The following is a 57,671-nucleotide window of genomic DNA, read 5'->3' as shown; positions in this document are numbered from 1 at the left end:
CGCAGAAACAGTAGTCGACTGGATCGGCGGCGAGGATCTGCTGCTTACTTCAACTCACCAATACGACAACTGGGGCACAAAAAACAAAACCACGCACCCAAACAAGGTGAGTGAGTGTGAAGAACTGGACCCCATAGGCGCTGGCGGGTTGGCGGGGCCGGTAAGCCGGCAGTGGCGAGAAGGAGTTGATGGGCAGAAAGCGGCTGTGACCGAGACGTCAATGAATCTGTTTGGAGATCCCATCCGAACTGAGCGCTTCGACACAGATGGTGGCAGCTTGGGTATGCACCGCCGGCTTTATGACGGCTTAGGTCGCATGCAAGAGGAATACGACCCGGGGGATCTCAAGACATCTCACCGATATGACGATTTTGATCGCCCGAGCCAGACCACTCTACCGGACGCATCGACCATCCTCCGCTGGTACGCACAACACAGCTCCAGGGACCTACCCGTTTCAATCAATGTCAACGGCGTGGTGCTTGGAACGCAGGATTTTGACGGGCTTGATCGCCTCGTACAGTCCGTTGCCGGCGGGCGGCAAACAAAGTTCCGCTACGATCCGGGAATGGTACAGCCGGCAGCGACAACTACTCCCAACGGACAGACGATAGAATATTCATATGTTCCTCATCTTGGCGATGAGCCGGTGCAGCGACGTTCGCCCAACAGCACCGCAGACTATGAGTACGATCCACGAGACGCGCGGCTGGTGAGTTGCCTCGAAGCGGGTGAGGCACTGAACCGTACCTATTCCAGCACCGGGCGGTTGAGGAGCGAAACAACCCGCAAGCCAAGCGGAGAAGAGTTTACCGCAACTTACGACTACAGCCTTCTTGGCCGGGAGTGTTCTTTCAAGAATGTTTTTAGGCCGTGTGGACGAATTTGATCAAGCATAGGCCTGCTGCGAAGCTTACGATTGAGCGGAAATTTCGTGCTGTCTTTTCGCATCGCAGGGCGACGCGTTTGAAGCGCTTGAGCCGCCCGAAGCCTTGTTCGATACGGGCGCGCGCCTTGTAGAGCGTCTGGGCGAAGAAGGCTGGCCTGTTTTTCTCGTTGGCCTTGTGAGGGATCACCGGGGCGATGCCGCGTGTCCGCGCGGCTGCACGATTGGCCTTGCTGGAATAGCCTTTGTCGCCCAGCGCGGCACGTGGGGTGATGTCCGGCCCTATGTCGAGCAGGGTCTCAAAGCGGGTTGTGTCGGCAACTTGGCCACCGGTCAGATCGAACGCAATGATGTCGCCCGAATTGTCCGCCTTGGCGTGGATTTTCGTTGTGAACCCGCCGCGCGAGCGGCCGAGCGCCTGGCCTTGCTGCCCCCCTTTGCGCCCGCTGCCGAGACATGGGCGCGCACAATGGTGGAATCGAACATCTGGATCAGATGGGCCGATGCGCTCATCTCGGCCAACGTGTCGAAGAAGGCTTCGAACACGCCGGCTTTGCTCAGCCGGTCAAAGCGCTTCCACACTGAGTTCCAGTGGCCAAAGCGTTCCGGCAGCGCACGCCAGCGCACATTCTCCACCGTGAAGAAGTGCATGGCTTCCAGAAAAAGCCGGTCGTCCGCAGCCTTGCGGCCTCGCCGTGGCAGGCAAGCGCGGAAAACCTCCAGCGTGTTCGCCCAATCCGTTTCCGTCATCCTCGTGGACATCGCCGACCTCCAAATCAGTCGACAATCCATGAATCAGACTGGATTGGTCAGCGGAACCCCAAAAGCTATACCTGAGTCAATTCGTCCACACGGCCTAACGAGGCTGAAACCCGGAGTTACGATCCGGCTGGACAATTGACAACTGTACAAATCGACAGGGCAGTTACCACGTTTTCCTACGACGCATTTGGACGGGTAGCGGCTATATCCACTAATGATGGTGGGCGCAGCGCGCTGGTAACCTTTGAATATGATTCTTTGGACCGCGAAACATCTCGCAGTTACGTCCTCGACGGTATCCAACAGAACCTGTCATTGACCTATGATGCCAAGGACCGGGTGACGAGCATCACCCTGTCTGAAAAAGGGGCCGTGCTGCGAGCTGAACGCTTTAGCTATGATTTGCGCGGCAGGCTTGAAATCTACGAATGTGAAGGAAGTCAGCTTCCGCTTGATCCCTACGGCAAGGAGATTTCGCGACAGCTATTTTCGTTCGATGTTCTCAACAATATCCGCGAAGTGCGGACCACATCCGGGGATGTAACCAACCGGGCCACCTACCATTTTGAGAATGAAGATCCGGTACAACTTACACGGGTCACCAACTCGCTTTCCGATTACCCAGCCGAGATCCTTCTTTCCTACGACAATGACGGAAATCTTATTACCGATGACTGTCAGCGCACTCTCTCTTATGATGCTTTGGGGCGGCTGGAGCGCGTATCGGGTGGCGATGGCAATGCGATCAATACCTACCGGTATGACGCGCTCGACATCCTGACGGGGGGCTTAACCAATTCCGGGCCAGATGATCGCTTTTATCGGGAGGGCGAGCTTTCCAACCGTATTCATGCGGGTCAAAATTCGACGTTCCTGCGCGCTGCCGGCCACATTGTTGCAGAAATGCGGGGCGAGGCGGATGAACTTCTGCTGCTCGCCGGGGATACCAAGAACAGCGTTGTCAGCGAAGTTGGACAAGGGCACCACCGGCGTATCGCGTACACGCCCTACGGGTACCGCAGTGGTTACTCCTCGAATGGAAGCGATGGAAGGCCGCAGGAGAACCCCGTTGGATATAACGGCGAAGTACATGAAGACAAAACCGACTGGCAACTTCTTGGCAATGGATATCGGGCCTATAATCCCATTCTGTCCCGGTTCCACACGCCTGACGATCGGAGTCCCTTCGACGAAGGTGGCGTCAATTCCTACGCTTACTGCGAGGGTGACCCTGTAAATTTTACGGATCCGAGCGGGCATAATCCGATTGCCTGGCTCGGCTTTGTGATGGTGGCGGGCGGTATCGGGGCCCTGGTGGGTGCTAGCCGGCTGGAAGAAGGCAGTGGGGCTCGAACCGCACTTCAGATAGGTGGCGGCATCGCGATTTCACTGGGAGCCGTGATGGTAGTTGGCGGTGCGATTATCGGACGCGGTACATCGCCAGGAGTAGTTGGCAGGCCCGTTGTTCATAAGAAAAGCTCCTGGCTCACCGCTGCGCAGGAACGCGAAATGTATTCCGAAAATATTTCCTTGCCGAACCGATCCCTTCCGGGAGGCGCTCGCGCCGCCCAGAGCGAACGGGTAGCTGTGCCCACCACTTCCGTTGGCGATGCTTCTGCTCGAACGCAGCCGCCGTTGCGAAATGCGGGCGGTAGAGCGAGTTCCAGCCATCGAAAAAGCGCCCCACAGAGGGACGCTCCCCTAACGCTATCCTCCGACCAGGGCGCCCGAGAGGCAACAAGATCCGGGTCGAATGATCGGACAGTAAAATGGGTGGCCTCCCAACGCAAACTTGCGAACCAGACCGGGGCTGGGCCTTCAGTGATGCGCACGGGCAAGATCATCCGCCAGAACTGACGTAGAACAGAATTAGAGAACAGGAATATTACAATGACCGACAAAAAACAAATTGCCGCCGAAACGCGGGTTGCATACCGCAAGGAAAAGGCTTTGCGAAATCATGGAAAAGCACTGGAAGATCCCGTTTTCGATCCAGGAGCGATTATAGACCCGCAGGATGGAACTCTGAACAAGGATGTTATCGCGGCTGGCGAAGGTCTCTTTGTGAGCATCGAGAAGTGGCCAGGCTTCGACAACGTTCCTCCATCTTTTCACGAGACCGCTATCCTGGAATGGGCAACAGGAACCGGTCGGGAAGAAAATAAATTTGTTGGAGTCGACCAACGGAAAGTGACAAGTCCCGCACCTCCGGAGGCGTTTCCACTTCGGTTGAAGGTACCTGCCGACCGTCTGCAGCCGGATGGACCCTATCGCTTGCGCTACACAATCGCCGCTTGGACCGATGAGGACATCCATTCCAGAGAGGTACCCATGGTTTGCGACTACACGCCTCCGTGGGGAAATGCAGAGCCGCCCGCTCCCGTGCTCCCGGCGGAGCCCATCACCGATGATTATCTGGTGGCCAACCCTGATGGCGTAGTCGTTACCATCCCGGAACATCCGGGGGTGCAAAAACCCGGCGACAGGTTTGCCGTCTGGTGGGGAGCCGAGCCTCTGCCCGAGGATCCGACCGGACTGCCACCGGCTGCGGTGGGCGAACTTGGCACCCCGCAAGACTTGATTGTTCCGGCCAATATTGTGCGCGCTACTGGCGATGGCGGCTGCTATTGCCTTTATGTATTGATCGACAAGGCAACCAATCGCAGCCGTTTTTCAGCATACACCAAGGTAATCGTGGCCTTGGACGACCTGCCTGAAAATCTCAAGGATCCCGTCGTGCCCCTAGCACAGGACGGTCTCCTCGATCTTGAGGACGCCTATGCCGGCACAACAGTGGAAATCGAAGAGTTCGACAACTGGAAGCCATCGGACCGACTTGAAGTCACTTGGGGAACCTCCGTGCTCCGTGCTGAGGAACTTGGCTCTGCCCCCAGTTTCCCGATTTCGGTGGCGGTTCCGGTGGGTGTACTCAAATCCGAATATGGCGCTGCCACAGGGGAAGTAAGCGTTGTCGTCAGCTACAAGGTTCTACGCGGTGGAATGGAGTTCGGCCCCCTTGATGTTGAAGTCGCTGTAGACTTTTCCTTAATTGGCCCCGAGCTTCCTGACTGGCCAGATCCGACAAATCCGAACCTTGTGGCCCCGAAAGTTTTTGGTGAAGTTTCCGCTACGGAAAACGTGCTGACAGTCGCTGACAACGGGCTTGCCGCGAAGCTGACACTGCCCCTGTATGCCCCGCTGAACGAGGGCGAAATTATCGATTTCTATTGGAGCACGTTACGTCTCTCTGGCGCGCAATACGTGGTGAAGGCAACCGATCTGCCGGGCGACGAAATTGAGGTATCGGTACCCTGGAGCGCTATTGAACTAGAAGGCAATAATCCTGCTCTGCCGGTTCACTACCAGATCAGTCACCGCGACTCGCCGAACCATCAGCGTTCGCCGATTTCTGAAGTTGATGTAAGCGCAAATATCGTAGTGCCCGAAGCACCTGCTTTCCCAGATACCGTTCCCATTGGGGAATGGGATGTGCTGAACTGCACGTCGCTTGATTATGATCCTAGCGAGCCGTCGATTGAGCACGCTGTCCGTGTCCAGGTGCCGGATCTCTCTGACTATCTGTCAGAAGGAGATGAACTGACTTTGACTTGGACGCCGCTCGATCATTGGGAGAACGGTAACCTCGTTCCGGAGGCAATCAAGGAAGAAAAGGTCATCATTGGTGGAGATACACCCATAACAGGGTTTATCTGGAGAGTGGAATACGATGCCTACATTCTGCCGCTCTATCATACAGGGCAAACTGGCAATGGTTGGGCTACAATAAAGTATTCCTTTGTCAGAGACGGCACAACGATTACGTCGGCTGTATCCGAGGCTTTTGTCGCCATGTATAATGCGGCGACATCCTGTCCGATCGAAACCCGACGTAGCTGAATAGCAGGCCTTCATGACGGTCGCATCTGCGCGACCGTCATGTTCGAATTGAGATTGTCTTCTTCAGGCCCATTTTGATTTCAAACTTAGCTTGAGAAGTAGCTGATGAGGTTACAAACAATGGCGAGCAGTGGCGACGGTTCATTTGATGAGCCCGGTGAGGGCAAGGGGGAGCTGCAGGCACCTGATGTACCAGTAGCGTTGAAAGATATTACTGGCGGTCAACCAGGTTTGATACCTGCCTCGGGGCTGGAGGAAGATTTGCGGGCCGAGCTGCCGCTCTGGAACAATTCAGATCCCTCGCCGGGATTTCCGGAAACGCTGTTGTGCTATTGGGACGACGCCAAGATTGATGAAAAGCAGTGGGTTGCACCCATCCCGCCACCAGAACTTTTTTTCAGGATACCAAAGAGGTTTCTAGATGAGGGGGAGCATCGCGTACGATATGACGTCTTTCAGTCGATCAACGATACGATCACTCCTTCAGAAGATTTTGTAGTTACCATTGATCGGACGACCCCCGTACTGGCAAATCCGAACCATCTTATTTTCCCCGAAAATATAAAGGACAAAGGGGTTACCATCGAATATCTTTCCAGCAATGGAGACGTGCTAGAAACCCGGGTTCCCGACTATGATGCCGTAATGCCTGGAGATGTCATCGGGTACTACTGGGACATGTATCCCGGCGAGCGATACCTGGCTGGTTCGAAAACTGTTGTCGTGGACGATATCGCCTCTCCGATAATTGTTGCCTTGACCGGCGACATGATCCGCGAGCGTGGCAATGGGACGGCGCATGCCTATTATGATGTGACTGATCGCGCCGGAAACCGCAGCGAGCTCTCGGACGAGGTTCAGCTTGGTGTCAAGGCTGAGGTGGTGCCCCGCGATCTGCCATGGCCAGGCATTGAAAATGCCTCGGGCACGGGAGCTACCGTCACACTCGACCCAACCCGCGCGTTGGCCGGATCGACTGTCGTGGTTCCGGCGGGCGCCGATTTGCGTCCGGGGGACGAATTGTCGGTGCAGTGGGGCAAACCGGGCACCGTTGGTGCGTATAGAGTGGATAAGCCGACAGACGCAGACCCATTTCGGTTTTTGGTCCCGAAGGACCAGATTGCCGCTCATATGGGCAAAATTCTACCGGTATATTATACTGTGACCGAGCCGGATGGAGACAGTCACCTGTCGCTCGAACGAAATCTTCGGATGTCCGTTATTCCCACCAGTCGCTATCCGATCATCCAATGCGAAGACCGCAGCGGCGGTATGCTCATGCTCAGTCAGGTGCCTGATGCAGGAGCCCGGTTGAAACTCGCGCCTTGGGTTTTAATGACCACTGACCAGTTAATTACCGTGCGCGTGAACGGTTTGGACCTCGATAGCGCACCGACGGAATTCACGGCATTGGACATGTACCGGGTCACGGAGGCGGAGCTCACGGTGGGAATCGGCGCGCAGGAGGACGTACGGGTTCCAAAAGCATTTCTTGCCAATCTTAGGCGCCATTTTCAATTGACCCTATCTGTATGGGTCAGCTTTGATTTAGGCGAGACGTGGCCTTCGGCGCCCAATTTTCCGCTCTGTCGACTTGATCTCGTAGATTAGATTTCTGAACGGAGGCCGCTGCGTTAAGCTGCAGCGGCCTCTCGATGACGCAGGCACTATTAGAAGTTATAGCGCAGCCCGAAATTGACGCCCCAATCCTGGTCGACATGCTTTCCGCTGGCATATTCAAAGTCGCCGGTGATTTGCAGATTTGGCGCTATCTGGGCGGCAAGGCCCGCCCCGATTTCCCCGCGGAATCCTTTCAGGTCGTTGGAGAAAACAGTTTCGTTGACGCGCAGCGTGCCGCCGGATGCGAACTCCTGCGCTACTGCCAGACGCAGATAAGGCTGCAACACGCCGCCACTCTCCAGTGCATGGTTCAGTCCGACCGTGACGCCGATACGACCCAGAAGTGAGTTCATCGAGCCATTGGCGACATCCATGCCATTGTCCAGGTGATAGTCGGAGCCCCCAATCGTGACACTGGCCAGTTGCGCGAACGGTTCTATATAGGTGTGTTCGCCCATTTTGATGTGCTTGCCGATCTCGATCTGACCGCCGAAGCCCATCGCATTATAGCTGCCTTCGGCACCGCTACCGTCGCTCATCACAACATGGGTTTTGTCGCGGAAGCTGTTCAGCTTTGCCAGTCCATCGACATAGAAGCCGCTGTCGTGCATCCACGTGGCGTAGAGGCCGCCGTAATAGGAGTTGACGTCGCCGGTAGATCCGCCATCAAGTTTGATGGTCGAGCGTGAGAAACCTGCCAGCCCGCCAACAAGCAAGGTTTCGCCGCCCAATGTCACTTCGCGATCGGCGCCAACCGAGACACCCCACTGCGTCTGATCATAGACCTGGCCCGCACCCGATTTGATCGAGAACCCGCGTCCATAAGCTCGCGTCCAAGTACCATCCTGGCCACCGTTCAATCGCAGGTCACCCATGCGCTGGCGCAGTGTCGCAAGTTCGCCGTAGAATACTGTGGGGCCGATGCCATGCAGGCCAACTGCAGTATCTGTTCCAGGCGTCGTCTGGCTGGTTCCGACCAGAAACCAGTCGTCTCCGCGTTGCTCGAGGCCGTATTTGTAGGTTCCGACATCGGCCAAGCCGCCACGCAACGCAAATACGGCGTCGCCACCATTTGTGTCGACCAACATATATTCATGCGAGGCCGAGGGCTCTATGCCGGTGTTTCTGACATGCACCATGTGGTCGCCGGTGGCGCCGCCGGCATCGGCAACAATCAGGCGATCACCATCAGTGGCACCAAGATTGGTGCCCATGACGAAGGTACCATTGCCAGCGAGTGTGTTCAGGGTCAGCGTGTTATAGGCGGCGCCCGTTCCATCGCTCAGTTCTACGATGCCGCCGCCCATGGCGATGTGACCCATGGTATCATCGCCGATCAGCTTCCAGGTGCCGCTCGAATTGAGCGTTAATGCGTCGATGCCAATGAAAGTGCCTTTGATCGAGCCATGGTTCTGGATTGTCACGTCAATGTCAGCACTTTCGGCCGCCGCCACATTTCCTTCCAGTTGTGCGTTGTCTACCTTGATACTTGCGATGCTAAGCTCGTTAGCCTGAATGATGTTGCCATTGCCACCAATCAGACGGGCGCCGTTAGAGATAAGCACGTCAACCGGTATGTCTGGATAGCCCTCGCGCCGCTCAATCATCACGGCCGCCCCGGTACGTCCTTCGACCGTTGAGTTGCTCACATGCAATGACATGGTCTCTGGGGTGACAGTATGCGCTTGCCACATTCTAATGCCCTCAAACTCGCCAAAGACATGGCTGCCATCCAGAACATTTGCGGTGCCGTTCAGCACGAGCATGCCTGCGTGCTGGGCTCCGTATCCGTACACGCTGGTTCCGATCAGATTGAGTACACCGTTGTCCCGTACCATCACTGCGGAGGATGCTCTGGAAGTAATGCTGCTGTTTCTTATATTAGCAGACGCATCACCAATATTAAACGTGTTTTGACCATCCTGAATAATAGTCGAATTGTTAATTTCTGCGTGCGAACCGGCCCCTAGGCCGTGTGGACGAATTTGATCAAGCATAGGCCTGCTGCGAAGCTTACGATTGAGCGGAAATTTCGTGCTGTCTTTTCGCATCGCAGGGCGACGCGTTTGAAGCGCTTGAGCCGCCCGAAGCCTTGTTCGATACGGGCGCGCGCCTTGTAGAGCGTCTGGGCGAAGAAGGCTGGCCTGTTTTTCTCGTTGGCCTTGTGAGGGATCACCGGGGCGATGCCGCGTGTCCGCGCGGCTGCACGATTGGCCTTGCTGGAATAGCCTTTGTCGCCCAGCGCGGCACGTGGGGTGATGTCCGGCCCTATGTCGAGCAGGGTCTCAAAGCGGGTTGTGTCGGCAACTTGGCCACCGGTCAGATCGAACGCAATGATGTCGCCCGAATTGTCCGCCTTGGCGTGGATTTTCGTTGTGAACCCGCCGCGCGAGCGGCCGAGCGCCTGGCCTTGCTGCCCCCCTTTGCGCCCGCTGCCGAGACATGGGCGCGCACAATGGTGGAATCGAACATCTGGATCAGATGGGCCGATGCGCTCATCTCGGCCAACGTGTCGAAGAAGGCTTCGAACACGCCGGCTTTGCTCAGCCGGTCAAAGCGCTTCCACACTGAGTTCCAGTGGCCAAAGCGTTCCGGCAGCGCACGCCAGCGCACATTCTCCACCGTGAAGAAGTGCATGGCTTCCAGAAAAAGCCGGTCGTCCGCAGCCTTGCGGCCTCGCCGTGGCAGGCAAGCGCGGAAAACCTCCAGCGTGTTCGCCCAATCCGTTTCCGTCATCCTCGTGGACATCGCCGACCTCCAAATCAGTCGACAATCCATGAATCAGACTGGATTGGTCAGCGGAACCCCAAAAGCTATACCTGAGTCAATTCGTCCACACGGCCTAAGGTCAATCGATCGGCGACCATCCCATCCGCATAGAGATAGGTGCTGTATAATTTCATATATCCCGTATTCGAATTTATGATGCTGACGATTGAATCTTCAGAAGTAATGTCGCCTGTTTTTCCGTTGTTAATATTTATAGTAGATCTATACGATGATACATTTCCTTTTACGATTCCGCCCATGTTTACATTTAAGGTAGAGTCATAGACGGAGGCACTTCCGACCTGCCCGCGGCCGGTGACAAACAATCTCCCTTCGTTGATTACCCGGTAAGCTGTGTCGTAGTTAAACGATACTGTATGGTCCACACCGTCGACAATATCCTGTGCTGCTGCCAAGTTGCTGCTCGCGATTAGCGCGGTGGCGCACAGCAGCATCATGCGGCGTGTTGCTCGGATTTGTGTGCACGTCCGGGTTGTGCCGGCGGGTACTTGTAACTTTGCTGCCATAAAATCGTTCCTTCTGCGAATGTTTAAAGGCTTATGCCGATTTCTGTTCGGCTGTTGTTGGAGACCCAACCAATGCCGACACACCAAGCGAGCTATCCTGCCAGACGATGCGTAGCGCATGAAAAGTAAGGCAGAAGAAATACTTCTCATCCTGCAATACCTATGAGCCAAAAAAACCTAATGGTCCATTAACTGTTTTGTTTTGTTGTTTATTTAAGTGAATTCTTATTTATCTATTCTAGATATTGCAAATCTCTAATTTAATGGATGCTAACCAAAAGGAACGGCTTGCTTCAATGAAGGATGCTTGATCGAGGGCGCCGCAGTTGTTACCGGATGCCAGACGTATTGCGAAAGACATGCTCTTTCTAAAAAGCTCTCATATTGAAGAACAGACGGGAGCACATCTGCGAAGGTGCTACCTAAAATATTGAATTTGTTTAGATAATTTTGGCGCTCAATACGGGATATTTTGTCGAAGCGGGAGATGATAGGGTCGCGGTCTCACGCTCGTGAGTTGTCCATCGGGCTGAGGTGAGATTGAATGCTTTGGAGCACTACGGCAACCCGCTGGGCTCAAGGCTGGCAGGGTTTTTGTTTGTTCGATTGTAAGTTAGACTTGGCTTGTCGCGTTGCGAGTTCTTATGACGAACAGCCTTGAGGTTACCCAAACGCCTGGTGCCGACGATCTTGCGCATTTGGGCGCGCAGCTATCGGCGTTTAATGATGGGGATGTCGGACCGGCCGGGCGGGTGGCCCTTTGTGTGCTCGTTCGAGATGAAGCAGGCGTAATTGTGGCTGGGATTTCCGGCTACACCGCGTGGGGATGGCTCTATATACAATGGCTCTGGGTAGACGAGGCGCTGCGAGGCCAGAAAATTGCGGGCCGGATGCTTGATGCCGCAGAGACAGAAGCGGTGCAGCGCGGTTGCCATGGGTCCTATATCGATACGTTCAATCATCTGGCGCTTAAGGTTTATCAGCGTCAGGGGTACCATCCGTTCGGCGCGCTGGAGAATTTCCCCTTGGGCCGTACGCGAACGTTTCTTTCCAAGAAGCTGACTGACAGCGCGGCAGGCTGAAGGTGCGAGCCCTCAGGTAGCGCCATAGCTCAACCCGCGATCCTGCCACCCGTCATCGAAGCCGGAACTCCAGTTGTGCTGGGGAAGCTGATGGGCAGGCCGCGCAAGGTTCGGGCTGCGAGGAAGGCAAAGCATTCGGCCTCAACCGCATCGCCGCGCCAGCCGATGGTGTCGGCGGAGACTGCTTCCACGTTGGCCCTGCGTTCGATCATGGCCATCAGAGTTGGGTTGTGACGGCCGCCGCCGCTGACGAAGAGTTTTCCTGGCCGGCGCGGGAGAAGGTCGAGCGCCTTGCCCACCGCCGAGGCGGCGAAAGCCGTGAGCAGTGCCGCGCCGTTCTCGGGTCCCTGGCCGGCAGCCATGGACGCCAGGAAGTCGAAACGATCGAGCGATTTTGGGTAGGGTGCGGTGAAGTAGGGGTGGAGCAACAGAGCTGCAAGCCGTGTCTCATCGACCGTGCCGCACGCAGCAAGTGCTCCATCGCGGTCCATCTCGCCGAGGCCAAGCGCCTTGATAAAATCGTTGATCGGGGCGTTGGCAGGGCCGGTGTCGAAGGCCACGATGTCTCCCTTGCCATCCCACCAGGTGATATTTCCAACGCCACCTAAATTCAGAACCGCGGTGTCGCCGCTGGTGCCCGAGGCACCGAGCAATGCTGCGTGATAGGCGGCGGCAAGCGGAGCGCCCTGACCGCCAGCAGAAATGTCTGCGGAGCGGAAATCATAGACCACTTTTGCTCCCAGAAGTTCATGCATGAGCCGGCCGTCGCCGAGCTGGCGTGTCTGGCCGATTTTTTCGCGTGTCGGGGCGCGGTGGAGCACGGTCTGGCCGTGAAAGCCAACAACGCCGATATCTGTCATGGGCATACCGGCATCGGCAACGAGTGTGGCAACGGCGGCCGACTGCGCGCGGGTCAAAGCGTCTTCGGCTTCGCCGAAAATTGAGGGTTCATCGCCTTCGAAATTCCAGATGCGGGCCTGGCGCTGTGCTTCTTCCAGCATCCGAACGATCGCCGCCTCATAGGGTGCGAGGGCGTAAGGCCCGAATTCGACAACGCTCTCACCATCGGTTCGGATCAGCGCGACATCAATGTTGCCGTCAAGCACGGTTCCGGTCATCAGGCCGACGGCCCAGATTGGCTGCATGTTTTGCACTCCGTAGGTGGAATGCTCCGGAATAGATCGGGTGCCCGGCCGGGTCTACCCAAATTTCGGCCTGTCGGGAGGCAATTCTCTTTTCTTCGCAGCCGAAGTGTGGCGGACTGCTGGCCGGACGCGAACAGCCGCGGGAGGGTTTGCCATGACATTTCCACTTTTCGATCTTGCCGGGCAGCGCGCGCTGATCACTGGTTCCAGCCAGGGGATCGGCTTTGCGCTGGCGCAGGGACTTGGTGCTCATGGCGCCACCTTGGTAATCAACGGGCGCAATTCCGAGCGTGTTGAGGAGGCGGTGTCGCGGCTGCTTGCTGTGGGGGTGGAAGCGTCGGCTGCGGTGTTCGATGTCACCGACCAGAAGGCTGTTGCCACCGGCGTGGAGAAGGTGGAGCAGACGCTCGGGCCGATCGACATTCTAATCAGCAATGCTGGCATGCAGCACCGTGCGCCGCTCGAGGATTTTCCGCCCGAAAAATTCGATGAGATGCTGCGTACCAACGTGGCGAGCGTGTTCTATGTCGGCCAGGCGGTGGCACGATTCATGATTGCGCGGGGTCGCGGTAAAATCATCAATGTGGCCTCGGTGCAGGCCGAGCTGGCGAGGCCCGGCATCGCGCCCTACACCGCCACCAAGGGAGCGGTGCGCAACCTCACGCGAGGCATGTCGGCCGACTGGGCGCGCCATGGGCTGCAGGTCAATGCGCTGGCGCCGGGATATTTCAGGACGCCACTCAACAAGACTCTGATCGAGGATCCAAAATTCACCGCATGGCTGGAAGGGCGCACGCCGGCCGGTCGGTGGGGCAATGTCGAGGAACTGGTAGGCGCGGCGGTGTTTCTGGCTTCCATGGCATCGTCCTTCGTTAGCGGGCAGATGATCGTTGTCGATGGCGGGCTGACCACGAGCCTGTGAGGCGGATAGCCTTTAAACCAAAGGCCTGTTTGATCCTGCCTTATTTGCACTTAAGGTTTGCGGGCACACCGGGGGGCTTCATGCGAACGCAAATCGTGATTATCGGGTCTGGCCCGTCAGGGCTCCTGCTGGGGCAGCTGCTTCACCATTCAGGAATTGATGCTGTAGTGCTCGACCGCGCCACCCATGAGCATATTCTTGGCCGGGTGCGCGCCGGCGTACTGGAAGAGGGCACTGTCGCCCTGATGGAGCAATGCGAGGCCGCACAGCGCCTGCATGCCGAAGGCCTGGTGCATGATGGCTTTTCGCTGGCCTTTGACGGGGTCCTCCACCGTATCGATCTTGCCGGGCTGACCGACGGCAAGTGTGTCACCGTTTACGGCCAGACCGAGTTGACGCGTGACCTGATGGAACAACGCGCGCGCAATGGCGGCGTCAGCTACTATCAGGCTGAAAATGCCCAGCCGCATGGATTTGATGGCGCCAGCCCCCATGTGACGTTCCAGCATGATGGCGTGGAGCATCGCATCGATTGCGACTTCATTGTCGGCTGTGACGGGTTTCACGGCGTTTCACGAAAATCGGTGCCGCAGGATGCGATCAGAACGTTTGAGCGGGTCTACCCGTTTGGCTGGCTCGGCGCGTTGGCCGAAGTGCCGCCGGTCGATCCCGAACTGATCTACGCGCACCATGAACGCGGGTTTGCGCTGTGCTCCATGCGCTCGCGCAGCCGCAGCCGTTACTATATTCAGTGCGGTATTGACGAACGGGCGGAGGACTGGAGCGACGTGCGTTTCTGGGACGAGCTGCGCCGGCGTTTGCCCGAACAAGATGCGGCGCGGGTGACAGTAGGCGAGACGTTTGAAAAATCGATCGTTCCGCTGCGCTCCTTCGTGGCCGAGCCGATGCGTTTCGGCAGGCTCTTTCTGGTTGGCGATGCCGCCCATATTGTGCCACCCACCGGGGCCAAGGGTCTCAATCTTGCGGTTAGCGATGTGCACTATCTGTTTGAAGGATTGCGGGAGTTTTACGCTGAGAAGTCACATGCAGGGATTGATGCCTATTCGCAGCGTGCGCTATCCCGGGTGTGGAAGGCAGTACGGTTTTCGTGGTCTATGACCATGCTTCTGCACCGATTTCCGGACGAGGGCTGTTTCGGTGCCAAGATGCAGGAAGCCGAGCTCAACTATCTGGTTCAATCGCGGGCGGCGACAACGGCGATGGCGGAAAACTATGTCGGGCTGCCTTTCTAGACTATGGGCAGGAATTGAAATGAGAAGCAGGGCGTATCCATGACTGAAGCCTACATCTGCGACTATATCCGTACGCCGATCGGGCGCTTCGGCGGCGCGCTTGCCTCTGTCCGGGCCGATGATCTCGGAGCGGTTCCGCTGCGCGCGTTGATGGAACGTAACCAAGGGGTCGATTGGGCGGCGGTGGATGATCTCATCTATGGCTGCGCAAACCAGGCCGGAGAAGACAACCGGAATGTCGCGCGCATGGCTCTGCTTCTTGCGGGTTTGCCTGTTGATGTGCCGGGCACGACGGTCAACCGGCTGTGTGGATCGGGGATGGATGCGGTGACCAATGCCGCGCGCGCGATCAAAGCCGGCGAGGCCGAGCTGATGGTGGCCGGTGGCGTGGAATCCATGTCGCGGGCGCCGTTTGTCATGCCCAAGGCCGAAACCGCCTTTTCTCGAAACGCTGAAATCTATGACACGACCATTGGCTGGCGCTTCGTCAATCCGGTGATGAAGAAGCAGTATGGTATCGATTCCATGCCCGAAACCGGAGAGAATGTCGCCGAGCAATACGGCATCAGCCGTGCTGACCAGGACGCCTTCGCGGTGCGCAGCCAGGAGAAGGCCGTCGCGGCGCAGGTGAGTGGAAGGTTGGGGCAGGAAATCACGCCGGTATCCATTCCGCAGCGCAAGGGTGATCCGGTGGTGGTGGACCGTGACGAGCATCCGCGTGACGGCACCACAGTGGAATCGCTCTCCAGGCTGCCGACGCCATTTCGGCAAGGAGGCAGTGTGACGGCCGGCAATGCGTCTGGGGTCAACGACGGTGCGGCAGCTCTCATCATCGCGTCGGAGGCGGCTGCGAAGAAATACGGACTGACACCGATAGCGCGTGTGCTGGGCGGCGCGGCGGCCGGTGTGGAGCCGCGCGTTATGGGCATGGGGCCGGCGCCGGCGACCCGGAAACTGTGCGCAAGGCTCGGCCTGACGCCAGATTCTTTTGATGTGATTGAGCTGAATGAGGCTTTCGCCTCGCAGGGGATCGCGGTGTTGCGTGAACTCGGCCTTGCAGAGGATGCGTCACATATAAACGCAAATGGCGGCGCGATTGCGCTTGGTCATCCGCTTGGAATGTCGGGTGCGCGCATCACCGGGACAGCTGCGCTGGAACTCCAGTTGCGTGGTGCGCGTCGTGCACTCGCCACAATGTGCATCGGCGTCGGACAGGGAATTGCCATCGCGCTCGAACGCGTGTGATTTTTATCTCTGACCGAGCTGACTGATGCTTGAGAGCAGGTTACCGGCGTGGCGCAGGGCGGCGCCGGTTGCTGCAAGCATCTGCGGCAGGGTCAGCCATTCGAGAGTCCAGGCCGCGCCGGAGCGTTCTTGCTCGTGGACCAGAGCATGATGCATCGCCGATACTTGCACCGCGTTGAAGCGTGCTAGCGAGATCATTGTTTCTGCCGCAACTGGATTTCGCTTGTGCGGCATGGCTGATGACCCGCCACCACCGGACAGCGCTATTTCGGAACCAGCCTGCGCCATCAGGGCGATATCGAGGCCGAGTTTGCCGAGTGTTCCGGTCACTAGAGACAGCCAGTGGGAAAGGTCGGCGATATGGTCGCGCTGGCTGTGCCATTGCGGCGCATCGCCAAGCGACAATTCGGATGCCAGGCTCGCACGGATGGCTTTTGCCTTTCCGCCCAGCTGGTCCAGTGTTCCGACTGCGCCACCGAGTTGCACGACGAGCAGTGACGAAGCCAAGCTCGCCAGCCGTGCGCGATGGCGGTGAAGCGGCGCACGCCAGCTGTCGATGCGGTCCGCGACGGTGATGTCGAGGGCGGGCTGCATCCGGGTGTGACCCATCAAGCTGTTTTCACCAAAGCGCGTCGAAAGGTCTGAGAGCTGTGTCTCGAGTGCTTCCAGTCGGGTACCGAAATGGGCCAGTAGCGGCTTCAAACGGAACATCAAAGCGGTGTCGATGACGTCCTGGCTGGTGGCGCCGAAATGGACGTAGCCGGCGAGGCTCTCATCTAATCCCGCCCGCAACTGACTGATGAGACCGGGCACGATCACTCCGTCGCGCTGGGTCGATGCGCGAAGGGCAGAAATGTCAGGCTGGAAGGCGGAGCACGCTTTCGCAATGGCAGCCGCCGCATCGCTCGAGATCAGGCCATGCGCTGCCTGCACCTTGGCCAGTGCGCGCTCGAAAGAAAGCATCGCGGAAAGTTCGGCCTCAAAGCCGAAAAGTCTTTCCACCTCCGGATCAACCAGAAGTGAAGATAGTACCGGGTGGTCGAACGCCGTCACCATCAGATATCGAAGAAAACGGTTTCCCGTTTGCCCTGCAGGTGGATGTCGAGACTGTAGGTGTCGCCTTTGCGGATTGCCATCAGGGTCTGGACACGCTTGCGGTGCTCGATGCGGGCGAGTACCGGGTCTTCGGTATTGGCCTGCTCCTCGTCTGCAAAATAGACTCGGGTGTGGAGGCCGATATTGATGCCGCGCGCGACGATCCATACGCTGATATGCGGCGCCATCGGGCGGCCATCCGGATGGGGGGCACGCCCGGGCTTGATGGTGGCGAAGTGGAACTCACCGCTTTGCGGGTCGGCAGCCTTGCGGCCCCAGCCAGTAAAATGCGGGTCGGCTTGGCCTCGGGTCTCGCTTGGAGAATTGTAGACACCGGCGTTGTCAGCCTGCCAGATTTCCACCAGCGCATCGCGCATCGGCTCGTCCATGCCATCGAGCACGCGCAGGCATAGGTTGATGTGTTCGCCTGCAGCATCGCCTGTAATCATCGTTGCGCCGAGGTCGTGGGGGTAGACGCCGCTGATCTCGGCGAAATTCGGGGTCAAGCCGATATGAACATAGGGGCCGGCCGTTTGCGACGGGCTCTCTTTCAAAACGTGCGACTGCGCCATCAATTCCCCTCCTTCCGGTTCTCGAACAGGGTGGAGCGGCGGCCGCGCAGCACGATGTCGAAACTGTAGGCGCGCGCATCCATCGGGATGGTGTTGTTCATGTCGAGCGCTGCGACCAGTTGTTCGATGGCAGCACGGTCGGGAATGGTGCTGACGATCGGGCATTTCCAGATCATCGGGTCGTGTTGGAAATACATCTGGGTGATCAGGCGCTGGGCAAAGCCGTGGCCGAATATAGAGAAATGGATATGTGCTGGACGCCAGTCATTGGGGCCGTTTGGCCAAGGGTAGGGGCCGGGCTGGACAGTTCGGAATCGGTAGTAGCCGTGGACATCCGTGATGGTGCGACCGCAGCCACCGAAATTGGGATCGAGCGCGGCGATGTAGCCTTCCTTCTTGTGGCGGTAACGCCCGCCGGCATTGGCTTGCCAGATTTCGACCAGCGCGCCTGCTACACCCTTGCCGCGCTCGTCGAGGACACGGCCGTGAACGATGATGCGCGAGCCGATGGCGCTTTCGCCCGGGCTGGCGAAGTTGTGGATCAGATCGTCGTCCTGTGCGCCCAAAATGCTGTGGCCGAAGACAGGACCGGTGATTTCGGAGATGGTGCCATCAAGCGACAGGAGCGCTTTTTGCGGCGAACGCAAGACGGAGGTCTTGTAGGCGGGTGTCAGAGCAGGCGCGTGCCAGGTGCGGTCGCGGGCGAAAAAGGCACCAGTCTCCGGAGGCTGCTTCCCATTCATGCGTCGTCCATCTCGTCGACTGTCTTCTTTGCGATCCGGATAGCGCTGTTGGCCGCAGGCACGCCGGCGTATATCGCAACATGCAGAAGCGCCTCGCGGATATCGTCGCGGGTGGCGCCGGTGTTAGCGGTGGCGCGGATGTGCAGGGCCAGTTCTTCATCTTGGCCAAGGGCAGCCAGAAGGGCGATGGTCACCATCGAGCGCTCGCGCTTTGTCCATTGGTCGCGGGACCATACATGGCCCCACGCAGCTTCGGTAATAAGATCTTGGAACGGTCCGTCGAAATCTGTGCGGGCTGCCTCGGCGCGGTCGACATGGGCGTCGCCCAAAACGGCGCGCCGGGTTTTCGTGCCCTGCGCATGGCGGTCGCTTTTCGTCGGCACGTTGCGCATTCAGCTTCCCCCTCCCAGAGAGCGGCGCCGCGCCAAAGGCAGCGCCTCTCCTGATCTTCCTAGTTAAGCGTAGCCAGCTTGTCGACCGCAGCGGAAAAGCCGGTAAGTGAAACGGGAATGGTGATCGGCTGGCGGGCCGTCGATTCCATGCCGATGTTGAGTGTTGTGCCGGCTTTCAGCGCCTTCAGACCGGCAGCATCCAGCACCACGGCCGCATAGGCGCCGTTTTGATCGCTGGTCTGTACAGGCGCGGGTTTCTTATCACTGGCATCGATCTGGTAGGATGCTCCGGCGGGGATGTAGAGACCGTGCGGCAGTGCCAGAAGCATGGTATACCCATCTTCCTTGGGCTGTTTGCGCAGGGTTACAGTCAGAACGCGCTGGCCGGTTTTCTGCTCGGTTAGGTTCTGCGACATCTGGCATTCAAGGTTGGTGGTGTTGGCCCCGCTGGCGCAATTGATGATCCAAGCGTTGGCTGGACGATCGCCCTTGGCGGATTCAGCTGCCGGCGCTTCTTGGGCCAGCGCTGTGCCTGCCACCAGCAAGGTCGACGCTGCCAATGCGGCGAGGTGGTGAAGCGATCTGGTACTGAAAATTTGGAGGGTCAATGCAATTCTCCTTGGTCGGAATTGGTCCGCTTAAAGTCAATGTTCTAGTGGTGCGGGAAGTATTTGGACAGTTGGATGGCTGTTACGTCCCAGCTGCTTCAAATCTCGCGCAGGATTTGCTCGTACATCAACTCGGCAGCCGGTGAAAGTGTTCGGTCGCGCACCTTGATCAGGCTGTATGGCTGGACGTTGATATCAAAGGCAATGGGCAGAATGTCGATGGCGCCGGACAACCCGGCGCGGCTGTTCACGAAACGCGCCACATCCACGGCAATCGGAGCAATCGCATCAGATTGCGCAACCATCACCAGCGTTAGCAGCAATGAACTGGTGTTGAGGACACGGTCCGGGAGTGGCGCGCCCTGGCTGACAAAAATGCCTTCCACTGTTTGGCGCAGCAGCGAGCCTCGTGGCTGGAAAACCCAATCGAATTTGGCAAGCTCTTCCAGGCTGACCTTCCTGCCGGTCGAAAGCGGATGGCCGCGCCGGGCTATCAAGCAGGCTTTCTCAACGCCGATGATGCGGCTTTCAAACAAGCGCGGATTGAGATCGTCGGGAATGCGGCCAATCATGAAGTCATGGCGGGAGGCGAGCAATTCGCGCGCCAGCACAGCACTCGTTTCAACCTGCACACTGATTTCAATCCGGGGATGCTGCTGGCGGATTTTGCGGATGGCCGGCACCGCCAGATCGATGGCAGGAGCGGTGACAGAGCCGAGAAAAACCGAGCCGCCACGACCGCGTTTTAAATCTGAAATCTCGCGGTCGACCTCGCGCATTTCCAAAAGGATGCTGCGGGCACGTCGCGCCAGCGCAACGCCATAGGGCGTGAGTTGGACACCGCGTGGCAGGCGCACGCAAATATCCACGCCAAGGATGGCTTCGATCTCAGATATCAGCCTCGAGGCTGCCGGCTGCGATATGTTCATCACCTGGGCTGCCGCACTGATCTGACCGTGCTCTTCGAGAGCGACAGTGAGGCGCATGTGGCGAAGCTTCAGGCCGCTTCGAAGCAATCCCTCGTCGTCGCCCGACGACGGATAGGCTGATAAGGTGGAAGGCGACATTCTGATCCCCCGGTAAGATGCCTCGATATGCATATCATTTTTGATATGGCAAAGGGCTGAAAATGTATTTGACAGTTATACCCAATTCCGAAATTTTTAAGGGGTCGCCAGAGCACGGCTAAGAATGTCGGCTTGAGCGCATCGGGAGGTTGCACCAATTAATCATTCACCCTGCGCTTGCGCGGGGATGAACCGCCAACGGCGCCAAGCTGCGTGCGTTTTTCACAAGGGAGAGAGTAACGTGAAATCTATCAAGACGTTTGTCGGAGTGCTTGCGCTCGGCCTCGCGGCCATGACGTTCCATGCGTCAGCGCAGGATAAGGGCACGGTTGGCATCGCCATGCCGACCAAGTCGTCTCTGCGCTGGATCAGCGATGGCAATGAGCTGGTCAGCGCGCTGAAGGAAAAGGGCTACGGTGCTGATCTTCAATATGCGGAAGACGACATTCCAAACCAGCTTGCGCAAATCGAGAACATGGTGACCAAGGATGTCAAGGTTCTGGTTATCGCTGCCATTGACGGCACCACGCTTTCGGCCGTGCTTCAGCAAGCTGCCGACAAGGGTATCAAGGTTGTCGCCTATGACCGTCTGATCCGCGACAGCGGCAATGTCGACTATTATACCACCTTCGACAACTTCAAGGTTGGCGTGCTGCAGGCAGAATCGCTACTCAAGGGTCTTGGCTACCCAGAGAAACCAGGTCCATTCAACATCGAGCTGTTCGGCGGGTCGCCAGACGACAACAATGCCTTCTTCTTTTACGATGGCGCGATGTCTGTTCTGCAGCCTCTGATCGACAAGGGTGATCTGGTGGTGAAATCCGGCCAGACAGGCATGGAAAAGGTTGGTACGCTGCGTTGGGACGGTGCAGTGGCACAGGCACGCATGGACAACATCCTATCGGCCAATTATTCGGACGGCACCCGCGTCGATGCTGTTCTGGCGCCTTATGACGGCTTGTCGCGCGGTATCATCTCTTCGCTACGTGGCGTCGGTTATGGTTCGGCTGACCAGCCATGGCCAGTTATTTCGGGCCAAGATGCCGAAGTTCCCTCGGTGAAGGCGATCATGGCAGGCGAGCAGTATTCGACCGTGTTCAAGGACACGCGCGAACTGGCAAAAGTCACCGCCAATCTGGTTGATGCCATTTTGTCGGGCAAGGAGCCTGAAATCAACGACACCAAGACCTACAACAACGGCGTCAAGGTGGTTCCGTCCTACCTGCTGGTGCCTGTCTCGGTCGACAAGACGAACTATGAAGAGATCGTCGTCGGCTCCGGCTACATCAAGGCCGAAGACCTTAAGTAAGGCCTGAAGCAACCCGGGCTCCGCTTCCAGCGGAGCCCGGGTTTTCGCATCGCGGCCCATGGCTGCGGCTGTCGAATTCCAGTGAGCATGAGTGATGAACAAACCCATTCTGGAGATGCGTGGCATCACCAAGACGTTTCCGGGCGTCAAGGCGCTGCAGGACGTCAATCTCAATGTCAGGGCCGGAGAGATCCATGCCATCGTCGGCGAGAACGGTGCGGGCAAATCAACCCTGATGAAGGTGCTGTCCGGCGTCTATGCCCATGGCAGCTACAGCGGGGCAATACACTATATGGGCCAGGAATGCCGGTTTCGCGGCATCCATGACTCAGAACGACGCGGCATCGTCATCATCCACCAGGAACTGGCGCTTGTTCCGCTCCTGTCGATCGCCGAAAATATTTATCTGGGTAATGAGCGGGCACGCTTCGGTATCATCGACTGGAACGCCGTGCGCCGTGGTGCAGCGGGCCTACTGGCCAAAGTTGGCCTCAATGAAGATCCCGATACGCTGATTACCAATATTGGCGTGGGCAAGCAGCAACTGGTGGAAATCGCCAAGGCGCTGTCGAAGGAGGTCAAACTCCTGATCCTCGACGAGCCGACGGCCAGCCTGTCGGAGAAAGACAGCGATGCGCTGCTCAATTTGCTGGTAGAGTTCAAGAAGCAGGGCATTGCCTCCATCCTGATCTCCCACAAGCTGAACGAAGTCGGAAAAGTTGCCGACCGCATTACCATCCTGCGCGACGGGCGCACCATCGAAACGCTCGGCCGTGAGGCGATCAGCGAGGATCGCATCATCACCTCGATGGTGGGTCGAACGCTTTCCGACCGCTATCCGGCGCGTACGCCGAATATTGGCGAGACAATCTTCGAGGTGAAAAACTGGGTGGTGCATCATCCGCAGCATGCTGATCGGCAGGTGATCAAAGGCGTTGATATTGCGGTGCGCAAGGGCGAGGTCGTCGGCATAGCAGGATTGATGGGGGCAGGCCGCACCGAATTTGCGATGAGCATCTTTGGCAAAAGCTATGGCCAGAAGATTAGCGGCGAGGTGTTTCTGCACGGCCAGAAGATCGATGCGTCGACGGTCGGGCGCGCCGTCGCGCACGGGCTCGCCTATGCCACCGAAGACCGCAAAACCTATGGCCTCAACCTGATCGACCATATCAAGCACAACATCACAGTCGCCAACCTCAAGGGCGTTTCGCGCGGCGGTGTGATTGACGATATGGGCGAACTCAATGTCGCCAACGATTACAGAAAGCGCACCAACATCCGCTCATCCAGCGTCTACCAGACAACAGGTAACCTTTCAGGCGGCAACCAGCAGAAGGTGGTGCTGTCGAAATGGCTGTTTTCCAACCCGGAAGTGCTGATCCTGGACGAGCCGACGCGCGGCATTGATGTCGGAGCCAAATATGAAGTCTATACGCTGATCAACGAGCTGGCAGACGAGGGCAAGGCGATCTTGGTCATCTCATCGGAAATGCCGGAGCTGCTTGGCATTTGCGACCGCATCTATGTGATGAACGAGGGCCGCATGGTGGGCGAGATGGCCGCCAGCGAAGCGTCCCAGGAAAAGATTATGCGTGCCATTGTACGCGGGGAAGGAAAAGCCTCATGAGCAGCGAAACTCTGAGCAATGCCGAGCGCAACGCCAAATCCTCGGCCAAGACGGCCCTGAAGGATAATCTGCGCGACTATGGCCTGGTGCTGGCTTTGATTGCCATCATGCTGTTCTTCCAGTGGCAGACGTCGGGCGTCTTGTTCAAGCCGGTCAACCTCACCAACCTGGTGCTGCAAAACAGCTACATCATCATCATGGCGCTTGGCATGTTGTTGGTTATCGTGGCCGGCCATATTGACCTGTCGGTCGGCTCGGTATCGGGCTTCGTCGGTGCGGTGGCGGCCGTGCTGATGGTGCAATACAAGCTCGATCCGCTTCTGGCGACGCTCATCTGCCTGGTGGTAGGTGCGATCATCGGCGCCAGCCAGGGCTACTGGATCGCCTATATGAAGATCCCGTCCTTCATCGTCACGCTTGCCGGGATGCTGGTGTTCAAGGGGTTGTCGCTGGCGCTGCTCGGCGGCATGTCGGTGGGGCCGTTCCCGCCCGAGTTTCAGCTTCTGTCGGCGGGCTTCATTCCCGATTTCGTGGGGCCGATCACCGTGGCAGGTACCAAGCTCCATGCGACCACCCTGCTGATCGGTGTCGCGATTGTTGCAGCGATGCTGTACTTCGCGCTCAAGAGCAGGAGCGACCGCGAGAGCCATGGCTATGAGGCAGAGCCGTTTGCCTTGTTCGCCGTCAAAAACGTCATCATAGCCGCCATCATCCTGTTCCTCGTCTACATGCTGGCATCCTATCGCGGGCTGCCCAATGTGCTGATCGTGATGGGCGTCCTGATCGCGCTTTTTGTCTTCATTACGCGGCGCATGACTTTTGGCCGGCGGGTCTACGCGATGGGCGGCAACGTCAAGGCAGCGGCGCTGTCTGGCATCAAGACAGAACGGCTGACCTTCTACATCTTCGTCATCATGGGAATGCTGGCAGCGCTTGCCGGGCTCATATTCGCGGCCCGCCTGAACACGGCGACCCCCAAAGCCGGCCTCGGTTTCGAGCTTGACGTCATTGCCGCTGTTTTCATCGGCGGTGCGTCGGCCATGGGCGGTGTCGGCCAGGTAGCGGGCGCCGTGATCGGCGCATTCATCATGGGCGTCATGAACAATGGCATGTCGATCATGGGCGTCAACATCGACTGGCAGCAGGTCATCAAGGGCTTGGTGCTGCTCGGCGCCGTGGTCTTCGACGTCTACAACAAGAACAAGTCCTGAGGCGGCGGAGGCACCACCATGCTGATTTCACAAGTTACCGGTATCGACGGCACTAATTGTGTTGTGGTGCGTGAGGGAGATTCCGCGCGTGCGGTGCAGGGCGCCAAGTCGGTTTATGCGCTGGCGCTTGAAGCTGTGCGCGCTGGCAAGCCGCTTGCAGCCGTCATAGCGACGCGCGGGCTTGGCGAAACCATCGACCTTGAGACGGCCTACTCAGAGGGCCGCGTGCTGTCGCCCATCCGCCATCCCGACCCGGCGCACCTCCATCTCACCGGTACCGGGTTAACGCATCTCGGCTCCGCCGCAACGCGCGATGCCATGCACAAGAAGGCGGATGCGGAAGCAAAACTCACCGATTCCATGAAGATGTTTCAGATGGGCATCGAGGGAGGCAGGCCGAAAAACGGCAGCCCAGGGGTTCAGCCCGAATGGTTCTACAAGGGCAATGGCACCATGGTGGTTGAACCCGGGCAGCCACTGATGTCGCCCTCCTTCGCGCTCGATGCCGGAGAGGAACCTGAAATCGCCGGGATCTACATCATCGGTGATGATGGCACGCCTTTTCGGGTCGGTTTTGCGCTGTCGAACGAGTTTTCTGACCATGTGACCGAGCGGATCAACTATCTTTACCTCGCGCATTCGAAACTTAGGAATGCGGCGATCGGCCCGGAGATCCTGGTCGGTGATCTGCCGGGCGATGTACAGGGCATGTCGCGCATCAGGCGCGGGGCTACGACGCTGTGGGAAAAGCCGTTTTTGTCGGGTGAGACCAACATGTCCCACACCATTGCCAATCTCGAGTATCACCACTTCAAGTATGATGTCTTCCGCCAGCCCGGCGATGTGCATGTGCACATGTTTGGCACAGCGACGCTGTCGTTTGCCGACGGCGTCACGGTGGAACAGGGCGATGTGTTCGAGATAGAAGCGCCGGGATTTGGCCTGCCGCTTCGCAATGCGATGAAGCTCAGTGGCGAAACGACGGTGGAGGTGCGGGCGCTTTAGAGCAGACGCTCTGGCGCCGACGTTTTTGCCTTCCGGCTCTTGCGCGGTGCAGCCGCCGGTTCGTTCTGATTCTGTTCAGGAATCGCTTCCGGCACTGAAACGGCGGGCGCGACTGCTGGTCGAGCCTCCTCCTTCGAGGAGGGTGCCTGATTCTGCTTGAAACGGATCATGTGCCTCGAACCTGATTGGGTGGCTTATGCCACCGTGTGCTGGGTGAGCGAGCCGCGGGCGCGAAACGCTCAAGCTTGAGGCATGCTGCCGATCAGGCGCGTGCTGCTGCTGATGACGGAGCGCCTGGACGACCCGGCATAATCTTCTTCTTCGGGGCTGGCAGCAAACCTTCGCGCTGTGCCTGCTTGCGTGCTGCCTTGCGGGTGCGGCGCACAGCTTCAGCTTTTTCGCGCACGCGCTTTTCAGACGGCTTCTCGTAAGAGCGGCGCGCCTTCATTTCGCGGAAGACGCCTTCGCGCTGCATCTTCTTCTTCAAAACCCTCATAGCTTGTTCGACATTGTTGTCGCGGACGAGTACCTGCAATTTTTTTCCTGACTTTTTTGCCTGCCCAAATGCGCAGAAGCGCGGGGCAAACGTTGGGGCGCGCCGGATTGACGGGCCGGTGTGGCGCGCACTTTAACAGGTCCCGCTAGAAATGCACCCCTTGGCGAACAAATTTCCCAACAAACGCACCGGCTCTGCTATCAGGTTCTTACTTTCCCGAACTTGTCCGAGGATATCCAGTGACCGACAAAACCAGTGACGCGCGTGCGAGGGCTGAGCTGAAGTTCCGCAAAACGGAACGCGAGGCGAGTGCGCGCGATATAATAATGGCCGAGCAATCGGCTGAAGCCGAGAAGCGTAAGGCCAAGACATCGATGCTGAAAGAATTGCGCCTGTCGCGCGAAGAAGCAGAACTGGCGGAACAGGGTGCGGCGCCAGCCAAAAAGAAGCGCGTCAAAGCTTGAGCACAGTCGCTCCTGACGAAATTTCCCCGGCGCGATGCTAGTCGGCTGTATCGGCCGCGTCGATCTCTTCCAGGCTATCTTCGGTCGTCACCCGCTCGTGGCGTTCCTCATCGTTGCGGATGCGGTATTGCGGGGAATTATCCTTCGGCGGCAGCGTGCCCGTGACCTGGTACAGTTCAGCGGTTTTGGAGGATAGGCCAAAGCCACCCTTCAGGCGGACCGTCTGGCCAATTGAAAATTTATGCAGTGCCATGAGATTTGTCCTGTGGTCGTTGAGCGCACAATCGTGCGGTCTCACCACGCGCCGGCAGCTGAAACTGGGTTACGGAGGCGTCGGGCAACATTCGACGCCACCAAAGCCGGGATTGAGCCCCGCGCAAGTGTGATCGGCCCTTAGTGACGAATTGAGGTTTAATTGCGGTTATCCGTAGCAGCCTAGCGTGTCAACTGATCGAAAATAATTCTGGCCGCGTGTCGAAACGAACTGCGGTGGTTCGACGTGGTGGTAGAAGCCAGTTCGAAAGGCTTCGTGCCAGACAAAACAAGGAAGATGACAATGCGTTTCATGGTAATTGTAAAGGCAACTGCGCAGAGCGAAGCCGGCGTAATGCCGGACGACGGTCTGATGGAAGCGATGATGAACTACAATGAGGAACTGGTGAAGGCAGGCATCATGCTCGCTGGTGACGGTCTCCAGCCCAGCGCCAAAGGTGCGCGGGTGCGCTTCTCGGGCGACAAGCGTACGGTCACGGACGGGCCATTTGCCGAAACCAAGGAATTGGTGGCCGGATTCTGGATCTGGCAGGTGCGCTCGCTTGAAGAAGCGATTGAATGGGTCAAGCGTTGCCCCAATCCCATGAATGAAGATTCGGATATCGAAATTCGTACCCTCTACGAAATGGATGATTTCGGGGATCTGGCAACGCCGGAAATCCGCGAACAGGAACAGCGTCTGCGTGCTCAAACTGAAAATCTGAAGGGTTAAGGGCAGACCACCCGTTCTGCAGAGCTTGCTGCCCTTCCCATTCGATGATTATTTCGCCCCGTGGCGAAGATCGACACCAGAGACGTCCCCCGCACTATCGATGCGGTATGGCGCATCGAGCAGACCCGCATTCTTGCGGGTCTCGCCCGTATGGTTCGTGACGTAGGGCTGGCGGAGGAATTTGCGCAGGATGCGCTGATCGCTGCGCTGAAGCAGTGGCCCCTATCCGGGGTGCCTGCCAATCCAGGGGCGTGGCTGACGGCTACCGCCAAGCGACGTGCTATCGATCACTTTCGGCGCCAGACGATGGCTGATCGCAAGCATGTCCAGATTGGCCATGAACTCGACAGCGAAAATAATTCGGGTGCCGCTGAGATCGAAGATCGACTCGACGACGATATCGGCGACGACATGCTGGGGCTGATGTTTGTCGCCTCTCATCCGATGCTGGCGACGGAAGCGCGGATTGCGCTGACGCTGAAATTGCTGGGGGGTCTCACGACCGAGGAGATCGGTCGCGCTTTCCTTGTCTCGGAGACAACCGTGGCGCAGCGCATCGTGCGCGCCAAGCGTGCGCTCGCCGCTTCAGGCGAAGCTTTTGAAATCCCGCGCGGGGAAGCACGCAATACCCGGCTCTCCTCGGTGATGGAAGTTCTTTATCTCATTTTCAATGAAGGCTATTCGGCCAGCAGCGGGGAAGACTGGATCCGGCCCCAGCTTTGCGAAGAGGCCATGCGGCTTGGTCGCGTGCTCGCCGGCTTGGCACCTGACGAGCCGGAAGTTCACGGGTTGGTCGCGTTGATGGAGTTGCAGGCCTCGCGCTTCAAGGCGCGGGTGGATGGGAGTGGCGACCCTGTTCGTCTGCCTGACCAGAACCGTGCACGCTGGGACCATCTGTTGATCGGGCGCGGGCTGGCCGCGCTGGAAAGGTCTGAATCGCTGGCGCCGCAGCGTGGACCCTATGCTTTCCAGGCTGCCATTGCTGCCTGTCATGCCAGAGCGCGTGTCGCAGAGGATACAGACTGGGCACGGATAGCGGCGCTCTATCACGGGTTGGCCGAGTTGACGCCGTCACCGGTGGTGGCGCTTAACCGCGCTGTGGCGGTTTCGATGGCTTATGGACCGGAGGCCGGCCTAGCGCTGCTTGATCCGCTCCTAGAAGATCCGGCGGTTGGGTTCTATCACCTGCTGCCGGCGGCGCGTGGCGATCTCCTTTTCAGGCTATATCGCTTTGAAGAAGCCGCTGTCGAGTTCGAGCGCGCGGCACGGCTGTCACCCACAGCACGCGACCGCATTTTTCTCGAGCGGCGGGCTGAAACGAGCCGTTCCAGGACAGTGGTCGGATGAGATCTACAACTTTTCGTGACGTACATGCGTTGAGGTCGTCGGCTTCCTAACTTGAGGGGAGAAAGTCGCAGAATCGTTCACCGCACCGAATTTTTTCCCCCGGGACAAATATAATCTGCCGGAGATGGATGCATTCAATGTCTCATGACACCGTCATGTCAGCATGCTGCATCGCACCATCTTGACTGAGAATGATCATTCGCATAAATGGAGAGTGATTGTTCGCACGTAAGGGAAGTTCATTGGACGAGGAACGTTCGCCAGGCGCATTCGAAATACCGACGGAAAGCGATTTTCAGGCGCCGTCGCGTGCGGAGCGTCGCGACCAGCAAGTGCAGCGGGTGCTTGATGCGGCGAAGGCTTGTTTCCTGCGCTCTGGCTTTCAGGGCACCTCCATGCAACAGATTTGCGCCGAGGCAGGCATGAGCCCGGGCGCGCTCTATCGTTACTTCCCGTCCAAGGAATCGATCATCCAGGCAATCTGCGAGGCCAACCGGCGGCAGGATGCGGAAAAATTTGCGGCGATGGAAAAGAGTTCCTGCGTGGTCGAGGGGTTCGTCGCATGCGGACTGGATCATCTCACCTTCACCCACGAAAATGGCAACGCGCCGATCTTCGCAGAAATCGCCACAGAATCGCTGCGCAATGAAACCATTCGCGCCATCGGAGATGGTTGCATGGCCGAGGTTCAGGACCGGTTCCGAACCTATCTTCACCAGGCCGTCGAGCGCGGCGAGATTGACCCCATTGTGGAGCTTGATGCGCTCTTGCCAATGATTCTGGCGATCGGACAGGGGCTTGCGATTAGCGATCTGCTGGGGCGTGGGGTTTCCCGCGACCAGCTTGAAATTATGCTGCGCGCGTCGATGGAAGCATTGCTGCGCCCGAGACGACCCGCCTGACATAGCCGTTTTGACGCGCCTTTCGGCCCAAACACTGAGTGTAACAATGACCGTTCGTAAAACAATCATCGGCGCTTTTGCTATCCTTCTAGCGGCTAGCATTGCCTATACTGTGCTGCCGGAGAATGTTTTTGCAGCGGCTGAAACGCCGGCCGAGGAGATAGTCATCCAGACGCCGCCGGCCATCCGCGTGGTGGCTGCGGCGCAGCGCGAGCTGGTCGAACATTTGTCCGTCACCGGCACCATCGTGGCACGGGAAGAGGCCGCCGCCGGCACAGACCTCAACGGGCTAACGGTTCTGAAGCTCAATGCCGACCAAGGTGACCGGGTCAAGAAGGGCGATGTTCTCGCGGTGCTTGATCGCTCCTCGCTGGAGACACAACTGGCACAGATGGACGCCAGCCGGGCGCAGGCCGAAGCCAATATCGCACAGATGGAAGCGCAGATTGCAGATTCCGAAGTAGGCGTTCGCCAGGCTAAGGAAGGGTTGGCGCGGTCCAAGACATTGCAGGCAAAGGGCGTTGCCGCCAAAGCGCAGCTGGACAATGCAGTGAACGCATTTGACAGCGCGCGAGCCAGGCTGGGTGCGGCGCAAAAAGCAGTTGTTGCCTCGCAGGCGCAGCTTGCCGTCATCGATGCGCAGAAGAAGAACATTTCGCTGCAACTAGGCAAAACCGACGTGAAGGCCCCGGCGGACGGGCTTGTGCTTGCCCGCAGCGCCACGCTCGGAGGCATTGTCTCGGCCGCTGCCGGGCCGCTGTTTCGCATTGCTATCGATGGTGAATTCGAGCTCGCCGCAACTGTCGCTGAAACGGCGTTGCCACGGCTGAAGGCCGACATGCCGGTCGCGGTCATGCCCGCCGGCAGCGACACACCGATTGCCGGAAACATCCGCCGCATTTCACCCGAGGTCGACCAGCGATCGCGGCTTGGCACTCTCTATATCTCAATTGCCGACAGCAGCGACGTTCGGGTCGGCAATTTCGCCCGCGGTGAGATCGAGGCGGTGCGGCGCAATGGCGTGGCGGTGCCCGAGGGGGCGGTTACATTCCGCAACCAGAAGCCATTTCTGCAAGTGGTGAGGGACGGCAAGGTGAATACTGTACCGGTGACACTCGGTGCGCGGGCTGAGGGCTATGTCGAAGTGAAGTCCGGCGTGACGGCCGGCGACGAAGTGATCGAGCGGGCCGGGACGTTTGTTGCCGATGGCGACATGGTCACGCCGGTGCGCGGTGATGTGATGGGGGCACTCAAGCCATGAACTGGAACTTTTCGGCTTGGTCCATCCGCAATCCGATTGCACCGATCCTGCTTTTTGTCGTGTTGATCGTGCTGGGGCTCATGAGCTTCAAGGGCCTGCCGATCACGCGCTTTCCCAACATCGACGTGCCGCTGGTTTCAGTTGTCGTAATTGATCCTGGTGTCGCTCCAAGCGAGCTGGAAACCCAGGTCACCAAGCGGGTCGAGGATGCGGTTTCCAACATCAGCGGCGTTAAGAATGTCATCTCGACCATCACTGAAAGCCGCTCGCAGACGGTCGTGGAATTCCGCCTCGAAGTCGAGACAGCGACAGCGGTGACCGACGTGAAGGACGCGGTCGAGCGTATCCAGTCCGACCTGCCCGCCACCTCCAACAAGCCGGTCATCGCGCGCGTCGAGGTTGAAGGCCAGGCGATCCTGACCTATGCGGTGACAGCGCCTGCAATGACGCCTGAGGAACTCTCTTGGTTTGTCGATGACACGGTCATCCGTAAGTTGCAGGGTCTCAAGGGTGTTGCCCGCGTTGACCGTTATGGCGGGGTTACCCGTGAAATCCATGTCGATGTCGATCCGAACCGGCTTGAAGCCCTCGGTGTGACAGCCGGCGATATCAACCGCTCGCTGCGTGCTGCCAATGTTGACCTCACCGGCGGCAGCGCCGATTTTTCTGATCGCGCCCAGTCGATCCGTACGCTGGGTGGCGCCAAGGAACTTGCAGACCTCGAGAAGCTCGAAATCCCGCTCGCAGGCGGTCGCAAGGTTTTGTTGTCTGATATCGCCAAGGTCAGCGATTCCTGGGAGGAGCCGAAATCCTTCGCCCGGGTCAATGGCCAGACGGTCGTGTCGTTTGCGATCTTCCGGGGCAAGGGTGAAAGCGACGTCGAGGTCAATGAGCGCGTTGAAGCAGCCGTCACCACACTAAAGTCCGAGAACCCGGAAGTGGTGGTAAGGAAGGTTGACGATTCTGTCAGCTATACGGTCGGTAATTATGACTCGGCCATGGAAACGCTGGTTGAAGGCGCCGTGCTTTCGATCATCGTGGTGTTTTTGTTCCTGCGCGATATCCGGGCTACATTGGTCTCGGCTGTAGCGTTGCCGCTGTCGATCCTGCCTGCTTTCTGGGCCATCGACATGCTCGGCTTTTCGCTCAATCTCGTCAGCCTGCTCGGCATCACGCTGGTGGTGGGTATTCTGGTCGACGACGCGATCGTCGAAATCGAGAATATCGTGCGGCATATCAAAATGGGAAAATCGCCTTATCGCGCGTCTTTGGAAGCTGCGGACGAAATCGGCCTTGCGGTGATCGCCATTTCTGCGACGATCATGGCGGTGTTTGCGCCAGTGTCTTTCATGGGCGGCATTGCCGGCCAGTATTTCAAGCAGTTTGGACTGACAGTGGCCGTCGCGGTGTTTTTCTCGCTGCTCGTCGCGCGACTTATCACGCCGATGCTGGCTGCCTATTTCATGCGTGACCATGTCCATGAAGAGCCCAAGCCCGGCATTATCATGCGTGGTTATGAACGGCTGTTGCGCACGACATTGCGCTTTCGCTGGCTGACGCTACTCGCTGGTATCGGCTTTTTCGCGGGGTCGATCTACGCCATGGGCACTTTGCCGTCGGGCTTCATCCCCAAGGAGGATGCCAGCCGCATCGTCTTCTCTCTGGAGCTGCCGCCCGGCAGCCGGCTTGAAGACACGCGCATGGTAACCGACCGGGTCACAACTCTGATGCGTGAGGTGCCCGAGGTCGAGAATGTCTATGTCATCGGTGGGTCGAACCCAACCGGAACGCTGGAGACCAGGCGGGCGACCGTCGTTGCTGATCTGGTCCATAAGTCGGAGCGTTCGATCAAGCAGGCGGAGATCGAGGAGATACTGCTCAAGAAGATGGAGACGGTACCGGATTTGCGCGCCTATTTCGTCAATGACCGCGGCGAGCGGCAGCTGGCGCTGGGCGTCATGGGTACCGATGGTGCCGTGCTTGATGCACAGGCGCGCAAGATCCAGAGCGCCATGGCCGAGACCGGGAAATTCCGGGCGATCAGTTCGAACGCCGCGCTAGACCGGCCCGAAATTATTGTCTCGCCCGATCTCGACCGGCTGGCCGAGCTTGGTATCTCGACAGCGACGCTGTCGGAGACCTTACGCATTGCCACCATTGGTGACATTGACGCCAACCTGGCAAAATTCACCGTGGGCGACCGCCAGATCCCGATTCGGGTGCAACTGGCACCGGAGGCACGTGACGACCTTTCGGTGGTGAGTGAGCTGCCTGTGCCGTCACCCTCGGGGGTTACTGTACCGCTGTCTTCTGTCGCTGACATACAGTTCGGGCAGGGGCCTTCCTCTATCGAGCGGTTCAACCGTGAACGGCGTGTCGTCATCGGCGCCGACATGGCCAAGGGGGCTGAGCTTGGCGAAGGTTTGGCCGCGGTCTGGGAGCTGCCCGCTGTCAAGGAGATGGCACCCGGCACGCGCATCCAGGAAACCGGCGATGCGGAGATCATGGGCGAAGTGTTTGCCGGCTTTGCCACCGCGATGGGCACAGGGCTGATGCTGGTTCTGGTGGTACTGATCCTGCTGTTTGGCTCGGTGTTTCACTCCATCACCATTCTGGGCTCATTGCCGCTGGCCATTGGTGGCGTGGTGGCGGGGCTGATGCTTACCAATTCGGCGGTGTCTATGCCGGTCGTTATCGGCATCCTGATGCTGATGGGTATTGTTACCAAGAACGCCATCATGCTGGTGGATTTTGCCATCGAGGAAGTGAAGCAGGGCGTATCGCGTAAGGAGGCGATCATCGACGCCGGCCGCAAGCGCGCACGTCCCATCGTCATGACCACCATTGCCATGTCGGCAGGCATGCTGCCGGCGTCTTTGGCGCTGGGCGATGGCGGTGAGTTCCGGGCACCCATGGCTGTTGCGGTGATTGGTGGCCTGCTGGTGTCGACTTTCCTGTCGCTGGTCTTTGTTCCGTCCTTCTTTACGCTGATGGATGACGCGGCGATCGGCACCTCGCGGCTGTTCCGCTGGCTGGCCCGGCCTAACCGCCGCGACGACCCGGAAGACGACCAGAAGCATGGCGCTCCGGCCCATGCCGTCGAACAGCAGAACGCATTGCCGATGGCGGCGGAATAACAGAAGGCCGGTTCGCCGGCTTTTTTTCATAACCGCTATCTGGTTGGATGACGGCTACCGGGCGCACGATCTTGTGGCCGGTTTCCTTTTGTGCCGGCCGGCTGCGCCCACACATAATGAGGCGACAGAGCAGGTCGGCGAAGGTCAGCACAATCGCAGCGCCGTGGCCCCTTCCAGTGCCGGGGACAACGGTGATCCTGTTAGCGTTGGTCCATCAACACCTCAAACGAAGGGCCGACCGATGGCATATTTGCGCGGCAGCAGCCGGTTGAAATAGGCGCTGCCATCCGGCGACAGGCGGTTCTCGTCGCCCATCAGAAAAGTCTTGGGCATGTGCCGGGTCTTGCCCGCAACGGCAGACAGTTCAACACGACGCATGACCGTCTTGCCGCCCTCTTCCTGCAGTGCAACGGAGCCGCCCCCACGCTCTGCTGTATCAACAGCGAAAATGCCCGCTTCATAGGCTTCGCTGGCGTCAGTCTGGTTGATGGCTCCGATATACCCGCGGGGCAGATAGCCCAGAACGTCGACGCGGGCACGCTTGCCGGGCAGTTTTTCCGACAGAGCGCGTTCAAAGGCCATCGGCAGGTCGCTGCCTGACAGTTTGATGTTGCCATGCTGATCGCGCTCGATGCGCTCGGGGGGGACCAGACTTTCGACCAGAGCGCGACCGTCGGCAGTCGAAACGCCTTCCGACACCGCAACCACGCAGCGGCCATGACGGGAAAGCGTTGCCTTCACATCATCAATGAAGCGGTCTTCCGAAAAGGCGCGCTCGGGCACGTAGATCAGGTGGGGGCCATCATCTTCTTCGTCGCGCCATGCGGCAGCGGCTGCCGTCAGAAAGCCCGCATGGCGGCCCATGACGATGCCGATATAGATGCCCGGCAAAGCGCGGAAATCGAGATCGACGCTCTGAAATGCGCCCGCGACGAATTCGGCTGCGGAGATGAAGCCCGGTGTATGGTCGTTTTCGACCAGATCATTGTCGATGGTTTTGGGCGCGTGGACAAAAGCCATTGAGCCACCAGAGGCTTCCGCCAGGATCTGCTGCGTGCCGGCGGTATCATTGCCGCCGATATAGATAAATGCATTAGCATCAACCTTGCGCAGGCCGTTCAACACCAGTTCGCAATAGGCGGCGTCGGGCTTGTCGCGGGTGCTGCCGAGGGCTGCGCCCGGCGTTGCGCCGATGGCGCGCATGCGCTCGGGCGGGATGTCGGAGAAATCCACATAATCACCGTCTCGGATGCCGCGCACGCCGTGTCGCGCGCCCAGAATGCGGGCATTTGGATAGCGGCGCTCAATCTCGGCGACAGCGCCGGCCAATGTCTGGTTGATGACAGCCGTCGGGCCACCGCCCTGCGCGATCACAAAGGTTTTTTCCGGCATTTTTCATCAGGCTCCTGCGGCTGCGGACAGACATTGGCCTGTCCGACCTTCAGGTGCAACCGGTGTCAGACAACGACGATAGGCGTCTTACCGGTGACGCGGCCAAAAAGGTCGATCACGTCCTGGTTGATCATGCGGACACAACCGGAAGACATGGCCTGGCCGATAGTCCACCATTCCGGCGAACCATGCACGCGGTAGCCGGTGTCGCGCCCATCCTGGAAGATATAGAGCGCGCGTGCGCCGAGCGGGTTTTCCAATCCGCCGGGCTGTCCGCCACGCCACTTTTCGAGCTCGGGCTTGCGGGCGATCATTTCGGGCGGCGGCGTCCAAGTCGGCCATTTCTTGCCGTACTGGATGTTGGCGCGCCCAGACCACAAAAAGCCTTCGCGGCCGATGCCGACGCCGTAGCGCAGCGCGTCGCCGCCGGGCTGGACGTAGTAGAGGAAGTGTTCCTTGAGATGGACGACTATGGTGCCCGGCGCCTCACCTGTCGGGTCAACGACGATCTGGCGGCGGTACTGCGGGTCTACCTTGGCGTAGGGAATTTCGGGGAGCTGGAAGCCTTCATCGTTGAAGGACGCATACATAAGGTCAGGGCTGGTCACTTTCCTGTCGACGCTGATGCGCGGACGGATCGAGCCGGTGGTGGTGTTATCAAGCCCCATTGCGGGCAACTCGATTGCCGAAGTGGAGCAGCCACTGGCAGCGCCTAGCCCCAGCAGGCCGAGCCCACTGATCATCGTGCGACGGGAAATTTGCTCCCGCGGTGCGACCGGAGCTGCAGTTATTGACCGGGAATGATGTGCCACGCGTTGCTCCGAATAATCTCGTTCGGCGTGATTGTGGCAAATCGTGGTTTACAAAGGCTGAACGGGCGGCAAGCCGCCCGTCAGCGCGCGGATTACCACTTCACGCTGAGCCCGAGATTGCCCTCGAACACGCGCTTCTTTTCGCCGCCCAGATTGGTGGTGTAGTCGGCGGAGGCAAAAAGGCTGACCGTGTCGGACAGTTTTGCGGTGATGCCGCCGCCCACCTCGAGCGAGGTGCCGCCCTGGTCTGACAGGATCGAGGTGGTGTCGAAGCTGACATGGTCCTCGCCACCGAACTCATGCCAGATATTGGCCTTGAGATAGGGCTGCAAGGTCGTCGTTCCGGCCACCACATTGCCTTTCAGACGGAAGCCGACGCGTCCGGTCACGCCGTTATCGGCGTCGTAGCGGATGCTGGAATAACTGTCGGCCTGGTCGTTTAACGACAGGCTGTGCCAGATCAGTTGCGCTTGCGGTTCGATCACCCAATCGGGTGTCAGCGCGATTGGGTAGCCGCCTTCGAGCGAAACGGCGATGCCATTGCCATCGATGTCTATCGCCTCGCCGGTGGCAGTGCTGCTTTCGCCGCCAAGCCATGTACCCATCACCACGCCATCGGCATACCAGCCGCCCGGGCCGACATGGGTCCAGGTAGCGCCAATGCTGTTGCCATTGGCTTCGATCTCACCAAATTTCGCATCAATGCCGCCGAGTGTCGGCGAGTTGATATCACCGCGCATGCGCGAATAGCCGTAAAACAGGCCGATCCGGTCGTGGTGGCCATTGCCACTTTCCCAGCCGATCAGGTCAAGACCAGCCTGGATGCCCAGAAGCGTGCCGTCAAAGGTTGGCGTCAGCGTACCGGTCGAGGTCAGTTCAGCATCTTGCCCGTAGAGCCGTGCCCAGCTCGTCGGCAGCAGCCCTGCGCCTTCGACAAGCGCCTGCTCGCCGCGCCGCTCGTGGAAGGTGCCGAGCGTCGAGACAGTCAGATAATGGGCAACCGGAAGGGTCGATACAAAGGCTGGAACCTCGGGGCGATAGAGCGGGATCGTGCCGCCGACGAGGCGGGCAGGATTTGGTGCCGGCAGGTCAGCGGCGGGATTGGAAACCAGCGTGATCGCTTCAATGGCCGGCGGCGGTGCCGGCGGTGCGGCAGACGGCGGAGCCGGTGGCGCAACGGGAGAAGGATCACCGGCCATAACAGGAGGGGTCGCCGAATCATCGGGCGGTGTCAACGGGTCACCTTCGGTAGGCACCGCTACGGGAGGTAGCTCGGAAGGCGGCGGTGGTGGCGGAGCGGCCTGCGGTGCCTGCGCTTTCGGTTCAGGGGTTGGTGCCGATGGCGCGGGTCCCGGGGCAGGAGCAGCGGCCATCGTGGAACGCAGGTACCAGTTTTCTTCCGTGCCGCCGGACGTTCCGCCCTTGAACAGGAGATATTCATAGGCACCCACGGTGACGCGCCCGCTTAGCGAGAACGCTCCGGCAGTAGTTGTCGCGCCATTGGCGGCCTCAACAAGCATGATGCCATTGGCCACTGTCGTGGCGCCAGTGCCGCCAGCGTTGGTGACCTTGATGTATGTCGAGCCGGAAGCGGTGCCGTTTGAAATCACCAGCCTATCGGATGCCGAACTGTCATTGCCGAGTACCGTGTCGACGAAAAGGACGCCGCCATTGCCGATATAATTTCCGGTGACGGTGAAAGTGTCGCCGGCTCCGCCGCCATTGTTGGTGAGATCAATACGGCCGGCGTTGGTAAGGCTGGCGAGTTGTCCAGCCGTGAACGGGTTGACGGCGCCATTGGAACCGCCGCCAAACAGGGTGCTGGTGGCATCAACGGTCAGCGCGCCTGTACCGGTCCCGCTATCGCCCAGCGTCAACGTGCCGTCGAAGGTCAGTTGAGTGTCGTTGGTGGCGGCGATGGTTTCCCAGTTGATGAGCCTCGCAATTCCAGTTGCCTTGACGTTGTCGAGCATCAGGCTATCCGTGCCCGTGCCGCCGGAGATCGTTGCCACCGCGCCATGGTTGGCGGTCGTCAGGTTGCGGAAGGTGGCGGTGTCATCGTCGCCGCCCATATCGATGGTGCCGTAAATGATGCCACCATCGGCCCAGGTGAAACTGTCGGTGCCGACACTCAGCATCACGTTGCCGCCGAGCGTACCGCCGGTGATGGTCAGGCTGTCCGCTCCACCACTGAGGCTGATATTGCCGCCGATGGTGCCGCTGGAGAGGATGATCGTGTCATTGCCAAAACCAGCAACCAGGTTCTTATCGATGGTACCGCCGGACATATTGAAATAGTTGTCGTCGAGCTTGAGGTTGACGCGACCGATACGCCCCCCGGTCATCACCGCATTGTCACCATCGTCGAAGGCGTCGACAATGCGCCCGCCCGACATGAAGAATGTATCATGATGGCCGCCCTGGAGGAGCTTGTCGATCTGGCCTCCGGTCATACGAAAATCGTCGAGACCGTCGCCCTGCTGCAGCGTTCCCGTGATGGTGCCGGCGCTCATGTTGAAGGTGTCGTTGCCATCGCCCTGGTCGATAGAGCCGTTGACAGTGCCAGAGTGCATCTCGATCGTGTCGGCGCCGTTGCCGAAATTCACGTCGCCGTTGATCGTTCCGGTGCCGCCTGAAGGCAGTGTCAACGTGTTGTTGCCGGAGAGATCCGTCAAGCCGCCGATCGACGTGCCGCTATCACATACAAACATCGTATCGCCAGGTGCCGGCACGAAGGTGCAGGCCGCCAACGCAGCGCTGCCCTGCACGGCGAAAAGCAGGGACGAGGTTGAGGCGAAAAGGGCAAGTCGGCGCAAGGCGGATAGCCGTGTACGCGAGAGATGGAGCTTCGCAAAAGACGGCGCTCCCACGCCCGGTTGAGCGTCGTTGTTCATGTCCTCGTTCCCCATTCCTTTGCGCCAACCAGATGATCAGAATCGGCGCGCCGCATCCAAGTAAGTGGGTCCTCGGTCACGATTAGGACACAAAGCGACGACCCCCGCAACCCGGAGGAACAGGGCTGGGTTACCAAATTATTCCTTTAGGGAACGCTCATGCATCTTAAACTATTTGGGCGCCATAACACAATCTATGCGAGTGCGTTCCGCATTGGCGCGTTTCGGCTTTTTGAGTTAAGACGTAGCGGCAGGCCTGAACATTGGAGGATAGGGCACCATGTATCACCGGGATGCCGTTGGATTGTCTCTTACCGGCGCCAGCCAGACCGGTGTGGTGGCCTATCAAAGGGCGCAGCGCGAACTGCAATGCTTTGTGGGAGACCCGGTCGCGTCTGTCGATCAGGCCATCGCCGCGGACCCCGGCTTTGTCATGGCGCATGTGTTGAAGGGCTATCTTTACGGGCTCTCCACAGAGCGCGATGCGATGGCGATAGCGCAAAGCGCCCATCGAGCCGCGGCCGCACTTGGCGGAACCAGCCGCGAGCGCAGCCATGTCGCGGCGCTGGGCCAGCTTGCAACTGGTGGCTGGCATGAAGCGAGCCGGATTCTGGCCGAGCTGACCACTGACGAACCACGTGACGCGCTTGCCCTGCAGGCCGGGCACCAGATCGATTTCTTCACCGGTGATGCCCCGATGCTGCGTGACCGGATTGCGCGCGCCATGCCAGCCTGGAGCGACGAGATGGCCGGGTACCACGCCATAGTCGGCATGCAGGCCTTCGGGCTGGAGGAGATGGGCGACTACGCTCATGCCGAAGCTCTGGGGCGGCAGGCAGTGGCGCTTGAGCCGCGCGACGGCTGGGCGCAGCACGCAGTTGCGCATGTGATGGAGATGCAGAGCCGCCAGCAGGACGGCATTGTGTGGATGCGCTCCAACACCGACAACTGGACGAAGGACAGCTTTTTCCAGACCCATAACTGGTGGCATCTTGCGCTGTTCCATTATGAGCTTGGCGACATTGAAGCCGCACGAGACCTGTTTGACGGCCCGATTTTTGGAAAGCCAAATAGCGTGGTGTTCAACATGGTGGATGCGTCGGCCTTGCTGTGGCGCCTGCATCTGGGTGGGCATGATCTTGGCGACCGATGGTCTGCGCTCGCCGCCAACTGGATGCCGAAGGCCAAGGACGGCAACTACGCCTTCAACGATGTTCACGCGATGATGGCGTTTGTCGGGGCGGGGCTGGTCGGACCAGCGCGTGACCTGTTGGAAGCGCAGCAACATGCGATGCAGGGAAGCGACGACAATGCGCGTTTCACACGCGACATTGGCCACCCGCTCGTGTTGGCCTTGCAGGCTTTTGGGGAAGGGCGTTATGGCGAGGCTATCCGGTTGATTGAGCCGTTGCGCGCCATTGCCCACCGGTTCGGCGGCAGCCACGCACAGCGCGATGTGATTGAGCTGACGCTGATTGAGGCGGCCTTGCGCTCGGGGAATGACGCACTGGCAAGCAGCCTTTCGGCAGCACGGATGGCGGCGCGGCCTGAAAGTCCGCTGTCGGCACTTTTCGTGCGGCGTGCTGATTTTTCGGTCTAGCTCTTTCCGCTGGCAATCAGACTGGATGACAACTTGCCCGCCGGTTCGGTTGCGCACTGCCGCTTCAAGCCTCCCCTTAGTTGCGCATTTATTACGAGACACGAAATAAATATCACGCAGTGGTCCTCAGCCGCTTGCGCTGGCAAAGTTTTTGCTGTGAACGTTGCGATAGAGGAGTGCTGCACATCGCGATGCGCCTGTGACAGCGCGGAAGGAAAAGGCAACCGGGGTTCGTGCGGTTGCCGGGAGGACCCATTATGTATCTTGGACTGGATCTTGGCACCTCCGGGGTTAAAGCGCTGCTTATCGATGCCGACCAGCGCATCATAGGCTCTACCGATGGTTCGCTTTCGGTCTCGCGGCCTCATGCCGGCTGGTCGGAGCAAAACCCCGCCGACTGGATCCGGGCAACCGAGGAAGCCGTCGCGGGCCTGATAAAATCGCATGGCGATGCGATGAAGCGGCTGCGCGGTATTGGCCTGTCTGGCCAGATGCATGGCGCGACGCTGCTGGACAGCGACCATGCAGTGCTGCGCCCGTGCATGTTGTGGAACGACACACGCAGCCATGCTGAGGCCGCCGCTCTCGATGGCGATCCGCGCTTCCGCCAGATCACCGGCAATATAGTCTTTCCAGGCTTTACGGCGCCGAAGGTCGAATGGGTGCGCCATAATGAGCCCGAGATTTTTGCGCGCACGGCAAAGATCCTGTTGCCGAAGGATTTTTTGCGGCTGTGGCTGACCGGAGAAACCGTCTCCGAAATGTCGGATGCATCGGGCACTGCATGGCTTGATGTTGCCGGGCGGCGCTGGTCGGAGGATTTGCTCGCCGCCTGTCATCTCACAGAGAGCCACATGCCCTCGCTGGTCGAGGGCACGGCGGTGTCGGGCCGTCTGCGCGCTGAACTTGCTGCGGCCTGGGGTGTCGAGCAGGTGGTCGTCGCCGGTGGTGCCGGAGACAATGCGGCCTCGGCCTGCGGCATGGGCACGGTGCGCGAAGGCGCTGCCTTTGTGTCGCTCGGCACATCGGGCGTGCTGTTTGCTGCCAACGCCTCATATCTGCCCAACCCGGAAAGCGCAGTCCATACATTTTGCCACGCGCTGCCTGGTGCCTGGCACCAGATGGGAGTGATCCTCTCGGCGACGGATTCGCTGAACTGGCTGACGGGCATCACCGGGCGCAGCGCGGCAGACCTGACCGAAGAATTGGGAAAGAGCCTGCGCGGGCCGAACGGTGTTTTCTTCCTGCCTTATCTGTCGGGCGAACGCACACCGCACAATGACGCGATGGTCCGCGGTGCTTTTGCCGGTCTGTCGCATCAGAGCGATAGGACTGCGCTGACACAATCGGTCCTGGAAGGTGTTGCCTTTGCCTTTCGCGACAATCTCGAGGCCCTCAGGGCGGCTGGCACGCAGCTCTCGCGCGTCACTGCCATCGGCGGAGGCTCGCGCTCGCGCTATTGGCTGAAGGCCATCGCCACATCTCTTGAACTGCCGGTGGACGTTCCGGCTGATGGCGATTTCGGCGCCGCCTTTGGCGCCGCACGGCTTGGGCTGATTGCAGCTGAAAATGCCGATCCGTTTGCCGTCTGCTCGACGCCGGCCACTGCCGAAACCATCGAGCCCGACAAAACCCTCACCGGCGCCTTTGCAGACGCCTATCAGCACTACCGGGCACTCTACCCGGCCATTCAAGGAGCAACATCGTGAGCACTGGATTCTTCGGCGATATCAAGCCGATCAAATTTGAGGGCGCGGACAGCAAAAATCCGCTCGCCTACCGGTTTTACAATCCCGAGGAAGTCGTTGCCGGCAAAAAGATGGAAGACCATCTGCGCTTTGCGGTTGCCTACTGGCATTCCTTCGCATGGCCGGGCGGCGATCCGTTCGGGGGCCAAACCTTTGAGCGTCCCTGGTTCCCCGGTGCCGGCGAAACGGACACGATGGCTCTGGCGAGGAAGAAGGCTGATGCCGCGTTCGAGATGTTCGCGTTGCTCGGCACGCCTTATTATTGCTTCCACGATGCTGACGTGCGGCCCGAAGGCCGCGACTTTGCCGAGAGCGCGGCGCGGCTTGATGAAGTGGCCGATTATTTCGCCAGCAAGATGGAAGAGACCGGCATCAAGCTTCTTTGGGGCACGGCCAATCTCTTTTCCCATCGCCGCTATATGGCGGGTGCCGCCACCAATCCGGACCCGGATGTCTTTGCCTACGCTGCCGCGACGGTGAAATCCTGCATGGATGTCACCAAGCGCCTTGGCGGCGAGAACTATGTTCTTTGGGGTGGCCGGGAAGGTTATGAGACGTTGCTCAACACCGATATCGGTCGCGAGCAGGAGCAGGCCGGGCGCTTCCTGCAGATGGTGGTCGACTACAAGCACCGCATCGGCTTTGAGGGCGCGATCCTGATCGAACCCAAGCCGCAAGAACCCACCAAGCATCAGTATGATTATGATGTCGCGACCGTCTACGGTTTCCTCAAGCGCTTCGGGCTGGAGAACGAGGTCAAGGTCAATATCGAGCAGGGGCATGCCATCCTTGCTGGACACTCCTTCGAGCATGAACTGGCACTGGCCAGTGCGTTGGGCATTTTTGGTTCCATTGATATGAACAGAAATGATTACCAGTCGGGCTGGGATACCGATCAGTTCCCAAACAATGTGCCCGAAATGGCGCTTGCCTATTATCAGGTGTTGCAGGCGGGCGGCTTCTCCACCGGCGGCACCAATTTCGACGCCAAGCTGCGCCGCCAGTCGCTCGACCCGCAGGATATGCTGATCGCGCATATTGGCGGTATGGATTGCTGCGCGCGGGGGCTCAAGGCAGCTGCCCAGATGGTCGAGGACAAGGCGCTTTCGGGACCGCTTGCCGAACGCTATGCCGATTGGGAGAAGCCGGAGGCGCGGGCCATGCTTTCCAAAGGCGCCAAGCTTGAGGACATCGCCGCCCGCGTGATCTCTGAGAAAATTGATCCGAAGCCGAAATCTGGCCGCCAGGAATTTTTGGAGAACGTGGTCAACCGATACGTCTGACTATCAATTCGCCGGCTGAGAAACTGTTACAAAAGGTTCATCAGCCTGCCATCCTATTGCCCCGATCCGGCCCTTACAAAGCCGCGTCGGGGCATCATCTCTTGGCCTCACGCAGATGCAACCAAGTGGAGGCTTCGGCCATGGCAAAGAGCGAAAACGATCACCGTCTCGGCGTCTCCCTGATGCCGAGCCTTGCCAATGATTCGATCGTCGATCTTCTCTTTGCTGTACCGGAGGGCGACGAAGAAGATACCGTTGATCGGGCCATCGCGCAGCTCGTTCAATCTAAGCTTGCCCAACGTATGCGCGCCGAGCTTGACGGCCATGAACAGGCTGCCTGACTGGCCGGCTTATCTGCGCCTCAGCCGTACTGGCGGCTGGCCGAACGTTCTGGAAAATGCGCGTGAAAATGTGGCTGCCGAGGAAAACCCGGCGCGCTCAGCGATTTCCGCCATTGGCACGCGCGTATCCAGCACCAGCCGGCGCGCCGCGTTGAGCCGCAACCTCAGATAATAGGCGCCTGGCGTCTCGCCGATCGAGGCTTTGAAGATCAGTTCCAGAGTGCGGGCGGTGACGCCTGTACGCCTTGCAATCGCCGATATCGTCAGCGGTTTATCGACGTGGGTTTCCATGATGCGAATAGCCTGCGCGAGCCGCGGGTCATAGCCATCGAGGCGGCCGAGCGAGACCAATGGTTGCGCATCAGTCGCGGCCTTGGCCTGGTCGTAAATAAACACACTGGCGACATCGAGCGCGACTGCCATGCCCAGCCGTGTGCGGATGAGGTGCAGCATTAGGTCGAAGGTTGGCGAAGCCCCGCCGGTGGTGAAAACAGGCCCGTCGACGACGTATCGGTCTGGCCTAACATCGGTGCCGGGGAAGGCTGATGCAAAATCCTCCATATCCTCCCAATGGGTCGTGGCGCTTCGACCATCCAGAAGGCCCGCGCGGGCAAGAAGCCAGGTGCCGGCCTCCACGCCGCCGCATGCTCGGGCTGCCTTTGCCGCCCGCCTGACACCAGCCAGCAAGCCGGGCACGGCAGCATCGCGGGTACCAAATCCGCCGACCGCTACCAGCATCCCGGTTTTTTCATCTGGGTCGAAACGACCGGTGACAGCGATCGGCAGGCCGCTGGTAGTGATCGGTGGAGCGCCATCTGGCGAAACGATCTTCCAGTCGAAGGCGGTCCGGCCTGCAATCCGGTTAGCGGCGCGCAACGGATCGACCGTCGAGGCCACGCACATCAGCGACGAGCCTGACAGAACGAGCAGCGTAACGGTCAATGGCGCATGTTCTTCACGAAAGATGGAGAGTGCTTCGCTTTTCATCAAGAAACATTCTCAAAATGCAAAGCGTTTTGCAATCATCCGGTCATCATTGGGTGAATTGCTATTGGAGGACATGCGATGCCACTTGCCATGAACCGCGACGTATTCATCACCTGTGCGGTGACAGGTTCGGGCGGGACCCAGGACCGCAGCCCGCATGTGCCACGCTCGCCAAAGCAGATTGCCGATTCTGCCATAGATGCGGCCAAGGCTGGCGCTGCCATCGTTCACTGCCATGTGCGCGACGCCGAAAGCGGCGCGCCCCGACGCGACGTGGCGCTTTACCGCGAGGTGACCGAGCGCGTCCGTGATGCGGGTGTCGATGTGGTGCTTAACCTCACAGCCGGGATGGGCGGCGATATGGTGTTCGGACCGCCGGACAAGCCATTGCCGCTGAACGAAAAAGGCACGGATATGGGCAGTGCGGCTAACCGGATGGAGCACATTCGCCAGTGTCTGCCGGAAATCTGCACGCTTGACTGCGGCACCATGAACTTTGCCGAAGCCGACTATGTGATGACCAACACGCCCGGTATGCTGCGTGCCATGGGCGGCATGATGACCGAGCTTGGCGTGAAGCCGGAGATCGAGGCGTTCGACACCGGGCATTTGTGGTTTGCCAAACAGCTGGTCTCCGAGGGCGTGCTAAAGCCAGACGCTTTGGTGCAGCTATGCATGGGGGTGCCATGGGGAGCACCCGACGATCTCAACACCTTTATGGCGATGGTCAACAATGTGCCTGCGGACTGGACATGGTCGGCTTTTGCGCTTGGGCGCAACGAGATGGCTTACGTGGCCGCGTCAGTGTTGGCCGGCGGCAATGTGCGGGTCGGCCTCGAAGACAATCTTTGGCTCGATAAGGGCGTGCTCGCCACCAACGCCCAACTGGTGGAGCGTGCCGTTACCATCGTCGAGAACATGGGCGCGCGCGTGATCGGACCTGAAGACGTCCGTAAAAAACTCAATCTTACGAAGCGGGCGCCGCTCGCGGTATAAACATTTCGCGCAGAAGCGCCGGAGGGGAAAACAATGGCAATTCACAAGGCAGCCTGTATCGGCGGCGGTGTTATCGGTGCCGGATGGGTGGCGCGGCTGGTGCTGAACGGTATCGACGTTTCGGTGTTCGATCCCGACCCGGAGGCCAAGCGCAAGGTCGATGAAGTGATGAAGGGCGCACGCCGCGCCTATAAGCGCCTGGCCACTGCAGGCCTGCCGAAGGAAGGGAAGATTTCCTATGCCGCGACGATTGAAGAGGCCGTCCGTGAGGCCGACTTCATCCAGGAAAGCGTGCCCGAGCGTTTGGAGCTGAAGCACAAGGTGCTTGCCGAGATCGATCTACATGCGCCATCCAGCGCCATAGTCGGCTCGTCGACCTCCGGCATCAAGCCGACCGACATGCAGGTGGCGATGAAAAAACATCCAGAGCGCCTGGTAGTCGGCCATCCGTACAATCCGGTCTACCTGCTGCCAATTGTCGAGATCGTTGGCGGCGAGCAGACCTGGGACGAGGCGATTGAGCTTGCACGTGAATGCTACACCGAGATCGGAATGAAGCCGGTGGTGATCCGCAAGGAGATCGAGGCCTTTGTCGGTGACCGCCTTCTCGAAGCCATGTGGCGCGAGGCGCTGTGGCTGATTAAGGACGGCATCTGCACGGTCGAGGAACTCGATGATATCATGCGCTATGGCTTCGGCCTGCGCTGGGCGCAGATGGGAATGTTCCAGGTCTATCGCGTTGCCGGCGGCGAGGCCGGCATGCGGCATTTCATGGCGCAGTTCGGACCCTGCCTGCAATGGCCATGGACAAAACTCACAGATGTGCCGGAATTCAACGACGAGCTGGTGGACCTGATCGCGACGCAATCGGATGAACAGTCCGGCCAATGGTCAATCCGCGAACTGGAAAAAATCCGCGACAACAATCTGGTCGCCATCATGGAAGCGCTATCGAAGGAAAACAAAGGTAAGGGCTGGGGCGCCGGCGCGCTGCACAAGGATTATGTGAAGCGGCTCGGTGTTGGCGCCAAAGTGTCGCCGGCTGCGGCCAAGGCAAAGGCTTTGAAGAAGAAGAAGGTGCGGGCGTGAAGGTCGGAAAGTCTCCTCTCCGGCCCTTCGGCCGAGCGACGCGAGGCGGAGAAGGGGGTGCGCGCCCTTTTAACTGGGGGAGTGCGTCATGAATTTCGGCCTCACCGAGGAACAGAACCTCATCGTCGAGACCACACGCGCCTTTGTCGAGGCAGAGCTCTATCCGCATGAGGCGGAAGTAGAGCGCACTGGACATCTGCGGCCGGAACTTGTCGCCGAGATAAAAGCCAAGGCGATTGCAGCCGGGCTCTATGCGGCCAATATGCCCGAGGATGTCGGTGGTGCCGGCCTCGATACGCTGACCTGGCTGCTTTACGAAAAGGAACTTGGCCGGGCCAACTATGCTTTGCACTGGACCTGCGTCGCGCGACCCTCCAACATTCTTTTGGCCGGCACGCAGGAGCAGCGGGAGAAATATTTGTTCCCGTGTATCCGCGGTGAAAAATCCGACTGCCTGGCAATGACAGAACCCGGTGCGGGTTCGGATTTGCGCGGGATGAAGGCAAGTGCGGTCCAGGATGGCAGCGACTTCATCCTGAACGGCACCAAGCATTTCATCAGCCATGCCGACATCGCCGATTTCGCCATCGTCTTCATGGCATCGGGCGAGGAGGAGACGCCGCGCGGCAAACGCAAGAAAATCACTGCCTTCTTCGTCGACAAGGGTACGCCGGGCTTTTCCGTGCGCGATGGCTATCGCAATGTCTCACATCGCGGCTACACCAACTCAATCCTTGAATTCGACGATTGCCGGCTGCCGGCTTCCCAGGTTCTGGGCGAGGTCCACAAGGGGTTCGAGGTTGCCAATTCCTGGCTTGGTGCAACGCGGCTGCAGGTGGGTGCCACCTGTCTCGGCCGTGCCGAGCGGGCGCTTGATCTGTCCATCTCCTACGCTGCCGAGCGCCAACAGTTCGGCCAGCAGATCGGCAAATTCCAGGGCGTTTCGTTCAAGCTGGCCGACATGGCAACCGAACTTAAGGCTGCCAATCTGCTGGTGATGGAAGCCGGTTGGAAATATGACCAAGGCAGCGTCACCGATGAAGACATGGCGATGGCCAAGCTGAAGGCGACCGAGGTGCTTGCTTTCATCGCCGACGAGGCAATCCAGATTCATGGTGGCATGGGGCTGATGGACGATCTGCCGCTCGAGCGCATCTGGCGCGATGCGCGGGTGGAACGCATCTGGGAAGGCACCAGCGAAATCCAGCGCCACATCATTTCGCGAGCGCTTTTGCGGGCTGTGGGTGGATAGACTGGCTGCATGACCAAAGCCGCTATTCGCGAGATTGATCTCTATATGCCCATCAAGCGGTTGCTTGAAGGGCAGGGCTATATGGTCAAGGGCGAGGTCGGCGCCGTCGATGTCGTGGGAGTTCGCGACGGGGACGAGCCGGTGATCGTTGAACTGAAGACGGGATTTTCGCTTTCTCTTTTGCATCAGGCCATCGACCGCCAGGCGATTTGCGATACCGTCTATGTCGCTGTGCCGCGTGGGTCGGGACGGGCATCGATGACTGCGCTCGCCGGAAACAAAAGCTTGTGCCGGCGACTTGGTCTTGGCCTCATCACCGTGAGGCTGTCGGACGGATTTGTGGAAGTCCATTGCGACCCCGCGCCCTACAAGCCGCGGCAATCCAAGCCGCGCAGAACACGTTTGTTGCGCGAATTTGCCCGGCTGGTTGGTGATCCGAATACCGGCGGCTCGACGCGCCGCAACCTCATCACCGCGTATCGCCAGGAAGCGCTGGTGTGTCTGCGGATGCTGGCCGAGCACGGGCCAAGCAAGGCGTCCGTCGTCGCCAAGGCGACCCGGATCGGCCATGCGCGCCGGCTGATGGCGGACAATCACTATGCCTGGTTCGAGCGTATCGGAACTGGCGTCTACGGGCTCGGCCCGAAAGGCATTGAGGCAACCGTTGCCTATGCCGCCGAGATTGAGAATTTGATTTCGAACCGTGTCGACTACCCCATTATCGCTGCTGAGAGCACCGCATGAACCGCCTGGAACGCCTGCTTCGGCCAAAATCCATCTGCGTAGTCGGCGGTGGCGGGTTTGGAACCAATGTCGTCAAGCAGACGCTCAAAATGGCTTTTCCAGGTGACATCTGGGTCGTGCACCCGACAAAGGATAGTGTGGAAGGCGTCAGGGCATACAAGTCGGTGGCTGACTTGCCGGGGTCGCCGGATGCGACGTTTATCGGCGTCAATCGCAATCTCACGATCGATGTCGTGCGACAGTTGCGCGAACGCGGTGCCGGTGGAGCGGTGTGCTTTGCGGCAGGCTTTGCCGAGACTGGCAGCTATGATGCGGATGGTGCGCGGCTGCAGGATGCGCTGATAGAGGCGGCCGGCGCGATGCCGGTTATTGGCCCTAATTGCTACGGGCTGATCAATTACGCAGACGGAGCGTTGTTGTGGCCCGACCAGCATGGAGGCGCGCGGCTGGCGCCAGGTGCGCGCGGCGCGGCCATCATCACCCAATCTTCCAACATTGCCTGTAACCTGACCATGCAGACGCGAGGGCTACCCGTCGCTTTCCTGATGACGGCGGGCAACCAGGCACAGACCGGGCTTGCCGAAATGGCGCTCGGACTGATTGAGGATGAGCGCGTTTCCTGCCTGGGACTTCACATCGAGGGCTTTGATTCGGCGTCGGGCTTTGAGGCTTTGGCGGCGCGAGCACGCGTGTTGAAGAAACCGATTGTCGCCATGAAAGTTGGCCGCTCCGAACAGGCTCGGGCTGCGACCGTCTCGCATACGGCTTCGCTGGCCGGCTCGGATGCTGTTTCTTCGGCCTTCCTGAAGCGCCTGGGCATTGCGCGCGCAGACACCGTTCCATCGTTTCTGGAAACGCTGAAATTGCTGCATGCGGTCGGCCCGCTGTCCGGCACCCGGCTGTCGTCGATGAGCTGCTCGGGTGGCGAGGCGTCGGTCATGGCTGACAGCGCGGAGGGCCGAAGTGTCTTTTTCCCGGCGCTGACGGACGCTCATAAAATGCGGGTCAGTGAAGCACTCGGGCCGCTGGTCGCGGTCGCCAACCCGCTCGACTACAATACCTATATCTGGAACAACCAGCCGGCGATGACGGCGACCTTCGGCGCGATGGTATCCGGTGGTTTCGACCTCAACCTGCTGGTTCTGGATTTCCCGCGAATCGACCGCTGTTCGGACGCCGACTGGTGGCCGACAGTCAGCGCCTTCGACGCGGCGCTGAAAGCGCATGACGCGAAGGGGGCGATTGTCACCTCGATGGCCGAGAATATTCCAGAGGCGCATGCCGAAGAACTGCTCCGGCGCGGAATCGTGCCTATTCTTGGCATTGCGGAAGCCATGGATGCGGTAGAAGCAGCTGCCATGATCGGGCGGGCGTGGGGCAGGGAAGTGTCGCCGCCGGTTGCTGGTGGCACCGCGAGGGCGGTCTTAGCGCAACAGTCTCCCGATGAAGCACAAGCCAAATCCATGTTTGCCGCGTTCGGCCTGCCGGTCCCCACTGGCAGGCGCGCTGAGACCGTGGAACTGGCGGTCGCCGCTGCAAGCGCCATCGGCTATCCCGTGGCAGTGAAGGCGCTTGGGCTCGCCCACAAGTCCGAGCTTGGCGCTGTACGGCTCAACCTCAGGGACGCCAATGCCGTTCAACATGCGGCTTCCGATCTCGCCGTCCTCGGTCACGGACTTTATGTAGAGGCAATGGTGCAGCACCCCGTTGCAGAACTCATCGTCGGCATTGTTCATGATCCGCTTTTCGGGCCGGTGATGACGGTGGGCAGCGGCGGTGTGCTGGTCGAGCTGTTGCAGGACAGCACAACGCTTCTTCTGCCGGCTAACCGCTCAGACATCGAGGCAACGCTGCGCGGGTTGAAACTGTTTCCGCTGCTCGACGGCTTCAGAGGTCGCCCGAAGGCTGACCTTGCTGCTGCCATTGACGCCATCCACAGCATCGGCGCCTTTGCGCTGGCTGACCCCGGAAGCATCGCCGAACTCGACATCAACCCGCTAATCGTATGTGCTGAGGGCGAGGGCGCCTTCATCGCCGATGCGCTTCTTGTGACTGGAGGAAACCCATGACCGATGTGATCAAGACCCGCCGTGAAGGCGCTATTCTTGAGGTCACGCTCGACCGGCCCAAGGCCAACGCGATCGACCTCAAGACCTCGCGTCTGCTTGGCGAGACTTTTCAGGCGTTTCGCGATGATCCGGACTTGCGCGTTGCCATTGTCAAAACTGCCGGCGACAAGTTCTTCTCGGCGGGCTGGGATCTCAAGGCTGCAGCAAGCGGCGATGCTGTTGATGGCGATTATGGCGTCGGCGGTTTTGCCGGCCTGCAGGAACTGCGCGACCTCAACAAACCGGTGATTGCCTGCGTGAACGGCATGGCGGTGGGCGGCGGCTTCGAGCTGGCGCTCTCCTGCGATTTGATTTTTGCCTCCGACCATTCCAGTTTCGCACTGCCGGAGATCAAGGCCGGCACGCTGGCGGACGCCGCAACCATCAAGCTGCCCAAGCGCATTCCCTATCATGTTGCCATGGACCTTTTGTTTACCGGGCGCTGGATGGACGTGGCGGAAGCGCATCGTTGGGGTCTGGTCAACGAAGTTTTGCCGGCAGACGCGCTCGAAGCGCGCGTCTGGGAGGTTGCGCGGCTGTTGGCTGGCGGACCGCCGTTGGTCTTCGCTGCTATAAAGGAGGTGGCGCGACGCGCCGAGGCGATGGAATTCCAGGACGCGATGAACTGGATCACCAAACGCAAACTCCGCACCGTCGACGAACTTTATGGTTCGGAAGACAATATGGAAGGGTTCCGCGCCTTTTCTGAAAAGCGCGAGCCTGTGTGGAAGGGCAAATGAGTTTGGCCGATTATACGAAGCTCATCGACGCCGAGACCTGGGCCTTCATCGACAAAACCAACGGTTTTTATCCACCCGATGCATCGGAGCTGAGCATCGTTGAGAACCGCGTCATCTATGACCGCATGTGCCGGGCTTTCTTTGCCGGCTATCCGGATGGTGTGGTGGTGGAAGACAGCATTGTGCCGCAGACAGATCATGTTATTCCGGTGCGGCTCTACCGGTCGCAGAGCGGCACGGCACAGGCGCAGGTCGTCTACTTTCATGGCGGCGGCTTTGTCCTCGGGGGGCTCGACAGCCATGACGATATCTGCGCGGAGCTTTGCCAGCGTACCGGCTTCGACGTCACCTCTGTCGACTATCGGCTGGCGCCGGAGCATGTGCATCCAGCTGCATTCGACGATGCGCTGGCGGCGTTCGAGTGGGCGTGTTCGCGCTCGCCGCTGCCAGTTGTTCTGTGCGGGGATTCAGCCGGTGGCAATCTTGCAGCGGCCGTGAGCCATGCCACGCGTCGGCATCAGCGACGCCCGGCCGGGCAGATGCTTATCTATCCGGGCCTGGGCGGCGACCAGACGGGTGGTTCCTATCTGACGCACGCACACGCGCCGATGCTCACCGCGAAGGACATCGACATGTACAGGACTATCCGCAGCGGCGGGCGTGAGGTGACCGGCGATATCACCAGTGCGCCGCTTGCTGATGCTGATTTTTCGAACCTGCCGCCGACCGTCATCATCACTGCCGAGTGCGATCCGTTGTCTTCTGATGGCGAAGCCTATGCATCGCGCATCCATTCGGCGGGGGGCAAAGCGTGGTGGTTCGAAGAACCTGGGCTAGTTCACGGCTATCTGCGCGGCCGCCACAGCGTCGGTCGCGCAGCTACCAGCTTTAGCCGGATCGTTGATGCAGTATCAGCGCTCGGGCGTGGGAACTGGGTTCTCTAGTCTTCAACCCAGAAACGGTTTCGCCTTCATCGTCGCCGGCGCGTCCAAACCCAACCGTTTCAGGATAGTCGGTGCCAACTGTAACTGGTCCAGCAGAGTGTCGGCGCGCGGGCCTTTGGCAGAGCCGAAATAATAGAGGGCAAAGTCCTGCATTTCGTCGTCATGGCCGCCATGATGGCCGCGATCGGTCTGGCCGTGATCGGCAGTGACGATGACTTCATAGCCGGCTTCGCGCCAGCGTGGCAGGAAGGCGGCAAGCTGGGCGTCCATGACGAACAGCGCGTGATCCATCTCACCGCAGTCATGGCCGAAGCGGTGTCCCATGGAATCAAGCGTGCAGGTATGCAGGATGCCATAGTCGAGCGCGAAGCGCTCCGTCAGCATGGTCAGTGTGGCAAACAGATCGGCGTCGCTCGGCGTCGTCTGGTTGATCAAATTATAGCCCGTCATGGTGTGGAAACGGCCGTGGGTTATCGGGCCACCCGGCTCGTCATATTCGATATCGCGGATGAAATCGAAGGGCGCGCGGTTGAAGAATTCCGACCAGTAGGAATGCGTAACAGCGCCGGTCACTCCGCTGGCCTTCGTCACCTCAGAAAATACATCCGGCTGGGATACCCGAAAGCGCACATCGTTGGAGAGAATGCCATGCACCTGCGGCGGCACCCCTGTATGGATCGAGGCGTAGCAACATCCCGATGTCGAGGGCAGCACCGAGCGCATTTTCCACTTCTGCGCTTCGCCGGATTGCACCCAGCCTTCCAGATTGCCCATGAACTTGCCCCAATTGCGCCAGGGCAGGCCGTCAAGCACAATGACAAGGAGCTTTGCATTGAGTGTCATGCGACTAGTTTCCTGCACTTTCCATGCGGCGGGTGCCGATCGCCTTTTCCAGCCAGCCGATTTCCATTTCCGGAACCGATGACAGGAGTAGCTCGGTATAGGCGTCGAAGGGCGGGGTCAGGACCTCGCTCTTGGCTCCGTAGCGCACCACCTCGCCGCGATACATGACAGCGATGGAATCAGCGATAGACTTCACTGTCGCCAGATCGTGGGTGATGAACAGATAGGCGACGTCTTCCTCCGCCTGCAACTCGAGCAAAAGTTTCAAGATCCCGTTCGCCACCAGTGGATCCAGTGCCGATGTGACCTCGTCGCAGATGATCAGGCTAGGCTTGGCGGCGAGAGCGCGGGCAATGCACACACGCTGTTTCTGGCCGCCAGAGAGTTCAGCCGGATAGCGGTCGGAAAAGCCCGTGCCCATTTCGATCTTGTCGAGCAACTCGGCCACGCGGGCATCGCGTTCGCTGCCACGCATGCCGAAGTAGAATTCCAGCGGCCTGCCGATGATGGTGCCGACAGTTTGGCGCGGGTTCATTGCCACGTCTGCCATCTGGTAAATCATCTGCAGTTCGCGCAATTCGTCCTTGCTGCGCGCCGAAAGACGTCCGGGTAGCGGCCTTCCCTGAAAGGCGATGGTGCCCTGCTCAGGCGGCAAAAGCCCGGTGATGGCGCGTGCGAGCGTCGATTTTCCCGAGCCGGATTCCCCAACGACGGCGAGCGTCTGGCCGGCATAAAGGTCGACCGAGACATTTTTCAGCACTTTTACCAAGCCGTCGCCGTAAGCAGCGGTGACGTTTTTCACCGATAGGATAGGCTTGGCACCTTGCTGCTTTTTCTCGTCATGGGTGATGTGGTGCACCGAAACGAGGGCGTTGGTATAAGCCTGACGCGGCTCCTGGATGATCTGCTCGGTGTCGCCCCATTCCACCAGCTTGCCGTTGCGGAGCACCATGATTTCGTCTGCCACCTGTGCCACGACAGCGAGGTCGTGGGTGATGTAAAGGGCGCCAACGCCGGTGTCGCGAATGGCGTCCTTGATGGCTGAAAGAACGTCGATCTGCGTGGTTACGTCTAGCGCAGTCGTGGGCTCGTCGAAGACAATCAGATCCGGCTCGGAGCACAACGCCATGGCTGTCATCACGCGTTGCAACTGGCCTCCGGAAACCTGGTGCGGGTAGCGTTCACCGATGGTTTCGGGATCGGGAAGCCCGAGTTTCCTGAACAGGCCCACCGCGCGCTTCTCGGCCTCGGCGCGTTTGGCGGTGCCGTGCTCAATGGTGGCTTCTACCACCTGATCCATCAGCTTGTGCGCCGGGTTGAAGGCGGCAGCTGCGGATTGCGCCACGTAGCAGACCTCACGGCCGCGCAGCTTGCGCAATCCGCCGGTGCCGGTCTTAAGGATATCGCGGTCATTTAAAATGACCTCTCCGCCAGTGATGCGTACGCCGCCCCGACCATAGGCCATGGAGGACAGGCCGATGGTCGATTTGCCCGCGCCGGACTCGCCGATCAGACCGAGTACCTTGCCACGATGAAGGGTCAGCGAGACATCATCTACAATGGTGATGGAGCGTGGCTTCTCGCCTGGTGGATACACCGTCGCCTCAATGCGAAGATTGCGGATATCCAGCAGTGGCTTGTCGAGGTTCTCGCTGCGCGGAAAAGGTTTTCTAGCCATTGCCGCGTCCTCCCTTGAGATCGCTGGTTCGGTTCAGCACCCAATCGGCGACCAGATTAACGGAGATCGCGAGGGCTGCAATCGCCGCTGCCGGAATCAGGGCGGCAGGTATGCCGAAGACTATGCCGTCCTTGTTTTCCTTGACCATGCCGCCCCAGTCGGCGTCAGGCGGTTGCACGCCGAGGCCGAGGAAGGAGAGCGCCGACAGGAACAGAACCGCATAGATGAAGCGCAGGCCGAGTTCAGAAATTAGCGGCGACAGCGCATTAGGCAGGATTTCGCGAAAGATGATCCATACCATGCCTTCGCCGCGCAGTTTTGCTGCCTCGACGAAATCCATGACGTTGATATCAACTGCGACCGCGCGCGACAGGCGGTAGACGCGGGTGGAATCCAGAATGCCCATCACCATGATCAATGTGATCAATGTGGAGGGCAGCACCGAAAGCACGACGAGGCCGAAGATGAGGGTTGGTATCGCCATCAACAGATCGACAAAGCGCGACATCAGCGTGTCGAACCAGCCTCCTACTACCGCTGCAGCAAAACCCAGGATCGCCCCAAGCGAAAAGGAAAGTGCGGTGGCCAGCACGGCGATGAAGATGGTGGTGCGGGCGCCGTAAATCATGCGCGAGAGAAGATCGCGACCAAGGTTGTCAGTGCCAAGCAAATGCTCATCCGACATCGGGCCCCAGACATCACCCACTATCTGGCTGTTGCTGAAGGGTGCAATCAACGGAGCAAAGATGGCTGCGAAGAGGAACAGCCCTGTCAAAATCAGGCCGATCAGTGCCGGCAAAGGAATGCGTTTCAGGTCAAGCATTGTCACGCCCCCTATTTCGGATGCCGGAGGCGCGGATTGGCGAGAATGGCGCCGATGTCCGCAATGATGTTGAGAAAGATGTAGACTGCGGCGAAGATCAGACCGACAGCCTGCACCACCGGCACGTCGCGCTTGGCGACATGGTCGACCAGATATTGTCCCATGCCCGGATAGACGAAAATCACCTCGACCACGACGACACCGACAATCAGGAAGGCGAGGTTGAGCATCACGACGTTGATGATCGGCGCGATGGCGTTCGGCAAGGCATGTCTGCGGATGACATCGATGGCCGAAAGCCCCTTCATCTCGGCAGTTTCGATATAGGCCGATTGCATAACGTTGAGGATGGCGGCGCGGGTCATGCGCATCATGTGGGCAAGCACCACCAAGGTGAGTACGGCAGCCGGCAAAGCTATAGCCTGCATGCGATCGAGGAACGGCATGCCGTCATAGACGGTCGAAATGCCGGGGAAGATCTGCCATTTCACCGCGAAGAAATAAACCAGCAGGTAGCCGATGAAGAATTCGGGAAACGAGGTGGAGGCCAACGCCAGCCCGGAAATCAACCGATCGACCCAGCCATTTCGGTAGCGTACGGCCAACAGACCCAGTCCGATGGCAAGCGGCACGGAAACGGCAGCAGCCCAGAACGCCAGAAAAAGTGTATTCCACAGGCGTCCGCTGATCGAGCTGGCGATATCCTGTCCGCTCGAGAGCGCGGTGCCCAGATCGCCGGTCATGATGCCGCCGAGCCAGTTGAAATAGCGGATATAGGCCGGGTCGTTGAGGCCCAGTTCAGCGCGCAGATTGGCAAGCGCCTGAGGGGTTGCGGATTGTCCGAGGATGGATTGCGCAACGTCGCCGGGGAGAATTTGAGTGCCGGCGAAGATGAGGACCGAGACGGCCAGGAGGAGCAACAAGCCCAGCGCAACGCGCTGGGCTATCAGTTTGAGAATCGGCGATGTCATTGGCAGCCTCGATCAGGCCGCCAACCAACATTTCGCCAGCGCGTAGCCGTCCATCATCTCGCCTGATGGATGCGATTCCCAGCCACCAATCTTGTCT

General features: G+C 59.3%; 52 protein-coding genes and 2 pseudogenes (2 of these 54 running past the window's edge). 29 read left to right on the top strand and 25 right to left on the bottom strand.

Going from position 1 to position 57,671, the window contains the following annotated elements; all coding sequences use genetic code 11:
- On the top strand, positions 1-889 hold the 3' portion of the coding sequence (locus tag GA830_RS01665; RefSeq protein ID WP_195163411.1) for an RHS repeat protein. Its footprint begins 2,252 nt before the window's first position; only the last 889 of its 3,141 coding nucleotides appear in the window; its start codon lies off the left edge, out of view; its stop codon occupies positions 887-889.
- Here GA830_RS01665 and GA830_RS20350 read toward each other — a convergent pair.
- Together GA830_RS20350 and GA830_RS20345 are read right to left on the bottom strand one after the other, a co-directional pair.
- Entirely contained in the window at positions 867-1,391 is a 525-nt protein-coding gene (locus tag GA830_RS20350) for an IS5 family transposase (RefSeq protein WP_195164712.1), read from the bottom strand. The two genes, GA830_RS01665 and GA830_RS20350, sit on opposite strands and share 23 nt — an antisense overlap.
- Before the next feature lie 38 nt (positions 1,392-1,429).
- Positions 1,430-1,636 (bottom strand): annotated as a pseudogene (locus tag GA830_RS20345) (transposase); the annotation flags it as partial.
- A 147-nt stretch (positions 1,637-1,783) separates the two neighbouring features.
- Here GA830_RS20345 and GA830_RS20550 point away from each other — a divergent pair.
- From GA830_RS20550 to GA830_RS01645, 3 genes are all read left to right on the top strand, one after another.
- On the top strand, positions 1,784-3,505 hold the full coding sequence (locus tag GA830_RS20550; protein WP_195163410.1) for an RHS repeat-associated core domain-containing protein: 1,722 nt from the start codon (positions 1,784-1,786) through the stop codon (positions 3,503-3,505).
- A gap of 33 nt (positions 3,506-3,538) precedes the next feature.
- The gene (locus GA830_RS01650) at positions 3,539-5,545 is read left to right on the top strand and encodes a hypothetical protein (RefSeq protein ID WP_195163409.1); all 2,007 of its coding nucleotides are present in this window, start codon (positions 3,539-3,541) and stop codon (positions 5,543-5,545) included.
- Positions 5,546-5,665: 120 nt separating this feature from the next.
- On the top strand, positions 5,666-7,156 hold the full coding sequence (locus GA830_RS01645; protein WP_195163408.1) for a hypothetical protein: 1,491 nt from the start codon (positions 5,666-5,668) through the stop codon (positions 7,154-7,156).
- Between the two features lie 59 nt (positions 7,157-7,215).
- On the opposite strand, the gene GA830_RS01640 is transcribed toward GA830_RS01645, so the two are convergent.
- From GA830_RS01640 to GA830_RS01630, 4 genes and pseudogenes are all read right to left on the bottom strand, one after another.
- Positions 7,216-8,931, bottom strand: a complete 1,716-nt coding sequence (locus GA830_RS01640; RefSeq protein WP_195163407.1) for an autotransporter outer membrane beta-barrel domain-containing protein — start codon at positions 8,929-8,931, stop codon at positions 7,216-7,218.
- 200 nt (positions 8,932-9,131) lie between these two features.
- Entirely contained in the window at positions 9,132-9,656 is a 525-nt protein-coding gene (locus GA830_RS20340) for an IS5 family transposase (RefSeq protein WP_195164712.1), read from the bottom strand.
- A gap of 38 nt (positions 9,657-9,694) precedes the next feature.
- Positions 9,695-9,901: pseudogene (locus tag GA830_RS20335) on the bottom strand (transposase); the annotation flags it as partial.
- A gap of 77 nt (positions 9,902-9,978) precedes the next feature.
- Complete coding sequence (locus tag GA830_RS01630) at positions 9,979-10,461, bottom strand: hypothetical protein (protein ID WP_195163406.1); 483 nt, start codon at positions 10,459-10,461, stop codon at positions 9,979-9,981.
- A 644-nt stretch (positions 10,462-11,105) separates the two neighbouring features.
- Between GA830_RS01630 and GA830_RS01625 the strand changes: the two genes are divergently transcribed.
- Complete coding sequence (locus GA830_RS01625) at positions 11,106-11,543, top strand: GNAT family N-acetyltransferase (RefSeq protein ID WP_195163405.1); 438 nt, start codon at positions 11,106-11,108, stop codon at positions 11,541-11,543.
- Between the two features lie 29 nt (positions 11,544-11,572).
- On the opposite strand, the gene GA830_RS01620 is transcribed toward GA830_RS01625, so the two are convergent.
- Positions 11,573-12,688: an anhydro-N-acetylmuramic acid kinase gene (locus GA830_RS01620; protein ID WP_195163404.1), complete on the bottom strand. Its 1,116-nt coding sequence runs from the start codon at positions 12,686-12,688 to the stop codon at positions 11,573-11,575.
- A gap of 154 nt (positions 12,689-12,842) precedes the next feature.
- On the opposite strand from GA830_RS01620, the gene GA830_RS01615 reads away from it, so the two are divergent.
- The 3 genes from GA830_RS01615 to pcaF all read left to right on the top strand — a co-directional run bounded on the left by GA830_RS01615 (position 12,843) and on the right by pcaF (position 16,108).
- Positions 12,843-13,610 carry an SDR family oxidoreductase gene (locus GA830_RS01615; RefSeq protein ID WP_195163403.1) on the top strand — a complete coding sequence of 256 codons (768 nt, stop codon included), beginning with the start codon at positions 12,843-12,845 and terminating at the stop codon, positions 13,608-13,610.
- 80 nt (positions 13,611-13,690) lie between these two features.
- Positions 13,691-14,863 (top strand): 4-hydroxybenzoate 3-monooxygenase, encoded by a 1,173-nt coding sequence (pobA, locus tag GA830_RS01610; protein ID WP_195163402.1) that lies wholly within the window; start codon positions 13,691-13,693, stop codon positions 14,861-14,863.
- Between the two features lie 39 nt (positions 14,864-14,902).
- Entirely contained in the window at positions 14,903-16,108 is a 1,206-nt protein-coding gene (gene pcaF / locus GA830_RS01605) for a 3-oxoadipyl-CoA thiolase (protein ID WP_195163401.1), read from the top strand.
- Positions 16,109-16,111: 3 nt separating this feature from the next.
- On the opposite strand, the gene GA830_RS01600 is transcribed toward pcaF, so the two are convergent.
- The 6 genes from GA830_RS01600 to GA830_RS01575 all read right to left on the bottom strand — a co-directional run bounded on the left by GA830_RS01600 (position 16,112) and on the right by GA830_RS01575 (position 20,585).
- Entirely contained in the window at positions 16,112-17,167 is a 1,056-nt protein-coding gene (locus tag GA830_RS01600) for a 3-carboxy-cis,cis-muconate cycloisomerase (protein ID WP_195164711.1), read from the bottom strand.
- On the bottom strand, positions 17,164-17,775 hold the full coding sequence (gene pcaG, locus GA830_RS01595) for a protocatechuate 3,4-dioxygenase subunit alpha (RefSeq protein ID WP_195163400.1): 612 nt from the start codon (positions 17,773-17,775) through the stop codon (positions 17,164-17,166). Before pcaG ends, GA830_RS01600 begins: the two co-directional genes overlap by 4 nt.
- Complete coding sequence (gene pcaH, locus GA830_RS01590; protein ID WP_195163399.1) at positions 17,775-18,518, bottom strand: protocatechuate 3,4-dioxygenase subunit beta; 744 nt, start codon at positions 18,516-18,518, stop codon at positions 17,775-17,777. Before pcaH ends, pcaG begins: the two co-directional genes overlap by 1 nt.
- On the bottom strand, positions 18,515-18,910 hold the full coding sequence (pcaC, locus tag GA830_RS01585; protein ID WP_195163398.1) for a 4-carboxymuconolactone decarboxylase: 396 nt from the start codon (positions 18,908-18,910) through the stop codon (positions 18,515-18,517). Before pcaC ends, pcaH begins: the two co-directional genes overlap by 4 nt.
- A gap of 59 nt (positions 18,911-18,969) precedes the next feature.
- Positions 18,970-19,518 carry an invasion associated locus B family protein gene (locus GA830_RS01580; protein ID WP_258045525.1) on the bottom strand — a complete coding sequence of 183 codons (549 nt, stop codon included), beginning with the start codon at positions 19,516-19,518 and terminating at the stop codon, positions 18,970-18,972.
- A gap of 98 nt (positions 19,519-19,616) precedes the next feature.
- Positions 19,617-20,585 carry a LysR family transcriptional regulator gene (locus GA830_RS01575; protein WP_195163397.1) on the bottom strand — a complete coding sequence of 323 codons (969 nt, stop codon included), beginning with the start codon at positions 20,583-20,585 and terminating at the stop codon, positions 19,617-19,619.
- 241 nt (positions 20,586-20,826) lie between these two features.
- Between GA830_RS01575 and chvE the strand changes: the two genes are divergently transcribed.
- From chvE to araD1, 4 genes are all read left to right on the top strand, one after another.
- Positions 20,827-21,894 carry a multiple monosaccharide ABC transporter substrate-binding protein gene (chvE, locus tag GA830_RS01570; protein WP_195163396.1) on the top strand — a complete coding sequence of 356 codons (1,068 nt, stop codon included), beginning with the start codon at positions 20,827-20,829 and terminating at the stop codon, positions 21,892-21,894.
- A gap of 94 nt (positions 21,895-21,988) precedes the next feature.
- Entirely contained in the window at positions 21,989-23,521 is a 1,533-nt protein-coding gene (gene mmsA / locus GA830_RS01565) for a multiple monosaccharide ABC transporter ATP-binding protein (protein WP_195163395.1), read from the top strand.
- A complete protein-coding gene (gene mmsB, locus GA830_RS01560) occupies positions 23,518-24,732 on the top strand; it encodes a multiple monosaccharide ABC transporter permease (RefSeq protein ID WP_195163394.1) in 1,215 nt (404 codons plus the stop codon). The genes mmsA and mmsB overlap by 4 nt, the downstream gene beginning before the upstream one ends.
- 18 nt (positions 24,733-24,750) lie before the next feature.
- Complete coding sequence (araD1, locus tag GA830_RS01555; protein ID WP_195163393.1) at positions 24,751-25,737, top strand: AraD1 family protein; 987 nt, start codon at positions 24,751-24,753, stop codon at positions 25,735-25,737.
- On the opposite strand, the gene GA830_RS01550 is transcribed toward araD1, so the two are convergent.
- Complete coding sequence (locus tag GA830_RS01550) at positions 25,734-25,907, bottom strand: hypothetical protein (protein WP_195163392.1); 174 nt, start codon at positions 25,905-25,907, stop codon at positions 25,734-25,736. The two genes, araD1 and GA830_RS01550, sit on opposite strands and share 4 nt — an antisense overlap.
- Positions 25,908-25,999: 92 nt before the next feature.
- The gene (rpsU, locus tag GA830_RS01545) at positions 26,000-26,272 is read right to left on the bottom strand and encodes a 30S ribosomal protein S21 (RefSeq protein WP_195163391.1); all 273 of its coding nucleotides are present in this window, start codon (positions 26,270-26,272) and stop codon (positions 26,000-26,002) included.
- 200 nt (positions 26,273-26,472) lie between these two features.
- Here rpsU and GA830_RS01540 point away from each other — a divergent pair, with 200 nt between their 5' ends.
- A complete protein-coding gene (locus GA830_RS01540; RefSeq protein ID WP_195163390.1) occupies positions 26,473-26,697 on the top strand; it encodes a hypothetical protein in 225 nt (74 codons plus the stop codon).
- Positions 26,698-26,734: 37 nt separating this feature from the next.
- Here the strand turns inward: GA830_RS01540 and GA830_RS01535 are convergent, their stop codons facing one another.
- Positions 26,735-26,950: a hypothetical protein gene (locus GA830_RS01535; protein WP_195163389.1), complete on the bottom strand. Its 216-nt coding sequence runs from the start codon at positions 26,948-26,950 to the stop codon at positions 26,735-26,737.
- A 303-nt stretch (positions 26,951-27,253) separates the two neighbouring features.
- On the opposite strand from GA830_RS01535, the gene GA830_RS01530 reads away from it, so the two are divergent.
- The 5 genes from GA830_RS01530 (at position 27,254) to GA830_RS01510 (ending at position 34,329) form a co-directional block, all read left to right on the top strand.
- On the top strand, positions 27,254-27,682 hold the full coding sequence (locus GA830_RS01530) for a YciI family protein (protein ID WP_195163388.1): 429 nt from the start codon (positions 27,254-27,256) through the stop codon (positions 27,680-27,682).
- 60 nt (positions 27,683-27,742) lie between these two features.
- Complete coding sequence (locus tag GA830_RS01525; RefSeq protein WP_308460463.1) at positions 27,743-29,029, top strand: RNA polymerase sigma factor; 1,287 nt, start codon at positions 27,743-27,745, stop codon at positions 29,027-29,029.
- A 242-nt stretch (positions 29,030-29,271) separates the two neighbouring features.
- A complete protein-coding gene (locus tag GA830_RS01520; RefSeq protein ID WP_258045524.1) occupies positions 29,272-29,931 on the top strand; it encodes a TetR/AcrR family transcriptional regulator in 660 nt (219 codons plus the stop codon).
- Positions 29,932-29,977: 46 nt separating this feature from the next.
- Positions 29,978-31,192, top strand: coding sequence for an efflux RND transporter periplasmic adaptor subunit (locus GA830_RS01515; RefSeq protein WP_195163387.1), 1,215 nt, complete (start codon positions 29,978-29,980; stop codon positions 31,190-31,192).
- Entirely contained in the window at positions 31,189-34,329 is a 3,141-nt protein-coding gene (locus tag GA830_RS01510; RefSeq protein ID WP_195163386.1) for an efflux RND transporter permease subunit, read from the top strand. The genes GA830_RS01515 and GA830_RS01510 overlap by 4 nt, the downstream gene beginning before the upstream one ends.
- Before the next feature lie 222 nt (positions 34,330-34,551).
- Here the strand turns inward: GA830_RS01510 and GA830_RS01505 are convergent, their stop codons facing one another.
- The 3 genes from GA830_RS01505 to GA830_RS01495 all read right to left on the bottom strand — a co-directional run bounded on the left by GA830_RS01505 (position 34,552) and on the right by GA830_RS01495 (position 39,427).
- Positions 34,552-35,721 (bottom strand): diphosphate--fructose-6-phosphate 1-phosphotransferase, encoded by a 1,170-nt coding sequence (locus GA830_RS01505; protein WP_195163385.1) that lies wholly within the window; start codon positions 35,719-35,721, stop codon positions 34,552-34,554.
- 65 nt (positions 35,722-35,786) lie between these two features.
- Positions 35,787-36,464, bottom strand: a complete 678-nt coding sequence (locus tag GA830_RS01500) for a L,D-transpeptidase (RefSeq protein WP_195164707.1) — start codon at positions 36,462-36,464, stop codon at positions 35,787-35,789.
- 161 nt (positions 36,465-36,625) lie between these two features.
- Entirely contained in the window at positions 36,626-39,427 is a 2,802-nt protein-coding gene (locus GA830_RS01495; RefSeq protein WP_195163384.1) for an autotransporter family protein, read from the bottom strand.
- A 280-nt stretch (positions 39,428-39,707) separates the two neighbouring features.
- Between GA830_RS01495 and GA830_RS01490 the strand changes: the two genes are divergently transcribed.
- The 4 genes from GA830_RS01490 to GA830_RS01475 all read left to right on the top strand — a co-directional run bounded on the left by GA830_RS01490 (position 39,708) and on the right by GA830_RS01475 (position 44,399).
- On the top strand, positions 39,708-41,027 hold the full coding sequence (locus tag GA830_RS01490) for a tetratricopeptide repeat protein (RefSeq protein ID WP_195163383.1): 1,320 nt from the start codon (positions 39,708-39,710) through the stop codon (positions 41,025-41,027).
- A 257-nt stretch (positions 41,028-41,284) separates the two neighbouring features.
- On the top strand, positions 41,285-42,736 hold the full coding sequence (gene xylB, locus GA830_RS01485; protein WP_195163382.1) for a xylulokinase: 1,452 nt from the start codon (positions 41,285-41,287) through the stop codon (positions 42,734-42,736).
- The gene (gene xylA / locus GA830_RS01480; RefSeq protein WP_195163381.1) at positions 42,733-44,058 is read left to right on the top strand and encodes a xylose isomerase; all 1,326 of its coding nucleotides are present in this window, start codon (positions 42,733-42,735) and stop codon (positions 44,056-44,058) included. Before xylB ends, xylA begins: the two co-directional genes overlap by 4 nt.
- Before the next feature lie 140 nt (positions 44,059-44,198).
- On the top strand, positions 44,199-44,399 hold the full coding sequence (locus GA830_RS01475; RefSeq protein ID WP_195163380.1) for a hypothetical protein: 201 nt from the start codon (positions 44,199-44,201) through the stop codon (positions 44,397-44,399).
- Positions 44,400-44,408: 9 nt separating this feature from the next.
- On the opposite strand, the gene GA830_RS01470 is transcribed toward GA830_RS01475, so the two are convergent.
- Complete coding sequence (locus GA830_RS01470) at positions 44,409-45,389, bottom strand: GlxA family transcriptional regulator (RefSeq protein ID WP_195163379.1); 981 nt, start codon at positions 45,387-45,389, stop codon at positions 44,409-44,411.
- A gap of 75 nt (positions 45,390-45,464) precedes the next feature.
- Between GA830_RS01470 and GA830_RS01465 the strand changes: the two genes are divergently transcribed.
- The 7 genes from GA830_RS01465 (at position 45,465) to GA830_RS01435 (ending at position 53,259) form a co-directional block, all read left to right on the top strand.
- Complete coding sequence (locus tag GA830_RS01465; RefSeq protein WP_195163378.1) at positions 45,465-46,382, top strand: 3-keto-5-aminohexanoate cleavage protein; 918 nt, start codon at positions 45,465-45,467, stop codon at positions 46,380-46,382.
- 33 nt (positions 46,383-46,415) lie between these two features.
- Positions 46,416-47,471 carry a 3-hydroxyacyl-CoA dehydrogenase NAD-binding domain-containing protein gene (locus tag GA830_RS01460; RefSeq protein WP_195163377.1) on the top strand — a complete coding sequence of 352 codons (1,056 nt, stop codon included), beginning with the start codon at positions 46,416-46,418 and terminating at the stop codon, positions 47,469-47,471.
- A gap of 88 nt (positions 47,472-47,559) precedes the next feature.
- On the top strand, positions 47,560-48,723 hold the full coding sequence (locus GA830_RS01455; protein WP_195163376.1) for an acyl-CoA dehydrogenase family protein: 1,164 nt from the start codon (positions 47,560-47,562) through the stop codon (positions 48,721-48,723).
- A gap of 9 nt (positions 48,724-48,732) precedes the next feature.
- The gene (locus GA830_RS01450; RefSeq protein ID WP_195163375.1) at positions 48,733-49,467 is read left to right on the top strand and encodes a DUF2161 domain-containing phosphodiesterase; all 735 of its coding nucleotides are present in this window, start codon (positions 48,733-48,735) and stop codon (positions 49,465-49,467) included.
- The gene (locus GA830_RS01445; protein ID WP_195163374.1) at positions 49,464-51,536 is read left to right on the top strand and encodes an acetate--CoA ligase family protein; all 2,073 of its coding nucleotides are present in this window, start codon (positions 49,464-49,466) and stop codon (positions 51,534-51,536) included. Before GA830_RS01450 ends, GA830_RS01445 begins: the two co-directional genes overlap by 4 nt.
- On the top strand, positions 51,533-52,315 hold the full coding sequence (locus GA830_RS01440; protein ID WP_195163373.1) for a carnitinyl-CoA dehydratase: 783 nt from the start codon (positions 51,533-51,535) through the stop codon (positions 52,313-52,315). The genes GA830_RS01445 and GA830_RS01440 overlap by 4 nt, the downstream gene beginning before the upstream one ends.
- Positions 52,316-52,317: 2 nt before the next feature.
- Positions 52,318-53,259 (top strand): alpha/beta hydrolase, encoded by a 942-nt coding sequence (locus GA830_RS01435; RefSeq protein WP_195164706.1) that lies wholly within the window; start codon positions 52,318-52,320, stop codon positions 53,257-53,259.
- Positions 53,260-53,262: 3 nt separating this feature from the next.
- Here the strand turns inward: GA830_RS01435 and GA830_RS01430 are convergent, their stop codons facing one another.
- The 5 genes in view from GA830_RS01430 to GA830_RS01410 are tightly spaced (at most 12 nt apart) and all read right to left on the bottom strand, a layout consistent with a single transcriptional unit that may run on beyond the window.
- Entirely contained in the window at positions 53,263-54,102 is an 840-nt protein-coding gene (locus tag GA830_RS01430; RefSeq protein ID WP_195163372.1) for an alkaline phosphatase family protein, read from the bottom strand.
- Positions 54,103-54,106: 4 nt separating this feature from the next.
- Positions 54,107-55,780, bottom strand: coding sequence for an ABC transporter ATP-binding protein (locus tag GA830_RS01425; protein ID WP_195163371.1), 1,674 nt, complete (start codon positions 55,778-55,780; stop codon positions 54,107-54,109).
- On the bottom strand, positions 55,773-56,603 hold the full coding sequence (locus GA830_RS01420; RefSeq protein WP_195163370.1) for an ABC transporter permease: 831 nt from the start codon (positions 56,601-56,603) through the stop codon (positions 55,773-55,775). Before GA830_RS01420 ends, GA830_RS01425 begins: the two co-directional genes overlap by 8 nt.
- An 11-nt stretch (positions 56,604-56,614) precedes the next feature.
- Positions 56,615-57,574 (bottom strand): ABC transporter permease, encoded by a 960-nt coding sequence (locus tag GA830_RS01415; RefSeq protein ID WP_195163369.1) that lies wholly within the window; start codon positions 57,572-57,574, stop codon positions 56,615-56,617.
- 12 nt (positions 57,575-57,586) lie between these two features.
- On the bottom strand, positions 57,587-57,671 hold the 3' portion of the coding sequence (locus GA830_RS01410) for an ABC transporter substrate-binding protein (RefSeq protein ID WP_195163368.1). The gene runs 1,505 nt beyond the window's last position; the window shows 85 of its 1,590 coding nt (coding positions 1,506-1,590); its start codon lies beyond the right edge, outside the window; its stop codon occupies positions 57,587-57,589.

Source organism: Mesorhizobium sp. NBSH29 (assembly GCF_015500055.1).
GTDB lineage: Bacteria > Pseudomonadota > Alphaproteobacteria > Rhizobiales > Rhizobiaceae > Neomesorhizobium.
Note: the sequence above shows the minus strand (reverse complement) of the source record. Positions and strands in the feature narration are given on the sequence as shown.

Bases quoted from the DNA above. Each gene is read 5' to 3' on its own strand.
- pcaF (WP_195163401.1), top strand. From the start codon at position 14,903: ATGACTGAAGCCTACATCTGCGACTATATCCGTACGCCGATCGGGCGC.
- GA830_RS01505 (WP_195163385.1), bottom strand. From the start codon at position 35,721: ATGCCGGAAAAAACCTTTGTGATCGCGCAGGGCGGTGGCCCGACGGCT.
- mmsB (WP_195163394.1), top strand. From the start codon at position 23,518: ATGAGCAGCGAAACTCTGAGCAATGCCGAGCGCAACGCCAAATCCTCG.
- GA830_RS01440 (WP_195163373.1), top strand. From the start codon at position 51,533: ATGACCGATGTGATCAAGACCCGCCGTGAAGGCGCTATTCTTGAGGTC.
- GA830_RS01625 (WP_195163405.1), top strand. From the start codon at position 11,106: ATGACGAACAGCCTTGAGGTTACCCAAACGCCTGGTGCCGACGATCTT.
- GA830_RS01650 (WP_195163409.1), top strand. From the start codon at position 3,539: ATGACCGACAAAAAACAAATTGCCGCCGAAACGCGGGTTGCATACCGC.
- mmsA (WP_195163395.1), top strand. From the start codon at position 21,989: ATGAACAAACCCATTCTGGAGATGCGTGGCATCACCAAGACGTTTCCG.
- pcaC (WP_195163398.1), bottom strand. From the start codon at position 18,910: ATGCGCAACGTGCCGACGAAAAGCGACCGCCATGCGCAGGGCACGAAA.
- GA830_RS01615 (WP_195163403.1), top strand. From the start codon at position 12,843: ATGACATTTCCACTTTTCGATCTTGCCGGGCAGCGCGCGCTGATCACT.
- GA830_RS01515 (WP_195163387.1), top strand. From the start codon at position 29,978: ATGACCGTTCGTAAAACAATCATCGGCGCTTTTGCTATCCTTCTAGCG.
- GA830_RS01530 (WP_195163388.1), top strand. From the start codon at position 27,254: ATGCGTTTCATGGTAATTGTAAAGGCAACTGCGCAGAGCGAAGCCGGC.
- GA830_RS01490 (WP_195163383.1), top strand. From the start codon at position 39,708: ATGTATCACCGGGATGCCGTTGGATTGTCTCTTACCGGCGCCAGCCAG.
- pcaG (WP_195163400.1), bottom strand. From the start codon at position 17,775: ATGGCGCAGTCGCACGTTTTGAAAGAGAGCCCGTCGCAAACGGCCGGC.
- GA830_RS01575 (WP_195163397.1), bottom strand. From the start codon at position 20,585: ATGTCGCCTTCCACCTTATCAGCCTATCCGTCGTCGGGCGACGACGAG.
- GA830_RS01495 (WP_195163384.1), bottom strand. From the start codon at position 39,427: ATGAACAACGACGCTCAACCGGGCGTGGGAGCGCCGTCTTTTGCGAAG.
- GA830_RS01645 (WP_195163408.1), top strand. From the start codon at position 5,666: ATGGCGAGCAGTGGCGACGGTTCATTTGATGAGCCCGGTGAGGGCAAG.
- GA830_RS01445 (WP_195163374.1), top strand. From the start codon at position 49,464: ATGAACCGCCTGGAACGCCTGCTTCGGCCAAAATCCATCTGCGTAGTC.
- araD1 (WP_195163393.1), top strand. From the start codon at position 24,751: ATGCTGATTTCACAAGTTACCGGTATCGACGGCACTAATTGTGTTGTG.
- GA830_RS01455 (WP_195163376.1), top strand. From the start codon at position 47,560: ATGAATTTCGGCCTCACCGAGGAACAGAACCTCATCGTCGAGACCACA.
- GA830_RS01510 (WP_195163386.1), top strand. From the start codon at position 31,189: ATGAACTGGAACTTTTCGGCTTGGTCCATCCGCAATCCGATTGCACCG.
- GA830_RS01475 (WP_195163380.1), top strand. From the start codon at position 44,199: ATGGCAAAGAGCGAAAACGATCACCGTCTCGGCGTCTCCCTGATGCCG.
- GA830_RS01640 (WP_195163407.1), bottom strand. From the start codon at position 8,931: ATGCTCGTGCTGAACGGCACCGCAAATGTTCTGGATGGCAGCCATGTC.
- GA830_RS01450 (WP_195163375.1), top strand. From the start codon at position 48,733: ATGACCAAAGCCGCTATTCGCGAGATTGATCTCTATATGCCCATCAAG.
- GA830_RS01420 (WP_195163370.1), bottom strand. From the start codon at position 56,603: ATGCTTGACCTGAAACGCATTCCTTTGCCGGCACTGATCGGCCTGATT.
- GA830_RS01430 (WP_195163372.1), bottom strand. From the start codon at position 54,102: ATGACACTCAATGCAAAGCTCCTTGTCATTGTGCTTGACGGCCTGCCC.
- GA830_RS01535 (WP_195163389.1), bottom strand. From the start codon at position 26,950: ATGGCACTGCATAAATTTTCAATTGGCCAGACGGTCCGCCTGAAGGGT.
- GA830_RS01630 (WP_195163406.1), bottom strand. From the start codon at position 10,461: ATGGCAGCAAAGTTACAAGTACCCGCCGGCACAACCCGGACGTGCACA.
- GA830_RS01550 (WP_195163392.1), bottom strand. From the start codon at position 25,907: ATGATCCGTTTCAAGCAGAATCAGGCACCCTCCTCGAAGGAGGAGGCT.
- GA830_RS01620 (WP_195163404.1), bottom strand. From the start codon at position 12,688: ATGCAGCCAATCTGGGCCGTCGGCCTGATGACCGGAACCGTGCTTGAC.
- pobA (WP_195163402.1), top strand. From the start codon at position 13,691: ATGCGAACGCAAATCGTGATTATCGGGTCTGGCCCGTCAGGGCTCCTG.
- GA830_RS01500 (WP_195164707.1), bottom strand. From the start codon at position 36,464: ATGATCAGTGGGCTCGGCCTGCTGGGGCTAGGCGCTGCCAGTGGCTGC.
- GA830_RS01465 (WP_195163378.1), top strand. From the start codon at position 45,465: ATGCCACTTGCCATGAACCGCGACGTATTCATCACCTGTGCGGTGACA.
- GA830_RS01460 (WP_195163377.1), top strand. From the start codon at position 46,416: ATGGCAATTCACAAGGCAGCCTGTATCGGCGGCGGTGTTATCGGTGCC.
- GA830_RS01415 (WP_195163369.1), bottom strand. From the start codon at position 57,574: ATGACATCGCCGATTCTCAAACTGATAGCCCAGCGCGTTGCGCTGGGC.
- pcaH (WP_195163399.1), bottom strand. From the start codon at position 18,518: ATGAATGGGAAGCAGCCTCCGGAGACTGGTGCCTTTTTCGCCCGCGAC.
- xylB (WP_195163382.1), top strand. From the start codon at position 41,285: ATGTATCTTGGACTGGATCTTGGCACCTCCGGGGTTAAAGCGCTGCTT.
- GA830_RS01425 (WP_195163371.1), bottom strand. From the start codon at position 55,780: ATGGCTAGAAAACCTTTTCCGCGCAGCGAGAACCTCGACAAGCCACTG.